Annotated in this window: 47 protein-coding genes, 3 tRNA genes, 1 other RNA gene and 1 pseudogene (1 of these 52 running past the window's edge); 30 read left to right on the top strand and 22 right to left on the bottom strand. The window is 35.9% G+C overall.

Annotation, left to right across the window (positions count from 1 at the left end; translation table 11 throughout):
* Window positions 1–110: the beginning of a hypothetical protein gene (locus J7604_RS13400; RefSeq protein ID WP_293896842.1), read on the bottom strand. The gene continues 751 nt to the left of window position 1, outside the view; the window shows 110 of its 861 coding nt (coding positions 1–110); it begins with the start codon at window positions 108–110; its stop codon lies off the left edge, out of view.
* 50 nt (window positions 111–160) lie between these two features.
* On the opposite strand from J7604_RS13400, the gene J7604_RS13395 reads away from it, so the two are divergent.
* From J7604_RS13395 to J7604_RS13340, 12 genes are all read left to right on the top strand, one after another.
* The gene (locus tag J7604_RS13395; protein WP_367113570.1) at window positions 161–1,615 is read left to right on the top strand and encodes an oligosaccharide flippase family protein; all 1,455 of its coding nucleotides are present in this window, start codon (window positions 161–163) and stop codon (window positions 1,613–1,615) included.
* A gap of 15 nt (window positions 1,616–1,630) precedes the next feature.
* Window positions 1,631–2,758 (top strand): glycosyltransferase family 1 protein, encoded by a 1,128-nt coding sequence (locus tag J7604_RS13390; protein WP_293896841.1) that lies wholly within the window; start codon window positions 1,631–1,633, stop codon window positions 2,756–2,758.
* 4 nt (window positions 2,759–2,762) lie between these two features.
* Entirely contained in the window at window positions 2,763–3,410 is a 648-nt protein-coding gene (locus J7604_RS13385) for a polysaccharide deacetylase family protein (protein WP_293896840.1), read from the top strand.
* Window positions 3,407–4,513 (top strand): glycosyltransferase, encoded by a 1,107-nt coding sequence (locus tag J7604_RS13380; protein ID WP_293896839.1) that lies wholly within the window; start codon window positions 3,407–3,409, stop codon window positions 4,511–4,513. Before J7604_RS13385 ends, J7604_RS13380 begins: the two co-directional genes overlap by 4 nt.
* A gap of 3 nt (window positions 4,514–4,516) precedes the next feature.
* Window positions 4,517–5,293: a TatD family hydrolase gene (locus J7604_RS13375; RefSeq protein ID WP_293896838.1), complete on the top strand. Its 777-nt coding sequence runs from the start codon at window positions 4,517–4,519 to the stop codon at window positions 5,291–5,293.
* Window positions 5,265–6,344: an asparaginase gene (locus tag J7604_RS13370; RefSeq protein WP_293896837.1), complete on the top strand. Its 1,080-nt coding sequence runs from the start codon at window positions 5,265–5,267 to the stop codon at window positions 6,342–6,344. Before J7604_RS13375 ends, J7604_RS13370 begins: the two co-directional genes overlap by 29 nt.
* Before the next feature lie 101 nt (window positions 6,345–6,445).
* Window positions 6,446–6,533: transfer RNA gene (locus tag J7604_RS13365), tRNA-Ser, on the top strand.
* 510 nt (window positions 6,534–7,043) lie between these two features.
* Entirely contained in the window at window positions 7,044–7,487 is a 444-nt protein-coding gene (locus J7604_RS13360) for a transposase (protein WP_293897121.1), read from the top strand.
* Window positions 7,488–7,696: 209 nt separating this feature from the next.
* The gene (locus J7604_RS13355) at window positions 7,697–8,146 is read left to right on the top strand and encodes a hypothetical protein (RefSeq protein ID WP_293896836.1); all 450 of its coding nucleotides are present in this window, start codon (window positions 7,697–7,699) and stop codon (window positions 8,144–8,146) included.
* A gap of 236 nt (window positions 8,147–8,382) precedes the next feature.
* Window positions 8,383–8,589, top strand: a complete 207-nt coding sequence (locus J7604_RS13350) for a hypothetical protein (RefSeq protein WP_293896835.1) — start codon at window positions 8,383–8,385, stop codon at window positions 8,587–8,589.
* A 703-nt stretch (window positions 8,590–9,292) separates the two neighbouring features.
* A complete protein-coding gene (locus J7604_RS13345; protein WP_293896834.1) occupies window positions 9,293–11,719 on the top strand; it encodes a T9SS type A sorting domain-containing protein in 2,427 nt (808 codons plus the stop codon).
* Between the two features lie 107 nt (window positions 11,720–11,826).
* The gene (locus J7604_RS13340; RefSeq protein WP_293896833.1) at window positions 11,827–12,732 is read left to right on the top strand and encodes an alkaline phosphatase family protein; all 906 of its coding nucleotides are present in this window, start codon (window positions 11,827–11,829) and stop codon (window positions 12,730–12,732) included.
* On the opposite strand, the gene J7604_RS13335 is transcribed toward J7604_RS13340, so the two are convergent.
* From J7604_RS13335 to J7604_RS13325, 3 genes are all read right to left on the bottom strand, one after another.
* Window positions 12,724–13,083, bottom strand: coding sequence for a group III truncated hemoglobin (locus J7604_RS13335; RefSeq protein ID WP_293896832.1), 360 nt, complete (start codon window positions 13,081–13,083; stop codon window positions 12,724–12,726). The two genes, J7604_RS13340 and J7604_RS13335, sit on opposite strands and share 9 nt — an antisense overlap.
* 88 nt (window positions 13,084–13,171) lie before the next feature.
* Window positions 13,172–14,167, bottom strand: a complete 996-nt coding sequence (locus J7604_RS13330; protein ID WP_293896831.1) for a serine protease — start codon at window positions 14,165–14,167, stop codon at window positions 13,172–13,174.
* Window positions 14,157–14,732 carry a sigma-70 family RNA polymerase sigma factor gene (locus J7604_RS13325; RefSeq protein ID WP_293896830.1) on the bottom strand — a complete coding sequence of 192 codons (576 nt, stop codon included), beginning with the start codon at window positions 14,730–14,732 and terminating at the stop codon, window positions 14,157–14,159. Before J7604_RS13325 ends, J7604_RS13330 begins: the two co-directional genes overlap by 11 nt.
* Before the next feature lie 240 nt (window positions 14,733–14,972).
* On the opposite strand from J7604_RS13325, the gene J7604_RS13320 reads away from it, so the two are divergent.
* The gene (locus tag J7604_RS13320) at window positions 14,973–15,209 is read left to right on the top strand and encodes a hypothetical protein (protein ID WP_293896829.1); all 237 of its coding nucleotides are present in this window, start codon (window positions 14,973–14,975) and stop codon (window positions 15,207–15,209) included.
* Between the two features lie 74 nt (window positions 15,210–15,283).
* Window positions 15,284–16,093, top strand: a complete 810-nt coding sequence (locus J7604_RS13315) for a DUF4349 domain-containing protein (RefSeq protein WP_293896828.1) — start codon at window positions 15,284–15,286, stop codon at window positions 16,091–16,093.
* A 135-nt stretch (window positions 16,094–16,228) separates the two neighbouring features.
* On the opposite strand, the gene J7604_RS13310 is transcribed toward J7604_RS13315, so the two are convergent.
* Window positions 16,229–17,239 (bottom strand): ABC transporter ATP-binding protein, encoded by a 1,011-nt coding sequence (locus J7604_RS13310; RefSeq protein ID WP_293896827.1) that lies wholly within the window; start codon window positions 17,237–17,239, stop codon window positions 16,229–16,231.
* A 135-nt stretch (window positions 17,240–17,374) separates the two neighbouring features.
* Here J7604_RS13310 and J7604_RS13305 point away from each other — a divergent pair, with 135 nt between their 5' ends.
* The 3 genes from J7604_RS13305 (at window position 17,375) to J7604_RS13295 (ending at window position 20,817) form a co-directional block, all read left to right on the top strand.
* Window positions 17,375–18,790 carry an MFS transporter gene (locus J7604_RS13305; RefSeq protein ID WP_293896826.1) on the top strand — a complete coding sequence of 472 codons (1,416 nt, stop codon included), beginning with the start codon at window positions 17,375–17,377 and terminating at the stop codon, window positions 18,788–18,790.
* 56 nt (window positions 18,791–18,846) lie between these two features.
* Window positions 18,847–18,921, top strand: a tRNA-Val gene (locus J7604_RS13300).
* Between the two features lie 222 nt (window positions 18,922–19,143).
* Window positions 19,144–20,817: a S8/S53 family peptidase gene (locus J7604_RS13295; RefSeq protein WP_293896825.1), complete on the top strand. Its 1,674-nt coding sequence runs from the start codon at window positions 19,144–19,146 to the stop codon at window positions 20,815–20,817.
* A 96-nt stretch (window positions 20,818–20,913) separates the two neighbouring features.
* Here the strand turns inward: J7604_RS13295 and J7604_RS13290 are convergent, their stop codons facing one another.
* Window positions 20,914–21,555: a chloramphenicol acetyltransferase gene (locus J7604_RS13290; RefSeq protein ID WP_293896824.1), complete on the bottom strand. Its 642-nt coding sequence runs from the start codon at window positions 21,553–21,555 to the stop codon at window positions 20,914–20,916.
* Window positions 21,556–21,643: 88 nt separating this feature from the next.
* Window positions 21,644–22,960 carry a cellulase family glycosylhydrolase gene (locus tag J7604_RS13285; protein ID WP_293896823.1) on the bottom strand — a complete coding sequence of 439 codons (1,317 nt, stop codon included), beginning with the start codon at window positions 22,958–22,960 and terminating at the stop codon, window positions 21,644–21,646.
* A gap of 999 nt (window positions 22,961–23,959) precedes the next feature.
* Here J7604_RS13285 and J7604_RS13280 point away from each other — a divergent pair.
* Window positions 23,960–24,886 (top strand): hypothetical protein, encoded by a 927-nt coding sequence (locus J7604_RS13280; protein WP_293896822.1) that lies wholly within the window; start codon window positions 23,960–23,962, stop codon window positions 24,884–24,886.
* Between the two features lie 440 nt (window positions 24,887–25,326).
* Here J7604_RS13280 and J7604_RS13275 read toward each other — a convergent pair whose 3' ends face one another.
* Both J7604_RS13275 and J7604_RS13270 read right to left on the bottom strand, forming a co-directional pair.
* Entirely contained in the window at window positions 25,327–26,577 is a 1,251-nt protein-coding gene (locus J7604_RS13275) for a sterol desaturase family protein (protein ID WP_293896821.1), read from the bottom strand.
* Between the two features lie 33 nt (window positions 26,578–26,610).
* Window positions 26,611–26,787, bottom strand: a complete 177-nt coding sequence (locus tag J7604_RS13270; RefSeq protein ID WP_293896820.1) for a hypothetical protein — start codon at window positions 26,785–26,787, stop codon at window positions 26,611–26,613.
* Between the two features lie 254 nt (window positions 26,788–27,041).
* On the opposite strand from J7604_RS13270, the gene J7604_RS13265 reads away from it, so the two are divergent.
* A complete protein-coding gene (locus tag J7604_RS13265; protein ID WP_293896819.1) occupies window positions 27,042–27,518 on the top strand; it encodes a Dps family protein in 477 nt (158 codons plus the stop codon).
* Between the two features lie 33 nt (window positions 27,519–27,551).
* Here the strand turns inward: J7604_RS13265 and J7604_RS13260 are convergent, their stop codons facing one another.
* A complete protein-coding gene (locus J7604_RS13260) occupies window positions 27,552–28,322 on the bottom strand; it encodes an AMP nucleosidase (RefSeq protein ID WP_293896818.1) in 771 nt (256 codons plus the stop codon).
* A gap of 30 nt (window positions 28,323–28,352) precedes the next feature.
* Here J7604_RS13260 and J7604_RS13255 point away from each other — a divergent pair, with 30 nt between their 5' ends.
* Complete coding sequence (locus J7604_RS13255) at window positions 28,353–28,802, top strand: type I restriction enzyme HsdR N-terminal domain-containing protein (RefSeq protein WP_293896817.1); 450 nt, start codon at window positions 28,353–28,355, stop codon at window positions 28,800–28,802.
* Between the two features lie 8 nt (window positions 28,803–28,810).
* Here the strand turns inward: J7604_RS13255 and J7604_RS13250 are convergent, their stop codons facing one another.
* The 4 genes from J7604_RS13250 to J7604_RS13235 all read right to left on the bottom strand — a co-directional run bounded on the left by J7604_RS13250 (window position 28,811) and on the right by J7604_RS13235 (window position 33,665).
* Window positions 28,811–30,697 carry an LTA synthase family protein gene (locus tag J7604_RS13250; protein WP_293896816.1) on the bottom strand — a complete coding sequence of 629 codons (1,887 nt, stop codon included), beginning with the start codon at window positions 30,695–30,697 and terminating at the stop codon, window positions 28,811–28,813.
* Window positions 30,698–30,701: 4 nt separating this feature from the next.
* Window positions 30,702–31,583 (bottom strand): CPBP family intramembrane glutamic endopeptidase, encoded by an 882-nt coding sequence (locus tag J7604_RS13245; RefSeq protein WP_293896815.1) that lies wholly within the window; start codon window positions 31,581–31,583, stop codon window positions 30,702–30,704.
* A 79-nt stretch (window positions 31,584–31,662) separates the two neighbouring features.
* A complete protein-coding gene (ald, locus tag J7604_RS13240) occupies window positions 31,663–32,775 on the bottom strand; it encodes an alanine dehydrogenase (protein ID WP_293896814.1) in 1,113 nt (370 codons plus the stop codon).
* A 104-nt stretch (window positions 32,776–32,879) separates the two neighbouring features.
* Window positions 32,880–33,665: a DUF1573 domain-containing protein gene (locus tag J7604_RS13235; RefSeq protein WP_293896813.1), complete on the bottom strand. Its 786-nt coding sequence runs from the start codon at window positions 33,663–33,665 to the stop codon at window positions 32,880–32,882.
* Between the two features lie 307 nt (window positions 33,666–33,972).
* Between J7604_RS13235 and J7604_RS13230 the strand changes: the two genes are divergently transcribed.
* Window positions 33,973–36,378: a thiamine pyrophosphate-dependent enzyme gene (locus tag J7604_RS13230; protein ID WP_293896812.1), complete on the top strand. Its 2,406-nt coding sequence runs from the start codon at window positions 33,973–33,975 to the stop codon at window positions 36,376–36,378.
* Window positions 36,379–36,382: 4 nt separating this feature from the next.
* On the opposite strand, the gene J7604_RS13225 is transcribed toward J7604_RS13230, so the two are convergent.
* A complete protein-coding gene (locus J7604_RS13225) occupies window positions 36,383–36,895 on the bottom strand; it encodes a hypothetical protein (RefSeq protein ID WP_293896811.1) in 513 nt (170 codons plus the stop codon).
* Window positions 36,896–36,930: 35 nt separating this feature from the next.
* On the opposite strand from J7604_RS13225, the gene J7604_RS13220 reads away from it, so the two are divergent.
* Together J7604_RS13220 and J7604_RS13215 are read left to right on the top strand one after the other, a co-directional pair.
* Window positions 36,931–37,917, top strand: a complete 987-nt coding sequence (locus tag J7604_RS13220) for an acyl transferase (RefSeq protein WP_293896810.1) — start codon at window positions 36,931–36,933, stop codon at window positions 37,915–37,917.
* A gap of 122 nt (window positions 37,918–38,039) precedes the next feature.
* Window positions 38,040–38,165: a hypothetical protein gene (locus tag J7604_RS13215; RefSeq protein WP_262506754.1), complete on the top strand. Its 126-nt coding sequence runs from the start codon at window positions 38,040–38,042 to the stop codon at window positions 38,163–38,165.
* A gap of 137 nt (window positions 38,166–38,302) precedes the next feature.
* On the opposite strand, the gene J7604_RS13210 is transcribed toward J7604_RS13215, so the two are convergent.
* From J7604_RS13210 to J7604_RS13190, 5 genes are all read right to left on the bottom strand, one after another.
* Window positions 38,303–39,460 carry a sigma-54 dependent transcriptional regulator gene (locus J7604_RS13210; protein WP_293896809.1) on the bottom strand — a complete coding sequence of 386 codons (1,158 nt, stop codon included), beginning with the start codon at window positions 39,458–39,460 and terminating at the stop codon, window positions 38,303–38,305.
* Between the two features lie 31 nt (window positions 39,461–39,491).
* An RNA gene (gene rnpB / locus J7604_RS13205) (RNase P RNA component class A) lies at window positions 39,492–39,863 on the bottom strand.
* A gap of 46 nt (window positions 39,864–39,909) precedes the next feature.
* Window positions 39,910–40,836, bottom strand: a complete 927-nt coding sequence (locus J7604_RS13200) for a DUF2027 domain-containing protein (RefSeq protein ID WP_293896808.1) — start codon at window positions 40,834–40,836, stop codon at window positions 39,910–39,912.
* Window positions 40,837–40,840: 4 nt separating this feature from the next.
* Complete coding sequence (locus J7604_RS13195) at window positions 40,841–41,725, bottom strand: DUF2279 domain-containing protein (protein ID WP_293896807.1); 885 nt, start codon at window positions 41,723–41,725, stop codon at window positions 40,841–40,843.
* A complete protein-coding gene (locus tag J7604_RS13190; protein ID WP_293896806.1) occupies window positions 41,722–46,344 on the bottom strand; it encodes a translocation/assembly module TamB domain-containing protein in 4,623 nt (1,540 codons plus the stop codon). Before J7604_RS13190 ends, J7604_RS13195 begins: the two co-directional genes overlap by 4 nt.
* Window positions 46,345–46,353: 9 nt before the next feature.
* Between J7604_RS13190 and tsaD the strand changes: the two genes are divergently transcribed.
* The 6 genes from tsaD to J7604_RS13160 all read left to right on the top strand — a co-directional run bounded on the left by tsaD (window position 46,354) and on the right by J7604_RS13160 (window position 53,072).
* Window positions 46,354–47,358, top strand: coding sequence for a tRNA (adenosine(37)-N6)-threonylcarbamoyltransferase complex transferase subunit TsaD (gene tsaD / locus J7604_RS13185; protein WP_293896805.1), 1,005 nt, complete (start codon window positions 46,354–46,356; stop codon window positions 47,356–47,358).
* A 3-nt stretch (window positions 47,359–47,361) separates the two neighbouring features.
* Window positions 47,362–47,826 carry an SsrA-binding protein SmpB gene (gene smpB, locus J7604_RS13180; protein ID WP_045462708.1) on the top strand — a complete coding sequence of 155 codons (465 nt, stop codon included), beginning with the start codon at window positions 47,362–47,364 and terminating at the stop codon, window positions 47,824–47,826.
* A gap of 47 nt (window positions 47,827–47,873) precedes the next feature.
* The gene (locus tag J7604_RS13175) at window positions 47,874–48,671 is read left to right on the top strand and encodes a C40 family peptidase (protein WP_293896804.1); all 798 of its coding nucleotides are present in this window, start codon (window positions 47,874–47,876) and stop codon (window positions 48,669–48,671) included.
* A 285-nt stretch (window positions 48,672–48,956) separates the two neighbouring features.
* Window positions 48,957–50,783, top strand: a complete 1,827-nt coding sequence (gene rpsA, locus J7604_RS13170; RefSeq protein WP_293896803.1) for a 30S ribosomal protein S1 — start codon at window positions 48,957–48,959, stop codon at window positions 50,781–50,783.
* Window positions 50,784–50,890: 107 nt separating this feature from the next.
* Window positions 50,891–50,961, top strand: a tRNA-Cys gene (locus tag J7604_RS13165).
* A 179-nt stretch (window positions 50,962–51,140) separates the two neighbouring features.
* On the top strand, window positions 51,141–53,072 hold the full coding sequence (locus tag J7604_RS13160) for an OmpA family protein (protein WP_293896802.1): 1,932 nt from the start codon (window positions 51,141–51,143) through the stop codon (window positions 53,070–53,072).
* 423 nt (window positions 53,073–53,495) lie between these two features.
* On the opposite strand, the gene J7604_RS13155 is transcribed toward J7604_RS13160, so the two are convergent.
* Window positions 53,496–54,518 carry a type IX secretion system membrane protein PorP/SprF gene (locus J7604_RS13155; protein ID WP_293896801.1) on the bottom strand — a complete coding sequence of 341 codons (1,023 nt, stop codon included), beginning with the start codon at window positions 54,516–54,518 and terminating at the stop codon, window positions 53,496–53,498.
* A gap of 26 nt (window positions 54,519–54,544) precedes the next feature.
* The gene (locus J7604_RS13150) at window positions 54,545–54,856 is read right to left on the bottom strand and encodes a hypothetical protein (protein WP_293896800.1); all 312 of its coding nucleotides are present in this window, start codon (window positions 54,854–54,856) and stop codon (window positions 54,545–54,547) included.
* Window positions 54,857–55,263: 407 nt separating this feature from the next.
* Between J7604_RS13150 and J7604_RS13145 the strand changes: the two are divergent.
* A pseudogene (locus J7604_RS13145) lies at window positions 55,264–57,671 on the top strand (hypothetical protein); the annotation flags it as partial.

Genomic DNA, 57,671 nt, shown 5'->3' with positions numbered 1-57,671 from the left:
GCAACTATAGTGCTGACTACCAAACTTAAGAGGAATGCTCCTATAATCAGTTTTTTCCACCTTTTTATAACATCCCCAAAGCTTAATAAATTGAAATTATTCTCTTTCATTAAATGAATTTTAAAAATATTAAAGTTTAAAATTATATAATTTTGATAAAATTGTTACGATTTATTTAGTTTTAAGTGGGAAAAATTTAACGATTATCAGTAAAGTATTTAAAAACATCGGCCTTTCGGTTTTTCTGAATATCATGATCAAACCGATTTGGATAATTTTGGAAAATCTGGTTCAAAATAAAATCGGTCATGAAGATTATGGTTTATATTCTGCACTCTTCTCCTTCGGGTTTATATTTTTGATTTTAACAGATTTTGGGATTAATTATTATGTGACGAAATCAATTGCTCGAAATTCTTCTGAGACTGTGTCACTGTTTTCTCAAGTCACTTTGTTTAAAATTATCCTGACTATAATATTTCCAATTGCTTGCACATTTCTTGGTTATTTATGGGGGTATAAAAATGAACAACTGATTTTTCTTTTTTTTCTGTCACTCACAAATTCCTTGTTGCAATTTATCCTCTATGGAAAAGCAATTTTACAGGGAAAGCAAGAATTTTATCTGGATAGTTATTTGGGAATTTTGGATAAATTACTATTAGCCTTATTTACTTTTTTGTTGGTTATTTTTTCGAAAATCTCATTGGAAAGTTTTATTGCAGCCAGATTACTATCTGCTGTATTTACTGTTGGAATGGGCTATCATTTTCTGAAAAAAGTTATTGGAAGAATGCACCTGACATTTAATTGGGTAAAAATTAAAGATATAATTGTCAGCAGCCTGCCGTTTGCCTCAATGGCAGTGTTATATTCTGTAAATGATAAAATTGATCAGGTTCTTTTGGAGCGGTTGCTAGGAACGACTCCTACGGGGTTATATGCTGCCGCATACAGATGGCTGGATGCGACCATGATGTATATTTGGATTATTATGCCAATATTTTTTGCAAGATTTCCATTTTATAAAGAAGACAATCAGCAGGTGCAAAAGTTATTTAATGCTGCTCAGCTGATTGCAGCAATTCCAGTTATTCTAGCAGCTTCATTTGTTTTCTTTTATCCTGAAGTTTTGGTGTATTTCCTTAATAACAGTTCTGAATCTGAATTGATGGTGATTCAAGAATTGCTAAGAATTCTGTTTATTTCCTTATTATTAAATGGTTTCTTTAATATTTACTCAACTTACCTGAATGCAATGGGATATGTGAAAATTGTCAATATCTCTATTGTAATCAGTGTAGTTTTGAATATTCTGCTTAATTTTATGATAGTACCCACTTATGGTGTTATTGCTTCCGCGTGGATTACTGTAATATCAACATTCATATTGTGTGTATTTGCTTTTATCTTTACTGGAACAAGTACCGACATAAATGTTCCCTGGAAACTTTTATTCAAACTGTCGATACTTTTGATTCTTTTAGTGATAATGTTTGCAATGTGCAGGTATTATGATCTGAATTGGATTTTAGCAGGTATTATGTCCGTTATAATAACAGTTATATATTCTTTAGTCTGTGGGTTCAAACACACAATGCTGGAGTATAAGTAGAAAGGAATAATAAACTTGAAAATAGCCGTAAATACAAGATTCCTCTTAAAAGATAAACTTGAGGGAATTGGTACTTTCACATTTGAAGTTTTACAAAGAATGGTTAAGAATCATCCTGAACATGAATTTATATTCTTGTTTGACCGACCATTTCATAAGCAATTTTTATTTGCAGATAATATAAAACCCATTCAGCTTTTCCCTCCGGCCAGGCATCCATTCCTCTGGTTCTGGTGGTTTGAACTGGCAGTTCCGAAAGCTTTAAAAGAAGAAAAATGTGATCTGTTTATTTCTACAGATGGCTTTAATTCCTTGAGCTCTCATACGCCTTCCCTGATTGTAATACATGATCTAGCATATGAGCACACAAGGGGAGGTCTCAGTTATCTTATCTATAAATACCTTAAGTGGTTTGGTCCCAGGTACGCAAGAAAAGCTTCCAGGATAATTTCAGTTTCGGAATTTTCCAAACAGGATATTTCTAAATTATATAAGATTGATCCTGATCAAATAGACGTTGTCGGGAATGCTGCTAATGGTGAAAAGTTCCATCCTATCGCCCTTTCAAAACAGGAGGAATGCAGAAAAACATATAGTAAAGGCAAGCCTTATTTTATTTTTGTTGGAGCTCTGCATCCAAGAAAAAATATCATAAATCTACTTAAGGCTTTTGCTGAATTCAAATCTAAAACGCCCAATGATACAAAGCTGATGATCGTTGGCCGGAAAGGATGGGGAACCAAGGAAATATTTGAAACATTAGAGAGTAATCCTTTTAAAGATGATGTCATATTCACCGGCAGAGTGAGTAATGAAGAATACCGTCATCTATTGGGGGCGGCATTGGCACTCACTTATGTTCCTTTTATTGAAGGCTTTGGTATTCCGATTTTAGAAGCTCAAAAATGTGACTGCCCTGTTATTACATCAAATGTGACCAGCATGCCAGAGGTAGCAGGTGATTCTGCAATACTTGTAGATCCATATTCGGTTAGTTCAATTGCTGAAGGTCTATCTCAGATGGCTTTCGATCAGGGAAAGCGACAAAAGCTCATTGAGAAAGGGAGAGTGAATTGTGAAAGGTATAGTTGGGATACTTCAGCAGAATTATTCTGGAAGTCTGTAGAAAAATGCTTAGCTTAAACTTATGTATTTCAATAACTACACTTGGGCATTTCAACTATTGTATCCATCTTTGGTCTGGAAGAAAAAAGTAAAAGGTAACGAGCTTTTTCTGACCTTTGACGACGGTCCAGTGCCTGATGCTACGGAGTTTGTACTTGATGAATTAGACAAATGGAATGTTAAAGCTACTTTTTTTTGTGTAGGTGATAATGTTAGAAAGTATCCTCATTTGTTAAAGGACATTATTAAAAGAGGACACGTTGCAGGCAATCATACTTTTAATCATCTTAATGGATGGAAAAATGAGAATGAAAAATATTTTAACAATATAGCAAGCTGTCAGGCTGTAATTGATGAGGTTAAAAGAGAAGTAGGAATAGATCTAGGCTCGGTTAAAAAATTATTCAGACCACCTTATGGAAAGATAAAAAGTTCTCAGGCTAAAGAACTTCAAAAGTCTTACGAAATAATAATGTGGAACGTGCTCACTGGTGATTATGATCAAAATCTGAAAGAAGAGGAATGTCTTGCTAAATCTATTAAATACTCAACTCCAGGATCAATTGTGATTTTTCATGATAGTATCAAAGCAAGCAAGAATATGAAATATGTACTTCCTCGGTACATAGAATATTTTTTGTCCAAAGGTTTTGAATTTAAGACCTTATGAAAATCCTTTTAGCTGTTCTGTTAATTTATTTCCTCATTTACTTTATATATATACTTTTCCTTTTTGTTTTTTTTGAAAGGTTAAAACCATACATATCTAATCCTCCACTAAGTGACAAACCTCTGGTGTCTGTGTTAGTTGCTGCTCGTAATGAGGAAGATAATATAGGTGAATGTTTAAAGGCACTTGCCTCCATGGATTATCCTGAAGATAAATTTGAAGTGCTGATTGGTAATGATAGATCTGAAGATAACACCAGGTCTATAATACTGGAGTTTATAAAAACTCACAAGAAATTCAAGTTATTAGATATTACAGAAAATGTTGGCCAGGCTAAAGGCAAAGCCAATGTGCTTGCACAGCTTGCAAGAAAGGCGAATGGTGAATATCTTTTTATAACAGATGCTGATATTTCAATACCTGAAAATTGGGTTAAAGAAATGCTTGGCAATTATAAAAAATCATCAGGAACGGTCTCAGGTGTTACGATGATTAAAGGGGAGACTCTATTTGCAAAACTTCAAAGCATGGAGTGGATGCATGCATTTGGAATGGTTAAAGCCGTATCTGATCAAAACATTCCGGTTTCTGCCGTTGGAAATAACATGATGATTCCTCGCAGGGTTTATGAAGAAACAGGAGGATATGAAAACATTCCATTTTCAGTTACGGAAGATTTCGAACTTTTTAAGGCTACTCTGGATCTTGGTTATGATTATCAACAACTCATGGGACCTGGAGTGCTAGCATTTTCCAAACCTCTTGATAGCTTAAAAAGATTGTTAAATCAAAGGAGGAGATGGATGCACGGAGCCGTAAAAATACCTGTTGTGCTGTCCACATTGCTTTTATTGCAATCCTTGTTTTTCCCTGTCATTTTAGTCACAATGTTTATTGTACCCAACTTTGCAACTCTGGTTTGGTCAGGCAAATTGTTATTGCAGTATTCATTTATTAACAGAGTGTATAAAAAGCTTGATTATAAATTTCCTTTGTGGAAGTACATTGTCATTTATGAATTTTATACCGGATTTGTTTCATTATTAACTTTATTATATTACCTGAAGCCCGGTAAAATCGAATGGAAGGGCAGAAGATTTTAAATTATGGATTTTACTTATATAGATACACATGCGCATATATATGCTGAAGAGTTTGAAAAAGACACAACAGATGTGCTTGAAAATGCAAGATCATCTGGTCTGAAAAAACTCTTTATGCCTAATGTGGATTTGCAAAGCATTGACAGAATGCTTGAAATGGAGCACAGGTATCCGGATCTTTGTATACCCATGATGGGGCTCCATCCATGCTACGTAAAGAAGGATTTTGAAAAAGATCTTTATGAAATTGAAGCGTGGCTGAATAGAAGAAAATTTGCTGCAGTAGGAGAGATTGGTATAGATCTATATTGGGATACTACTCATAAAGACTGGCAGGAAGAAGCCTTTGCTATCCAGGTTCAGTTGGCAGCTAAGCATAATTTGCCTATAGCTATTCATTGTCGCAATTCTTACAGAGAAACTATGGATTTGTTATTGAAGGTTAAATCAGATAGTCAGACAGGAGTATTCCATTGTTTTACTGGTGATCAAAAGGATATTGATGAGATAAAAGAGATCGGATTTTACATTGGAGTGGGTGGAGTTATTACCTTTAAAAACAGTGGTCTCGATAAGGTTATGGAAACAGCAGACCTTTCAAATTTAGTTCTAGAAACGGATGCTCCTTATCTGGCACCAGTTCCATACAGAGGTAAAAGAAATGAACCAGGATATATTCCTTTTGTGGTAAAGAAGCTTGCGGAAGTCAAGAAATGTTCAGAGGAGGAGGTAGCTAAAGTAACTTCTTTAAATGCAGAAAAACTTTTTGGGAATGTTTAGTGATAAGATTAATCTGCATATTAACCCCGATGCTCAGGGGAGGTTGCTAATAATATATACAGGTGGTACCATGGGAATGCATTATGATCCTATGGTAAAATCCTTAGTGCCTTTTAATTTTTCTGATATCATTTCTACATTACCTGAGGTAGGTAGGTTCAATCTTACTCTTGAATTCATATCTTTTCTGAGACCTATTGATTCAAGCAATATGAAGCCAATTCATTGGATTGCGCTTGCAGAGCTAATTCATGAACAATACCAGAAATATGATGGTTTTGTGATTTTGCATGGAACTGATACCATGGCATATACAGCTTCAGCCTTGAGTTTCATGATGGAAAACCTTAATAAGCCAGTTATCTTTACTGGTGCACAGCTTCCTTTGTCAGAGGTTAGATCAGATGCAAGAGAAAATTTAGTGACAGCCATTGAGATAGCAGCAGCAAGAAAAGATGGAAAACCGGTTGTCAAGGAGGTTTGTATTTACTTTAATCATGCATTGATGCGAGGTAATCGATCAAAGAAGCTGCAGAGCAGTCATTTTGATGCTTTTCTATCTGAAAATTACCCTAATCTTGCTGAGGCTGGGGTTTCAATAGAATTTAACGAAACAGCCTTGTATAGTCCTGCTTACAAGCCATTTAAAATTTATACTGTGCTTGATTCCAATGTTCTTATAGTTAAGTTATTTCCGGGGATTAATAAAGAGGTTGTTGAGTGTCTGTTCAATACTGCAGGATTGAAAGGCGTTGTTCTGGAGACTTTTGGATCTGGTAATGCTCCGACGGATAAATGGCTTGAAGATGTTTTAAAAGAGGCATCAGAGAAGGGAATTGTTATATTAAATGTGAGTCAATGTATAGGCGGTACTGTTTTTCAGGGAAGGTATGATACAAGCAGACATTTGGAAAAATCAGGAGTAATCAGTGGCAAAAATATTACTACCGAAGCTGCTATTACTAAAATGATGTTTGTGCTTGCTAATAAACCTTTTAATGAAAATATCAGAGCCTCTTTGGAAGAATCAATCAGAGGAGAAATGGATTAACAGTATGATATATTGATTTATTTTATCAATCCTTTTTGTGTTTTGATAAAATGTTGGTTTCTTTGCACTCACTTTTTCCAAAATAGAGAAAATCTTTTCACAGAGAGGTGTCCGAGTGGTTGAAGGAGCACGCCTGGAAAGTGTGTATACCTCAAAAGGGTATCGAGGGTTCGAATCCCTTCCTCTCTGCATAATTTAAAGAAAGCCCTGAACTTCAGGGCTTTTTTTGTTTTGAACCCACCCCGCCATATTCCTTCTTTTATTCAATGATTCACTTCCCCTAGCCTACATTTTCATTCCACAAAATATGAGAGCAGTTAAAATTCTTATATCAGCTGGGCCGCGTTTGTCATCCTCGGAAGCTAGCGCGCTTTCAATGTCGTTAAGTTAAGGAAAATTCCTTAACTTAACGACATTGAAAGCGCTTTTGTAAAGCGTGCAATCTGTGACAGAGGGATAATTAAGATTGTTGTAGCTTCATATTGTATAAAGTGCCTTCGCATTTGTAATGCGAGAGTTTGAGAAAATATTTTTGAGTAGCCAGTTTTTGAAGAGCTGGCTATTTTTTTATTTTGAGACCCAAAACTAGCTATGTCAGATAAATACGGATTTAAGAATCACCAGCAAGGAATCTATTTTGTGACTCTTACGGTAGTATAGTGGGTAGATTTATTTACCCGCAAAGAATTACGTCTCTTAATTGTAGACTCTCTGAACTTTTGCATTAAGGAAAAAGGTCTTATAGTATACGCCTGGGTTATAATGCCCTGTCATATTCACATGATTATATCAGAGAAGAGGGATTTTGAATTATCAGATTTAATGCGAGATTTTAAAAAGTTTACAAGTAAGAAAATTATATCGGAGATTAAAGTAATAGGAGAAAGCAGGAGAGCGTGGCTACTTGAAATGTTTGAAAGAGCTGGAGAGTATCTGAAAAGGATAAAGAATTATAAAGTTTGGAAAGACGGGAGTAAAGCCAAAGGGATAGAAACTCTTTCATTTATGAATCAGAAATTAGATAACATTCATAATAATCCTGTAGAAGATATGATAGTGGAGAATCCGGAAGATTATTTGTTTAGTTCGGCAAGAGATTATTGTGGGCGGAAGGGATTAATCGTGATTGAGTTCTTGAGGTAGGTGAACTGCTTGATATAGTTTAGAGATATGTAAAAGAAGAAAGTGCAGCGGGGCACGCGTTTTGAAAACGCGCGCCAGCCAAGAGTTGATGGGAAATATGAAAGACCTAAGAATGCTGGACGTCAACCATGGACTAATGTTAGACAAAGAATTCGTATTGTTAAATCTATTGAAGAATTGGAAAGCTTATTTTATAAATAATTGAAAATATGAAAAGTAAACTTGTATGCTTTTTAGTGACGTTTATTTTAACAGGGTGTTATAGAGGGCCTGATAGAAGCGAGTATATTGGAAGGTACGAATTTTTAAATGTGTCTCCACCTGAAATTTATGGTGGAGATGCGATTTATAAGGAATTCTATTTACTAAATGCAAAAAAGCTAAATGGATCATTTATAAAAATAAATGAAGATGGAAGTTTTTTTTTAAAAAATAGTTTATTTAAAGATAGCGTCGGTTTTTGGGAGGCAGATTATAATAATGAAAATGGTGGATATTTATATTTGAAATTTAAAAATTATCCAACAAGCGCTTTGTTTTATTATGGAGAGGATGGTTATAAAATCCTATATCCATCAAGTAATCTATTTTGTGAAGAGCAAATATTTGAACAAAAGCAGTACCAACGAACTTTAGGATTAACATATGTGAAGAAATAACCCCCTGTGTCGTGCTAAAAAAAGTTTACAGGTTGGATTGGTAATCCGGTTATAGATTTACACTTTTTTATTAATCCTAAAATCGCTTTACATTTGATCAGCTGGGCCGCGTTTGTCATCCTCGGAAGGCTAGCGCGCGGTGTGCCGAGAATGAAAAGCGGTTGGTATATTAATGAAAAAGGTGAAATCGAATGGTTTGACTCTCAGGAATCGGTGATTTGCGCAACCAAGCAAAAATGGGTAAATATTGGTCAAAAGTTAAACCTGTTACAGCGTCACTAGGCTTGACAAGTGCAGATATTTTGATTGCACAGGCAAATTTAGTTAAAGGAGCTGAGCCTGGAGGACCTTTTTCGTCAACAGAGAGTATTTCAAAATTAGGACATATGCGTGATGATGGAAAATTTGCGATTAAAGATAATTTTATTCCCTTCCTGGGTTAAGTCTGTTATTCGGTTTTCTGGCTGAAATCTTTTGACTTCTGCCTACAAATGAGAGCAAGTCAATTGACTTGCGGTTATAAAGGCAGGCAAATTTAAAATTCAAGATAGTCTTCAAATAGCCCAGATATTTATCGGGGCTATTTTTGTCTGAATCAGGATTTACAGAATTTTAGGGTAAACAGGATTCTTATTTTGGTTAAAGCTTGCAATTTCAGTTTTGGTGAGAATTTGAAAAATGGAGTTTTATTTTTGATTTATAAATTAGATTTTTCCTATAATCTTGTAAATCCAGATTCAGACAATTTTTATGATAATCCTGTTAGGGTCAGTATTATTAGATGTCCTTTATTCTAAATTTTATCCAATAATTCTTCTGGTTTGGAATACATTTTCATTCCACAAAATATGAGAGCAGTTAAAATTCTTAAACCTGGACTTTAGTGCCATTTTAATCCTAGTTTTTGTATTTTATTACAACCTGTTGTGAATTTGGTGCTTAGTTTATTTTAATCTTGTTAGTGTAATTTTTTGTTTGAATAGTTATATTTTCTGTATTGGTGTGTTGTTTTTTATTGATATGTGTGTGATTTTATTTGTTTCGTCTATTTTTTTGTTGATATGTTAATATTCGCTGGTTACTTTGATCATTTTTCCGTATTAAAGAATATATAATCTTCTGATTATTAACCAAAATATCAATCAAATGAAGTCCCCCGATAATTTCATCAAGAAAATCTTGTTGATTTTTTTGATAATAATATTACATAAAAGCCATGTTTTTTCCCAGCCTGTTTGTTCTTCTACTTCTAGTGGGACCAACCTCGTAAAAAATGGTGATTTCTCTCAAGGTTATGCTGATTGGACATATACCAGTGATCCTACACGAACAAATGGTTACTTGAAATTTGACCCTCCAGCCACTCAAAATTTCTCTTCTCCGGGTTTTATTCACGTAGGAAGTAATCCGAATATATTTAACTCTGCTTTCAATGCAGCATTAACCGATCACTCTCCTTCTGCAGACAATAACATGTTGATGGTGGATGGAATCTGTGCAAAGGATATTAAACTATGGCAGCAAAGCGGCATTATTGTAGAACCCAATACCAACTACTACTTCAGTGTTTGGATTAATGCATTAAAGGATAATAACAATCCTCCAGGTACTTTACGATTTACTGTTGGCTCAACGGACTTAACTACACCTATTTCAGCACCTACCTCAAGCGGAACATGGGTCAAATTCGAAACTGTGTGGAACTCCGGATCTGTATCAGGTCCTACAACCATCAGTATAGAAAATACAACAGAAATCGGTTGTGATCAGTATGTTGATTTTGCAATTGATGATATATCATTTATTCCTGGATGTGCTTATGGAGCCCCAGGCCCTCAGCCTAATCTTGGTCCTGACAAGACTATCTGCGGTACAGGAGGTTCTGTTACTATTGATGCAGGAATTCCTCATACCTCAACTACTTCAATTTCGTGGTCGGATGGCCTTTCAGGATTTGGGATGTCTGCTCCTTATTCAAGGGTAATAACAACACCTGGAACCTATACAGTTTGCGTTACTGACAATGGATCATGTGCAAAAGCAGATCAAATAGTTATATTAAATACTTTTACAGTGGATATTCCTGATCTTAGTTTATGTGATCCGGCATCTGTGACGCTCGATGCGGGGCATGCGGGAGTTGGAGTGAAGTATAAATGGTATAAAGGTTATCCAACCCGTGCTGGCGGAAATGACTCTTCAAAGACTTTCTTTGTAAATACTCCTGGCACCTATAGGGTTGATGTTATAGACCCAATATGCGGTACTGTTTCTGATGTTTCTTTAATTACAACAACGGCGCCTGTACCTCAGAATACTATATTTTGTCCTGTACAAAATGCAACCGTATCTGTTACTCCTGTAAATAGCGGTAAATACAAATGGTGGAACAGCCCAACTGGAACAGCCCCGGCTAATCTATTGAAAAAAGGAGGGAATACTTATACATTTTCTGCGTCAGCGACTTCTGACTATACTTTCTATGCGGAAGATACGTCTTCATTTAAAGCAACAATAGGCCCTTCTCTAGCATCTACTGGTTCTTTTACTGGTTTAGGGCAGCGTGCTGTACAGAATGAAACCAAATTTGTTTTTGATGCAATAACTCCATTTGTAATTGACTCTGTCTGGATGTATGTAATTGTTTATGGTTGTCCCACTACCATGGCATTTAATATAGTAAATTCAGCTGGAACTATAATACCCGGAGGAGCAGTAACTTATAGTTATTCTTCAGGTGCTGGTTGTACAGCAGGCGGTACATGGCAATGGGTGAAAGTACCTGCAAATGTTTCAGTACCTGCAGGAACGAACTACAGAATAGAATATGCTGAACCAGCTCCGAATAATCATGATATGAGCTGGTATAATGGTGGTATGACATGGGGGACAACATATGCCTCTTCCGTTAAATTTGTTGGGCCTATGTCGGGACAACCTGCATCTTCAGTTCCAGGAATGTGGAGATGGGCAATATCAGCCGGTACTCCTTGTGCCCGTGTGCCGGTAAAAGCTATATATGATTGTATATTACCAGTCGAATTTTTGAATATTACAGCCAAAGGTGCTAAGAATGGTGTGGAAATTAGCTGGAGTACCGCATGGGAAAATAATAGCAATAGTTTTATTGTAGAAAGATCTGTAGACGGTATATCCTTTCAAAAGATAGGAACAGTTAAAGCCGGTGGCAATACGTCTTTGGTTTCAAATTACTCTTTTGTTGACAAAAATCCTGTAAGTGGAGTTGTTTATTATAGAGTAACAGAAGTAGATAACGACGGCAGTCAAACCTTAAGTAAGATAGTGGCTGTGAATTTTGAAAACCTGTTTTTCGCTGTTTATCCTAACCCTGCAAAGGACGTCCTTCATATCGAGTCGCAGGTAGATGAAAACCAGGAACTGGTGATAAGCATTCAGAATTCTTTCGGAAATATAGTTTATCAGAATAACGGTGCAGATCTAAAATCAGGTGATGGTCTTGCAGTAGATGTTTCAGGCTTTCCAAGTGGTTTGTATTTTGTGATGATAGATTCGGGCAATATTCAAAAGATATATAAAGTCATTATCGAGTAATAGTTTCTATGTTTTGGTTAATTTAAAGTTGGGCGGGAGAGTAATCTCCCGCCTTTTTTTATAACTTTTTTTATCGTAATGACTTAAATATTAAGAAAGGTCTTGCGATGAGGAAATTTTATTTTGTTTTGCTTTTTTTCTGTCTCTCCATTTCATCTGTTTTTAGCCAGAAGAGAATAGTTTTCATAGGTGTTGATGGGCTGGGATCAAGGATATTAAATAAAGCTGATACACCAGTATGGGACAGCTTAGCTTCTCAAGGTTCTTATTCCTATAATGTTAATGCTGTCCTGCCAACTTTGAGTAATCCTAATTGGGCGTCTTTACTTATGGGAGTATCAACTTCCGATCATCAGATATGGGATAATAAATGGAGAAAGTCAGACTTTGAGGAACGTACCTTTTGCAATCAGGAAAAAGGAAATACAGTGCCTACAATCTTCAAGGTTATGAGAGAAAGGTATCCTGAGGGAAATATTGCAGTGTTTCACGAATGGAAGGAGTTTACAGAGCTGATAGAGCTTAATACCTTGACATATAGTTTTTATGAAAAGGGCAGTGGACTGATATTAAAAGCTTCAGATTATATTGTTAAAGAAAAGCCATTGTTTACCTTCATTCATCTTGATATTGTAGATAAAGCAGGTCATACCTTTGGTTATAGAAGTATTCAATATAAAACTGCTGTTGAGAAAGCTGATTCACTTACCGGTGTTATAATAAAAAGGTTAAAGGCCGGAAATGCATTGGACAGCACGATTTTCATCATCACTTCAGATCATGGATTTAATGGAAAAGGCCATGGAGGCAGATCAAAGAAGTTGAGAGAGGTGCCTTTGATTATTGCAGGGGCGGGAATCCAGGTTGGGTTTCGCCTTCCGGATGGATTACATAATTATGATTTACCTGTTACGCTGGCTTCGATTTTAAATTGCACAATTCCTGATTGTTGGAAGGGTGAGATGATTAAGGAGTTGCTGGAATCATCTGAGCATAAAACCAAATTACAATAAGCCCATTTTAGTCATAAATACTCTGGCAATGTTCATAGCTCTTGCTAACGCTTCATCTGCCTTAGGTCCCACAAAGTTTTCTTCTAATGTAGCAGTAAATAGCTGTATCCATCTTTCAAAATACTCTTTCGTTACAGGCAAAGTCATATGTTTTGGAAAGGGCTGTCCTTTGTACTCCATAGAACCAAAAAGAAGGCTGTTCCAGAAGTCATACATAGTTGGAAGATGTTCTGGCCAGTCCACTTCAGCATGATCGTTAAATATGGGAGATAGCAATTCATCACTGTTTACTTTTTCATAAAAGCGATCTACCAATGTCTTGATATCTTCTTTGTTGGAGATGTCGTTCATGTTGTATTTCGATCTTCATTCAAACAATTGATATATTGTTTGAAGTTCAAATAACTTAAATTTTACTTATATCGCAATTGGAATCTTTTTAATAAATCTTCACCCTATAAATACACTTTTCAAGCTGCTTAGCTTTGTCCTTTCTATTCAATGATTTAAGCTTGTTTCTTCTGTTTAATTTTAAGTCTTCTTTTGAGCTTTTAATAAATTCTTGAATAAATTCACCTTTGACTGCATAAGAGGCTCCTGGGGAATCTTTTGGTTTTCCTTTAATTATCCCTATCAATTCACCCTTATCGTTGAATACAGGGCTCCCGCTGTTTCCTGGGTTTGCAAATATATTCAATTGAAAAGAAGTGGTATCTCCATTAAAGCCATTGGTGCAAACGATTACGCCTTCTCCATAAACCATATCCTTATCTGGATAGCCAAGTATAAAGGATTTTTCAACAATTTCGGGTGCCTTTGTAAACAGGCTATAATTCGGGACCGGTAAGTTTGTCAGGGTATCTGAAATTTTTAACAATGCAAGATCGTTAAACTCATCAAGCTTAATGAGTTTGGCGCTGAAAGATCCTGAATTGTTTTCAACTTCTATTTTGTCCGCTCCTTTCAAACCGTGCGCAGTTGTGAGAATATAGCCCTTTCTGTTTAAAAGCAGACCGGTAACAGATGCATTATAGCTTGGAGTATTAAGCTTTTGAGTAATGACCTGCTGCCATGTTCTGATGTGGTCAACATCTTTTTTCAAGGCTTTGTATTCAGCATTATTGTTATTTGATTTCAAATAGAAATAACCACCGACTAATGTAAATAAAGAGGTCAGCGACGCAGCCACTGCATATGTTTTTACATTTAGTCTGAATTTGCTACCTTCCTTTTTCAATGGAATAGTATTCAACCTTTTTTGCAGTGTTTGTCTTTCTGAATACCGCTGAAAGGTATTTAGTAATTCCTTATGTTGCTCAAACTTCTCTCTGAATGCGGAATCAGACTTTAGCTTAGCCTGAAACGCTGACGTTTCCAAAGGATTTAATTCTCCTTTAAGAAATCTTTCAATCTCATCCCATAATTCAGGCTTCATAACTTTCTGTTTCTTTAGATTGGTTGAAGAATAATTTTTTTAACCTTTGAAGACATTTGTATTTCTGGTTTTTAGCATTGTCTGCATTGGTATATTGGAATTTTATCCTTATTTCTTCCATCGACTTCTGGTGCAGATAGAAGTCCTCAAGTAAACCCTTGCAAGGTTCTCCTATAAGGTTCAATGCAGATTGCAACTTAAGGAAATCATTTTCTCTATATTCAGCTTCCAGAATTGAATCTTCTACAGAAATAAAATTTTCTGATTCGTTTGTGATTGCAGGAAAACGTTTCTTTTCTGTCAGCTTTTTCAGCCAAAGATTTCTGCAAATAGAATACAAGAATGTTTTTGCCTGACATTGAAGTTTAAAATTTTCAGTCTTCAATTTTTCATAGAATATAATAAATGCTTCCTGGTAAATGTCCATGGCTTCATTTTCCGAACCATTGTTTTTTATCACCATCCGGTTGATCATGGGAAAATGTCTTTTGTAAAGAATTTCCAGCGCCCCGGAAGAAGGATTATACATTCCTTCGATTAGCTTCTCATCAGAAATAAAGCTCATTTTTTAAATCTAAAATAAGTATTAGCCCTTGAAAAATCCTGTTAATCATTTATCCCATCATTGATTAAATCTTCTAATGGATTGATTAAAATTTAAATTTTTTATTGCTTAATCCCAGTTAAAGTTTTGCCCTTTTAATACACAAACGAAAATCAGGTAACCCAATTTTAAAATATTTTTTTTATACGGGTTACCCTGAAATAAATTTTGGATGAAGTGTAAAATTTAACAAATACACCTATGAGAAATTTAATGATCCTTGCAGCTATAGCTGCTTCTTGTTCACTTACTTCCTGTGATTCTTTATTCAATAATGAACATGGTAAAATAGAAAATCCAGGTGACACTACACAAAAAGCAAGTGTTGAGGAAATTGACTCTTCAGAGATTCAGGCTCCCAAAGAAGATTCGCTTGTTAAGGCAGAACCAGAAAGCGCTCCGAAAGAAATGAACAGTGATGCGCCGGCTACTAAATAGCATATTTTTTACTGTTGTCTTCCGGATTTTTTCCGGAAGACTTTTTTCTTATGGTCTTTTTAAAGGTATTAATTATGAAACGAATCATAGCTATCTCATTATTCTTTGTTAATGTATTTTCCTCCTGTGCTCAAAAAGAAGAAAAGGCTGAAGCGGCAGATGTTGCGGCCCAATCGCAGGAGATTGCATCTATTGATGTAAAAAAAGATATTCATATTAAGGATCCAGGGAAAATCATACGCAAAGCCAATATCAGGTTTGAAACAAAGGACCTTCAAAAGACAACAGATCATCTGGAAGTTCAGGTAAATCAGTTGAATGGCTTTGTAGAAAGCTCAGAGTTACTAACCGGTAATTATGAACATTCGAATAAAATGATTCTTCGCATTCCGTCTTCTGCTTTTGATACAATGATCAGAATACTTTCAAAGGAGGCCTTGTTTATGAATGAGAAAACGATAACCTCGGAAGATGTATCCGGTGAATTTGTAGATGTAGCCTCCAGACTAAAAGCCAAGCGTGAGGTTGAACAAAGGTATATTGAACTGTTGAGGCATAATGCCAAAACTCTGGAGGAAGTTCTGCTCGCAGAACAGCAGATAGCATCCCTTCACGAAGAAATTGAAGCAAAGGTAGACCGGCTGAATTTTCTGAAAGATCAGGTTAGCTATAGTACGATAGTTGTAAAATTTTATCAAAAGGTTGAATATGTTCCTGAGCCCGAAATGACCGAGGTCGGTATCCTTGTACGATTTAAAGAAGCCTTCAGTACAGGATGGAATGGAGTTTTAAGTCTCGCAGTAGGAATGGCTTATGTATGGCCTTTATTGCTAGTTGTTGGAGCTGTTGTCTTATTTATAGTGAATAGAAAAAGAATGGTGTAGAGTCGCCATGCTGGCGTCTCAAAAATTATGCTAATGAACGACATCTGAACTCTAGCAAATAACGTTCAATATAGGGGATAAATTAAATGTAGCACGTGGTGGATAGGGAGACGCCAGCATGGCGTCTCTACAATTTCAATCCACAAAATGAATTTTGGATTTGCTTAATTTTATAGCTATCTCATTACCCTGAAGTATATCCTTTTTTCGGGTATTAATACGTATTGTAATTTTATTTTTTACAGTAGCAACAATTTCATAGCTGTCACCTCTGTAATAAATTCTTTCAACGATAGCTTTGAAATCACCTTTGTCTTCTCTAGTTATACTGAAATGCTCCGGCCTGATACTGATCTTTGATTTTGTTGGTTTGCATCCTGAAATACCTGTAGTTTGAAGAAATTCTTCAGCATCAAAAATATTTACCTTTCCAAATAGATAAGCCGAATATTCATCAACCGGCTTCTCATAAATTTTTTCCGGGATATCAAGCTGTACTATTTGTCCGGCCCTCATAATCATAATCTTGTCTGCAAGACTGAGTGCATCCTGAAGGTCATGTGTAATAAATATCATGGTTTGACCTTCGCTTCTTAAATGATCAAGCACCTGTATTTTAATCTGGTCTTTCAGCATTACATCCAGATTGCTGAAAGGCTCATCCATTAACAGAAGTTTTGGGCGGTCCGACATTGCTCTAGCCAATGCAACTCTTTGTTGCTGACCGCCCGAAAGCTCAGAGGGAAGTTTATTTTCTAGGCCTTCAAGTTTACAGACTTTAATAAGCTCATTCAGCCGTTCTTCCTGAGCAGCCTTGGAAAAGTACCTCAGTTGATAGATGATATTTTCTTTTACAGTATGTTTTGGGAAAAGATTGAATTCCTGAAACAGTAGCTTTATGTCAGGGTGCCCCGGGACAAGGTTTTCAGAAGGACCTTTTACTTTTTTTCCTTCAAGAAAAACACTTCCTTCATCCGGTTCAATTAATCCATTGATGAGTTTTAACAGAGATGATTTTCCGGAACCATTTTCACCAACTATTGCAATGAATTCACCCTCATTGCATTCAAAAGATATATCTGTTACTGCAGATTCAGACTGATTTGCGTATTTTTTAGAAAGATTTGATACCTTAAGAAAGGACATTACGTAAAATGATGTATTAAATTAATAAGAAACCAAGGTAAACCATTTATCCCTTTTTTCTTATTTTGCAAGTAAATTAATTGAGCAAATCCCGGTAATAAACCCACAGTAGATTAAATAATCCGCTAGATATCAATGAAAAATAATAAAAAAATACAGAATGCATGGTGTATGTATGACTGGGCGAATTCTGCTTACAATCTGACTATAACAACAGCCATATTTCCGAGCTATTATGCTGCTATTATGCCAGAAAGGCCAAATAAAGTAAATTTTCTGGGATTTGAGTTTTATAGTTCAGCGTTATATTCATTTTCCCTCGCAGTGGTTTTTTTGCTTGCAGCTATTTTAAGTCCAATTTTAACTCCAATTGCGGACAATACTGGCAAGAAAAAGTTTTTTATGCAATTGTTCTGTTACTTGGGAAGTCTGGGGTGTGTATATCTTTATTTTTTTCATAAAGATGCAGGTGTATTATCACAATTTACATTAACAACCTCAGTACTTGCATTCATAACAGCTGGTCTGGGATATAGCGGCAGTATAGTATTTTATAATTCATTTCTCCCTGAAATAGCGACTGAAGATCAGTATGACAGATTAAGTGCAAAAGGTTTTGCAATGGGGTATATTGGTAGTGTGTTACTTCTTGTGTTTAATATTACAATGCTCACTATGCCGGATCTGTATTTTAATCTTAGCGGAAAGGTAAATGAATTGATGTCAACAGGTCTTAATGAAACAGTAGCCATGGAGCAGGCGAAATCATACTATGCAGGGTTGGCTTCGAGAATTTCATTTCTGTCTGTAGGAGTGTGGTGGTTTGCGTTTGCTCAATATTCTTTTTATTATTTGCCTTCTAATGTTTATAAAAAAGAAAGTAAAGGAAATTGGCTATGGAGTGGATTTAAGGAGCTTAGCCAAGTACTTTCAGAAGTGAGAAAAGAAAAATATCTTAAGATTTTCCTACCGGGATTTTTCTTCTACAATCTGGGAGTTCAGACTGTTATGTACATGGCAGTAATATTTGCAGAAGGAGAACTTAACCTTAAGATGAGTGAGTTGATAATTGTTATCCTTATTATCCAGCTTCTCGCCATTGTAGGTGCAAACTTGAGTGCAAAACTTTCAGATAAAATAGGCAATATCAGTACTCTTCGTTACATTAATGTTGTATGGGTTCTTGTATGTGTCGCAGCATACTTTGTTAAGACTGACATACAATTTTATATGCTGGCAATAGTGGTTGGCTTTATAATGGGAGGAATTCAGTCGATGTCCAGATCCACTTATGCCAAACTGATTCCTCCGCAAACGACAGACCATGCGTCATATTTTAGTTTCTATGATATTGCTGAAAAACTTTCTTGTGTTTTCGGTTTATTCCTATTTGGTGTATTAGAAGAAATAACGGGAAGCATGAGGCCAAGTACTTTGACATTGGGCATAATATTCATCATTGGAATAACATTATTGTCTTTTATACCTTCTTTGAAATCTTATTCAGGACAGAGTGAATTAAGGTTGGATCCTTCAGGAAAAAATGCCTAGAGTTAATTTTGAATTTGCATTTATAAAGAAATAATATGTAATTCGCATACGATTATGGGATGTTAGCTCAGTTGGTTCAGAGCATCACGTCGACAACGTGGGGGCCACTGGTTCGAGTCCAGTACGTCCCACAAAAAGAAGCCTCGATTTTCGAGGCTTTTTTTATTGGTGACGCTGTAATTTCTCTTTTTTAAATTTCTGAACTATATTTTTATTAATTGTAGTTAATAATCATTTTTTGATTTAAAGAGTTTGGGTTAAATATTCTAATAATTAAAGGTTATTGGGATAAGTGTTTTGAGTATTCTGTTTTTTAAAAAATATACAAAGCCAAAATATTTTAACCTGGATCTATGAAAGTATACTACAAAGGTTTGATCCTTCATCAGGAAGACCATAAGAAGAAACACATTGATCAAGAAAAGGAAAAACCTACTTTTATTAAGTTAGGAGAAAAAGATCTAAATGTGGCTCTTCAAGAAGAAAATGATTGGGATAAGGCACACCAAATTTTCAGGGAGAATAAAAATAATGGTGACATAGATTTTATTGAGCCGGACTATAGTAATACACTCGAAGAACCTTTCCCCAATTTGAGATCATCTGTGCAGGTAGGTCAAAAGGAGGAGTTGTTCGGAGGAGCAGATCGTTATTGTACTCAGGAAATTCAGTATGATAACAACTGGACCAGACCACTGAATGATGAAAAACAGATTTGGCATTTAAAAGATGATTATTCTCAATTAGAATCTGCAAGAAATAAAGTGGCTGAAATACTAAGCCAGCGTACTGAAAAGAGCGTTATACGTATTGCCCACTTTGATACAGGTTATGATCCCGATCATATTACTTATCCAAAATCATTGATCAGAAAAGATCTTGAAAAGAATTTTACAGGTGAAGGTGAGACTGGATCAGCAGAGGACAAAGGCGGTGGTATGAATGGTGGACATGGATGTGGGACCCTAAGTATCCTTGCTGGAAGATCATTTGACAATACTTTTAATTTTACAGTTACTTTAGGCCTTTCTGCTGAGCACGGGATTGAAATTGTTCCAATCAGGATCGCAAGCTCAGTCGTACTTTTTAGAAGTAAAGCATTTGAAGAAGCGCTCGAATACATTATTACTTTATATGATAATCCTCATAATCGATGCCATGTTATTACTATGAGCATGGGTGGCGCACCAACCAGAGATTGGGCAAAACTAGTCAATAAGGCATATGATAAGGGCATCATAATTGTGACGGCGGCTGGAAATAATTTTGGCGGAGTTACTCCTAGAACACTTGTATATCCTGCCAGATTTAATCGTGTAATAGCGGCTTGTGGTGTTACTTATGATTACACTCCTTACTTTAAATTTGATTTTATTCCCAACGTTAAGATCATGCAAGGTAATTATGGTCCTCGACGATTCATGAGAACGGCAATAGCTGCTTTTACACCCAATTTGCCTTGGGCAATGTTTGGATGCACAGATAAAGTAAGCCTGTCAGGTGCTGGAACCTCATCTGCTACGCCTCAGATAGCTTCAGCTATTGCATTATATTATCAGACTTATTATAAAGAAATTGAAGCTTTAAGTGAAGGTTGGCAAAAGGTTGAAATAGTACGTAAAGCATTATTTACATCCGCTTTTGCTGGTAATGCAGGGGTTGATACAGAACTTTATTTTGGTAAAGGGATTGTAAAAGCATCAGATATGTTATTGATTCCTCCCAAGGTTGAAGGTTTGAAAAAGGAGGAAAAGGATACAACATTCTTTCCTATCCTGAGACTTTTGTCAGAGATAGTAACATCTGAGTTCTTTATTGAGTCTTCTGATGTCGAAGAAGACATGTACAATCTGGAAATTCAACAATTGATTTTAACTTCTCAAGATTTACAGAGTTTCCTGAAAAATGAGGAGATTAAATTAGACGAGCTTTCTATTGAAAACAAGAAGGTATTCATAAAAATTATCATAGACCTTCCTGAAGCCTCCAATTCTTTAAGAAATCATTTAAGAAAAATGCTGGAGTAAAAACTGAATTTTACTATACTATTGTCAACCTAAAGGAAACAAAAAAGGCCGTCTAATAGTCTCTTAATTTCCTTCAAATGAAACTTGCTCTTTGTTTTATTTTATAAGCCAGCTTGGTTCATCAAGCATTTTCTGCAATTTTTCATAAAATAATCCCATATGATATCCATCCATGACTCCATGGTGTATCTGAAGTCCGACAGGCATTTTATATGAGCCGTTTTCCTCAAAGTATTTGCCAAGAGCAATGATTGGTATGGTTCCATTAACAGGATCATAAGGATGAGTTAATGACGTAAAAGAAAACCATGGAACACTCGTGATGTAAAACTGATGATTGTTATCTCCATTGGATTCATCCTTATCTGATAGGACATCCCTTGTATCCTTTAGCACATTCGCATAGAAGGTGGGGAAATCAGTTGAATGCTTTGTAGAACAAAAGGAAAATTCATTATCTGGCAGAAGAACTGTGTAACCCGGATCAATACTGGAATACTCATAAAGTTTGTTATCTATGATTCTGTGTCTGAACTGAGGTATTTCATTTGCTACCTTACTTAATGCAAAACATATACTGGCAAAAAAGCGAAGGTTATTTTCTTTCACGCTCTTTCTAAACCTAGTAATATCGATATTGCTTGAAGTGCTTACGAAAGGGATTAGTTTTTTAGAAAAGATTTCAAGCATCCCTCTTCGTTTATAGGTACTCAAATCAATTTCTTGTCTTGTATTCATCTATTGGTGTAAAATGTATTTAGCAAAAATAAAAAAGCAAAGGATTGATTAGATAATCATCCTTTGCTTATTATAGAATTGTTTATTTCTAATTTAAAGAATTCATCTTATTGGCGTACTTTTTAATCACCAATTGGGTTGAAGTATCTGTATCATAAACTGAATACCAACCTTGGAGCTCGTGTGGAGGATCTCCTGTGAAAGGATCACCTTTTTTCCAGATAGTACCAGGAACTTTAGGTCTTCCTTCTCCAGACCATGCCCAGAAATTTACACCAGCTACTGGTGAACTTAAAGATGCATAGTTGTATGCTTCCTGAAATACTTTTGAATAATAATGATCTTTTACTGTAGTAAGTGCAGATGGTGAAAAATTTCCATCATTTCTTGCAAGACCAAACTCTTCAATCACCAAAGGCTTACCTAATTTCCTGGCCCCATCAACATGGAGCTTCAGATATTGTTCCATTTTAAAAACCGCCGAATCATAAGTATTATCATTTCTCTTGGGATCATACCATCCCCAGTTTTCAACCCAGACGTGGCATGTTACATAATCTATATTGGGTCCGTTGTTATTTTCTTTTACATCTACCCCTGCATATTCCGGTCCGGATGTATATCCTTCTGTTCCCGCACTGACTAAATGATTTGGATCCCATTGCTTTATGAGGGCAGCAGAGGAATCAATCCATTTATTGTATTTCTTTTGGTTATTCATTCCTCTTGGCTCATTGCATAGTTGCCATGACATAATGGTTGGATCATCCTTGTAGTTAACCTTTGTGATTGAGTTTTTTCTTGTTACAATTTTTTTGACAGCATTGTAATACATTTGAACAGCTGCAGTATCTGAATAAAATTTTGCTGAGAATTTCTGATATCTATCCCAATCTCCACCAGGGTGAGGAGGAGGGTACGGGATGCTATCCGCAGACTTGCTCCATAACATATACTGGCCGAATCCGCCTGACCATGGCCAGAAGTTTCCTAGACATACTACAGCATACATTTTTCTCTTAGCCATTTCTGAAAGTAAATAGTCAAGACCGTTTAACAGATCTTCATCAAACTTTCCGGGTGCAGTTTGAACTGCAGGAAGCATTCTGTAGGGCTGATCATCTGGACCTTCGCTCAGACCAACAATTCGAAGATTGGTAATTCCCAAATTTTGAAGGCGATCTAATTCCCTGATAAGACGTGTTCTCTGGCCTCCCTTTTCTGAACCAAGATTTATTCCATACCAGAAGTTGGCTCCCAAAAAATAGTAGGGTTTGCCATTTACGTAAAATCCTGTATTGTTTACTTTCACAAATTGATTAGTACGTTCAGGTTGCTTCTTTTCAGTGCTGCATGAGCTAATGAATACAAGGAGAATAGTAAGTTGTAAAAAGTATTTTACCATATCAGAATATCTTAGATCGAATGGTGTTGTTTGATTATTAATGCGTTATAAATATATAAAAATAGTATTAAACCTTAATTAAATAGTAATAAATAAAAAAGGCTTTTAAACGCAAGTTTAAAGGCCTTGAGTATTAAAATGTAGAGTATTTATTCTTTCACCAGTTTGTATACATACCACTGCGTATTTAGAAAAATTTTAAAGTATAAACTCCCTTAGTCCAATTAATGTAGTTCCTTTAGGTAGATTGTCATTTTGTTCTAATTCTTGTCCTGTTGAGGAATTTACCCTGTTGAGGAATATGCTGCTAAATGAAATTTTTGTAATTCGTTAATCTGCAGGTTAAAGGCATCCAGAGAAGGGTTAGGATAAATTTTTATAACAGTAGATTCTTCACTTAACCATCGGTCTGGCTATATTCAAATTGTCCGTCAATTTTTTTAAATCTGTAATAAGCAATATTTGAAAATTCCTTATCAATAAATTGAGGCAGAACCGTTAGTTGACGGAACAAAGCTAATTGAAGTGAAATTAGTACCACCAGATTTTTCAATGTAAAAACCTTTATTGTCAACCTGATTAATAACAGACCACTGAGCAATGCTCCACCCTCTACTTTGGTAGCAGTGAAGGAAAGGAAATCAACAGGTTATGTCGAACCGCAGTTTTCTATTTCCTGGTGCTGCGGAATAATTTTTTGGTACTCCTATAAGATTCTCTAATACTATTTTGTTGACAAAGCGATTGGTATACAATACTTTGTACCTCCGCCTAACTTTGCTTGAGTAGTAAATTTTCTAAAGCTATTGGTAAACTTTTAAAAGTAGATTCTTCTAATTTTCTTGAGCAGCCATTATTGGCTTTTAGGTATTCTCCTCAAGTTCGGGTTTAATTTGTATTCCGGCATTTAAACAATTTTTATATTTGTCTATTAATTCTATAGAGTTTATTTAGAATTTATTTTTCCATTAATAATTCATCTTTAAAACATAGAAAGAAATGAAGAAAAGACTACTAAATGCCGCTCTTCTGTTATTGGCATCTGCATCTTTGAATGCACAGAATATCAGCCAGGAAAAATTAGTCATTACAGGAACTAAGTTTACTTATCCACTTCTTGAGAAATGGGCTAAAGAATATGAAGCACTTCATCCGGAGGTAGATGTAAAAGTGGTTTCTAAACTACAGCCGAATGAAACTGCCGATTTGAAAATTGTCTCTTACGAAAGAAAAAAAGAGGATATTCCACAAACTGAGAAATCTGTTGTGCTGGGAAAATATGCTATACTTCCTGTTGCTAATATTAATAATCCGGCTTTAAAGAATATTTCAGAAAAGGGGTTGAAGGAAAAGGAATATAAGGAATTGTTCTTTGAAGATGAGAATGAACAGTTTGAAGAGAAAAAGAAGAAGCAAAAGTATGAGGTGAATCTATATACCCGTGAAAGCAAATCTTGCGCTCCTATTGCCTTTGCGGATCATTTCGGATATGAGCAGTCTGCTATAAAGGGGAAAGGAATAAGTGGTGATGATAAATACCTTATTCAAGCTGTAAAGAAAGATACAGCGGGAGTAACTTACAATAACCTTGGATTCATTTATGACCTTTCGACAAGAAGAACTGTAGATGGGATTGCTGTACTTCCATTGGATATCAATGATAATGGAAAACTGGATGTTGATGAAAAAATATTTGACAACCTTGATAAAGTGATTGAAAAACTTGAGAAAGAAGAAATATCTTCAATTCCTGTTGAAAATGTCAATGTAGTTTATGACACAGCCAACAATAATAAGAATATCCGTCTCTTCTTATCATGGGTGCTAGATCAAGGACAAAAATACAACCACGATTTTGGCTTCCTAAATTTTGATACCGAAACGTTAAGTAAGCAAAAAGAAATTCTGACGCTAAACAATCAATAATAAATTTGTTTTTCTCTTTTGTGAAAGCCTGTCTTCAAGCGAAGCAGGCTTTTGCTTTTTAATGTTGATTATTTCATAGAAAGAGAGTATTGAAAATCACAAAAGCTTTAATTACTTTTTACTTTCAGCTTTAGGCCTTCAGTTTTTTACTAATAAACTTATCATTTATAATTTAAATTATTTCAGAGAAGACTCAGAGATACACAGAGAAAAATCGAAAGAGCTTTTAAAATATGGCATTTAACTTTCACCTTTTCGCTTTCCGTTCAATCACTTGAAAATCTTATCAAGATCAAGTTGTTTATATAAAAAGTAATTACTTATAATTTTATCGGTGATTATTTAACAGAGGTATACAGAAAAGACACAAAATACACAGAGACAAAATGCAAGAGCTTATACTTTTAGCTTTCCGCCTTGCGTTTTCTGCTTATTACTTATCACTTACTACTTAAATTAACTGCTCTTCCATAGAAAAATTTACCATAGATAAATACCAGGAACATTCTCTTGAAATCAGAAAAGAAAAAGCAAAGTAAGAGAATTACATTAAGTAGCACTGAAATAAGCGCAGGGTCTGGGAAATAGAAGGACAGGATTGCAGAGATAATTATAAATCTTAAGCATTCAAGATGAAAGATCCATGACTTTTGTTCCATTATTGCACCGCAATTGATAAGTGTAATTAAAATTAAAGCATTCAATTGAAATATCAATCCTCCGGAAATATTCTGATAAAGTGGAACAAGCGCTGTAAGTAATAGAATGACAATACTTATTTGTGCCAAAATATATTTTTTTTGAATATATCTCTTTTGATTATTAGCAATATTTTTTACTGAAAGAAATTTTTTCTCTAGTTGTGGTCTAAGCTCTGAAGATAATGTTTCAGGCTTTCCCAGTAAGATCTTTATTTTCTGTTTTACTCCATGTACATTCTTTACAGAACTCATTAATTCAATGAGTTGATGGAAATGTTGCCAAAGAAAACTTCTACTGTTTAAGGGTTGGGTAAGTCCGTATTGTGGCTCTTCTTTTTCTTCTGCAAAAGTTCCAAAGAGTTTGTCCCAGAATATAAATATATCTGCATAGTTTTTATCGAGATAATGAGCATTGGAGGCATGATGTACGCGATGATGAGAGGGGGTGACAAAAATGTATTCAAGAAAGCCAAGTTTACCTACCAATCTTGTATGAGTGAAGAAGCTATAAGCTGCATGAATAATAAGAATCATAATTACCATATGGACAGGAAATCCTATTAAGGGCAGTATACACCAGAAGATATTTCTGATCAGAGCCTGGAAAACTGTAATCCTTGCAGATACTGTTAGATTAAATTCTTCACTTTGATGATGAACTATGTGAGCTGCCCAAAGAATATTCACCTCATGACTAAACCGGTGATACCAATACCAAATAAAATCAGTCAAAAATAAAATCAATATCCATGAGGAAAACGTCTCTTTGATGGTAAAGATGGCAAAGTGATTATAGATGAGGGTGAATATAGAATAGAAGATCCCTGTCAAAGCAAGGTTGGAAAGACGTTCAGCGACACCTATACTCAAATTTGAAATGGTACTGTTAAATGTATATGCTTCTATATTTTTTTTTCTTGAAAAAAAGTATTCTACAGTAACAGCCAATAAAAATACTGGTATAGATATGCTCAGTAATAATTCATTCATAAATATTTGATTTTGTTAAGCAGAAGAGAATGTTTATTCGCTGATAGTCCTTATGATAATGGACTTTTGTTCATTGATGTATTGTGTTGAAGTAGTATTCTCCGGCTTTAATTTCAGCAGGGCCTGAGCAAAAAAAATAAAGAGAACATACATTAAGATAAATGCTGCCATTTTATTCTCTGGATTGATTTTATGTTTCTTAAAATCCATATACTGAGTGATTCTCCTACTAATTAAATTACCTTTTTAAATAAGTCTATAAAGTCTATAGGTAAAATTAAGTATGTGAAATTTTGTTTCAAATCAACCTGGTTTTTTTCTGGGAAGAGTACAACCTGGGAATTCAAAAGGGTGATTTTTATCAACCAGAGGAATAAGTTTTATCTATTTCTTTATTGATATTATTGATTTTTTCTATTCATTTCAGCTTTCTATTTTTGAGTTATAATTAACACCTGAACGATATGGAAAACGCAAGTCTAATAGGTCTGGATTTGGAAAAGTCTCAGATCCTGTCAAAAGAATTAAATATTCTGTTAGCTAACTACCAGTTATTTTATATAAACCTAAGAGGATTTCACTGGAATATTAAAGGGGAGAAGTTTTTCGAATTGCATGCGAAATTCGAAGAACTATACAATGAAGTACAAATTAAAATAGATGAGATCGCTGAAAGAATTCTTACTTTAGGTTTTGTTCCTGAGCATGCATTTTCTGATTACCAAAAGAAATCAGAAATAAAAGAAGTTAAGAATGTGTTTGAAGGTACAGAAGCCGTCTCTCTCATTCTTCAGGCATTTAAAATACTTTTGGTGGAAGAGAGAAAAATATTAAAACTGGCTTCTGATGCAGAAGATGAGGGGACAAACTCTTTGATGAGCGATTATATCAAACAGAAAGAGAAACAGGTTTGGATGTTTTCGGCTTATCTAAAGAAATAAAAAAAGAGGGACTCAAATTTAAGTCCCTCTTTTTTATTCAAAAATTAGATGTTTGACAGATTCTCCTGATCCGGCAAGCTCAGTGAGTGAGTCAAGACCAATTTCGAGATGTCTTTTTACATATTTTTCAGTTACGGTTTTGTCACTTTTTTCCGTTTTTACTCCTTCTGGATCCATTGGATTATCAGAAACCAGTAACAATGCTCCGTGAGGAATTCCATTCATAAAACCTACAACGAATATAGTTGCAGTTTCCATGTCAATACCCATTGTGCGAATATCTCTGAGATATTGTTTGAATTTCTCATCATGTTCCCAAACTCTTCTGTTAGTCGTGTACACTGTCCCTGTCCAATAATCCAGTTCATGTTTTTTAATCATACTGGATACAGCTCTTTGTAAACGAAATGAAGGAAGAGCCGGAACTTCAGGAGGTGCGTAATCGTCAGAGGTACCTTCACCACGGATGGCTGCAATCGGAAGTATAAGGTCTCCTAATTTTGTTTTTTTCAGACCGCCACATTTTCCAAGAAATAAGACAGCCTTGGGTGGAATTGCCGAAAGTAAGTCCATCACAGTTGCTGCCATAGCGCTTCCCATACCAAAATTAATAATCGTAATATTATTGGCAGTGGCTGTTTGCATAGCCCTGTTTCTTCCCTGAATCTCTACCTTAAATTTCTCCGCGAACAATTCAACATAGTTGATAAAGTTTGTAAGAAGAATATATTCTCCAAATTCGGAGATAGGTGTACCTGTGTACCTTGGTAACCAGTCTTTTACGATTTCTTCCTTTGTTTTCATGGCATTAAAAAATTTGATAAATTTGTTTTTATGATTCCCCTCAATCTTCCAGCATTCGATATTAAAATTAAAGATTACGAAAATAAAACATGGATATTTGATATACTAAGAAAAAAGTATGTTGTTTTAACTCCTGAAGAATGGGTAAGGCAACATTTTATAAATATGCTCATTACTCAGTTCAATTATCCTAAATCCCTGATTAAATGTGAGTCGGGACTTAGTTACAATAAGCTACGGAAAAGGTCAGACATTGTTGTTTATAACAGAGAAGCTATACCTTTTCTCCTTATTGAATGCAAAGCCCCGGAAGTGAAAATTACCGAAGGTGTTTTTAAGCAGGCAGCGACCTATAACTTCGTTCTGAAAGCTCCTTATTTTGTCGTTACCAACGGCATCAATACTTTTTGTTGCAGTGTTAATCACGAAACAAAGGAGGTAAGCTATGTTAATGGATTACCTCCTTTTCCTGAAAACTGAGTTATCACTTATGGGGTTTGACTGCTGTACCAATTATTATCTATCAGCCCGTTATTAAAGTACTGTACATAAGCTTTTAAAACCGATTCCAACTTTTTCTGTTCAGGCACTTCTGGTAAATGGGTGATGGTTCTTGGGGGATCTATTTTAAAACACTGGCATTTGTTTTCCTGATTTAAAGATAGGTACATATCTTTTTTTATCAGGTTATAGGAGCCATTAGAAAAGGTCAACGCATAGCCTTCTTCTTCTTTTTTAGAGAACATAGAAGTGCCGAAATAATTGCTCTTAGGATTATCGATGTTTAGAAAGTCAAGTACAGTGGGAAGTATATCCGCATGCTGACAAATCCTTTCGTCATCTGGTACTGTAATTTTTTTCGAAGGGTGGAATAAAATCATAGGCACATCAAAAGCACCAAGGTCGTTAGAATATTCAGGCTTCGAAGACATCTGAGTATGATCGGCTGTGATAATAAACAAGGTATTGGAATACCAAGGTTGTTTTTTAGCAGTTTCGAAAAACTTTCTTAATGAATTGTCTGAATAAGCAACACATTCATGAATCGGAAGATCTCCTTTGGGAAACTTGCCTTTATACTGTTCAGGAATTGTGTAAGGCGGATGTGAGCTTAATGTAAACAGGCCTGTAGCAAAGGGTTGCTTAAAGGTACTGAGTTTATTTGCAAAAAACTGAAGGAATGGTTCATCAAATATCCCCCAGTTTCCGTCAAAATCTTTATCCGGATCAGGATATTCGTTTTTACCATAATATTCTTCAAAACCTGCATTGTGGGCAAATACATCAAACCCCATGGTTCCGTTCTTACCTCCGTGAAAAAAACTTGTATGATAACCTTCTTTTTGAAGGATATTTCCGAGTCCCACAACTTCATTCGTTTGATATGCCGAAGTGATATATGGCTCACTCATTAAAGAAGGTATTGAAGCCAGTATACTTGGTAATGCTTCAATGGAAGTGCGACCGTTTGCATAAGCATTTTTCATCCATACACCCTGATGGGCAAGAGAATCAAGAAATGGAGTAAAGCCTTTATAGTTATTTCCAAGTCCTGTATATTCGGATCCGAAGCTTTCGCAGATCAGAATTACTACGTTTTCTTTTTCTTTGGTTGAAACAGCTTTCTTTACTTTTAACTTTTTAATAAGACTGAATAATTCTGACTGATTAGAAAAGAAATTAACTCTCTGAACAGGTTGAATATTGGATGTTGCTATGAGGGAAAATGGAGTATTTAGTACAAGATTTCCCAGAATATTCGGATTTAACGTAAAGGCATGATTTGGCCTTAAAGGCTTTAACTGCAAACCTCCGCGGATGATTAAAATATTAGATGCAAGAAAACCAATCAATAAAGGGGCTGCAAAATACAATTTCAGCCGTACGTTCATTGTACTTTTTGGTTTGGGATACAGCCAGGCAATAAATGCAACGATAATTATCCCTGCCAGCAATACTGGCCAGTAATTCAACGCCAGTTGTGGTCCCTGGTCTAGGATGTCTTTCTCTAAACCTGCAAGGTGCTCGAACGTGGACCTTTTTCCTGTAAATCTGAAGAATTCAATGTCTACAAGGTTAACGAAAAGAAGAGGAGCATTGACAATCAGAAATAGTATTTTAAGAAATTTCTGATATCCCGGTTTGGTAATGAAAGTTACAGGAATCAGTGACAGCAGGGTAAATGGCAAGTTGACCATAAATATAACAGAAAGGTCAAACCTTATACCTGCCAGGAAGGCTTCAAAAACTGAAGTGACAGAAGCTTCTCTGAAATATGAGTAGTTATAAACAAAGAAACAAACCCTGCAAAGTGTATAAATGAGGGTTAAGAGTCCAAGTCTTTTTAGAAGTATTTTATATTGAGTTAAATTCATTTTTCTAGAAATGATTTTTTAACAGGTGTTGTATTACAGCGAACAGATCCATCAGATAAGCAATGCCCAGATGAATCAATAATCCTCCCCAGATAGACCTGCTATAATAGGTAATAATTCCTAAAATTGTACCTCCGAAAATAGATCCAACTGCTTCTCCCAAGGGCTTTCCGAAATGAAGGTAGCAATACAAAGCAACCATAATGAATACGGCTCCTTTGTCAAGGTATTTGATCATTGCCAACACCAGGAATCCTCTGAACAAAAATTCTATAGATAAAAATCCCATCCCATAGAATATTTCATGGATGCCAAAGGTCGCCCAATAGGGCCATCCAAGATAATTTTCTGCTAAACTTGGCTTGTATTCAGGATAATAATTCAGGAAATCTTGTTGAAATGATGCCCAAAGAATAAAAGGAGCCATAAGCAGGAGAAGCCATAAATAGGGCGCCAGGTCCAGGGAATTTTTCTGAAATCCATATAGAGGTATACTTTTCCGATCTACCCAGTACCAGTAGCCAAGGATAGGGACGATAATAATGGAGGAACTTATAAGTTCCGAAACAAAGGAAGAAATGAACTGACTGATTTCAATTGGTATTACTGCTCTGATCCAGTCACGGTATAAATAAAATGATGTTTCACTAAAAATTAATATTAGAATTACAAAAAGTATTGTAAACCAGTACGATAAAGAGCGTAAATGGAGTTTTCTGTCATAAAAGTAGGCATAGGCAAGAGAAAGAAATAACAAAGGCACTGAATAAAAGAGAAACAGATACACATTATATATTTTCTGCCCTGCATACTTTTCCAGGATTGAATTTTCAAAATCAAAACTATAATTAAAAGCCAGACTAGATCCCAAAAATAGAATAAGCACCAGGAAAAATTTCAGATTGAATTCTTCCTGGAAAAATGCTTTTTGATATTTTATGATTTGTCTGATTGTCCTGATTCTTTTAGCCTAAATGTTGCTCAACTTCAGAATAGGGCAAATCAAATGCTTCTGAAATTTTTTTATAAACTATTTGTCCGTTAACCACATTTAGACCCAGTTTCAATTCTTGATTTTCTTTGCAAGCTTTTTGCCATCCTTTTGAGGCAATTTGGCACACATAAGGAAAGGTAACATTAGTCAAAGCAAGGGTAGAGGTGAATGGAACTGCTCCTGGCATATTTGCAACACAATAGTGAACAATACCATCCACAATATAGGTTGGATTTTCATGTGTGGTAGGTTTACAGGTTTCAATACATCCTCCTTGATCTACAGCTACATCTACCAGGACCGTTCCTGGTTTCATCGTTTTTAGCATTTCTCGGGTAATAAGTATGGGCGCTTTAGCTCCTGGTACCAAGATAGCTCCGATTATTAAATCTGCGGTCTTTACTGCTTCATTAACATTGCTTTGGCTGCTGAATAAAGTAGTAACATTGGCTGGCATAATATCATCCAACTGTCTTAGTCTGGTGAGATTTATATCCATGATTGTTACACGAGCACCAAGACCGGCTGCCATCTTGGCTGCATTTGCTCCGACAATACCAGCTCCAAGTATTACAACGTTTGCAGGAGGAACACCAGGTACGCCTCCTAATAGAATTCCTCTTCCATGATTGTGTTTTTCAAGATAATTTGCTCCCTTCTGAACAGCCATTCTTCCGGCAACTTCCGACATGGGAACTAAAAGAGGTAATGAACGATCTGATTTCTCCACTGTTTCATAGGAAATACAAACAGCTCCTGATTTGATCATTGCTTCCGTAAGCTGACGGGATGAAGCAAAATGAAAATAGGTAAATATTGTTTGCCCTTTTCTGATCAGGGCATATTCTGTTTCGAGTGGTTCTTTTACTTTTACCACCAGGTCGGCTTCCCTATAGACATCTGAAGCCTGGCAAATTTGTGCTCCTGCGTTTTTATATTCATTATCCGAAAATCCTGAACCCTCACCGGCTTTTGTCTCTACAATCAGTTTGTGACCTGTTTTTATAAGGTCTGCACAATGTGCAGGAGTTAGGCCTACACGATTTTCAAGTGTTTTTATTTCTTTTGGAACTCCTATGATCATAGTAAATTCGTTTTTGCAAATATAATTAAGAGTATATAAAACAAAAGCCAACGAAATATCGCTGGCTTTTGTTTTTTCCTTACGGTATAGACCCTTACAGGTTTTTATTTTCCAAAAGGAACAGTATTTTTCTCTTCTTTCAATGGAGTAGGAGCTGAAAGACTTTCAACCACTTCACCTGAAAGGGTTACAGAAACATGAGGATTACTTGGATCGTTTGTGAAGATAGATACAATATCAGAGTTCTTTCCGTCGAAAGTCGGATTGTAAGTTAGTTCAAGAACAGCAGATTTTCCAGGTGCAATAGTATCAGAAGCAAGCGTATGGCTTATGCAGCTGCATGCTGACTGAAAAGATGATAATGCAAGTGGAGATTTTCCTGTATTTTTAACAGTGAATTTCTGAGCTACTTTTTGTCCACGTTCTATTTTTCCAAAGCTGTGAATATTTTTATCTATGGAAAATTTTGGAGCAGCTTTTAGTTCTTTTGGAGTTAAAGCTGGTTTTGGTTCTTCTTTTTTTACAACTATACCCTTGATGTAAACAACTTTTGAACCTTCCGATGCATTAGAGGTAATAGTAATGCTTTTGTTGAAAACACCTATTCTTCCTGTGCTATTGTAAGAGGCTTTAATTGAACCTTTGCCCCCTGGAGGAATTGGATCTTTTGTCCAGGAAGGAGTAGTACATCCGCAAGATGCTCTCACGTCTGTTAATACAATCGGTGCATCTCCTGAGTTATCAAACTGAAATTCATATTCAGCCTGAACGCCTTCTTCCACGATACCAAAATCGTGTTTGTCTTCACTGGTAAATTTAAAAGCACCTTGTGCAAAAGCTCCTAGTGTCAGGAAAGAAAGGAAAGCTACAGAGGCAATTCTTTTTATCATTGGTTTATTTAATTTTGATTAATCTGAAAAAATATATTTAGACCGTCCAAATATAAGTATTATGTGACAATTTTAATACCGATTTTTTATGCAGGAATATTTTATTTGACACCGAGTTTTTTCTCAAGAGGTAATTTTTAGAAAATAATATATTTAATTGCAGTTTAACTATAAGAATAACAGTATAGTATAAATTAAAAATGGAGTCCGTCGATTTCTTAATTTGATAGGTTAGTCCTTTTTATCTATTTTTGAACTTTAACGTAAGTTAATATATTAATTTAATTAGAAATATACTGTTTTTATAGTGAGCGCCCAGGAAACCATAAATGATCTTACTTTAACCAAGGAGGAAATTCTTAATGATTACAGAATACTCTGTGAAAGTCGTCAGGCAAGTATTCTGGGTAGAAAAGAAGTTTTTGCAGGTAAAGCTAAATTTGGAATTTTCGGAACCGGAAAAGAACTAGCACAAATTGCCATGGCTAAATATTTCAGGTTTGGAGATTTCCGCTCAGGATATTATAGAGATCAGACTTTTATGATGGCTATAGATGAACTGAGTCTTGAGCAATATTATGCTCAACTTTATGCTCATACAGACATTGTTGCCGATCCGGCATCTGGAGGCAGACTAATGATTGGTCATTATGCCACCCGAAGCCTTGATAACAATGGACATTGGAATGATCTCACAAAAATAAAAAATTCAAGCCCGGATATTTCACCTACAGGGGCCCAAATGCCAAGGTTAGTGGGGCTTGCCTATGCTTCAAAGTTATATAGGCTAAATCCGGAACTTAAAGATATAAAGGGCTTTTCAAACAATGGAAACGAAGTAGCATTCGGAACAATAGGTAATGCTGCTACTGCTGAAGGCATTTTCTTTGAAGCTATCAATGCGGCCGGAGTGCTGCAAATACCAATGGTAGTGTCCATCTGGGATGATGGCTACGGAATTTCTGTACCTCAGGAATATCAGACCACGAAAGTCGATATCTCTAAAATGTTTGAAGGTTTCAAGAGGACTGATTCTGAAAGAGGGATTGAGATATTTAAGGTAAAGGGCTGGAATTATGAAGAGTTATGCCGTACCTACAGAGACGCAGCCCAACTTGCGAGAGAACATCATGTGCCTTCATTGGTGCACGTGGAAGAATTGGCTCAGCCACTAGGTCATTCTACCTCTGGTTCTCATGAAAGATATAAATCAAAAGAAAGGCTTGCCTGGGAGGAAGAATTTGATTGTAATAAAAAATTCAAAGAGTGGATTCTTGAAAATTCAGTTGCTACCTATCAGGAATTAAAAGAGATAGAGGATAGTGCCTTCGAAAAAGTAAAAAGAGCCCGTCAAAGTGCATGGAACCGTTTTGTTGATTCGATGAAAGGGGATTTGGATGAAGCCCTTGCTCTAATTTATGAGGCGTCTTCTCAAAGCACTCAAAAAGAGGTTCTTCTAGCAATAAAAAAATCACTTGAAAAAACACTGAATCCAATCAGAAGTGATGCTGTTAAAGCTGTTAAAAAAGCATTAAAAGTACTTCGGTTTGAAGAAATTCCTGCTAGAACCAAATTGATTGCATGGGTTGAAAGAACTTCGGAGGAAAATTTCCAAAGATATAGTTCACACATATTTAGTCATTCAGATCAGGCAGCGCTTAAAGTTAAAGAAATTAAACCTGAATATAATGAAGACAGTCCGTTCGTTGACGGGCGAGAAGTACTTCAGGCAAATTTTGAAGCTTTATTACTAAAGGATCCTCGCATCTTTGCATTTGGAGAAGACGTGGGGATGATTGGTGACGTAAACCAAGGTTTCGCAGGCTTACAGGAAAAGTTTGGGACATTAAGAATTATGGATACAGGTATCCGTGAAACTTCAATTATTGGTCAGGGAATAGGAGCTGCCATGAGAGGACTAAGACCAATTGCTGAAATTCAATACTTGGATTATCTGTTATTTGCCATACAAACACTTTCTGATGATCTCGCTACTCTGCATTACAGGACAGTAGGAGGGCAAAAAGCTCCAATGATTATCAGAACCAGAGGGCACAGACTTGAAGGTGTCTGGCATTCCGGGTCACCCATTAGCATGATTTTGGGAAGCTTAAGAGGTATATATCTTCTTGTTCCTAGAAATATGACACAAGCAGCTGGTTTTTATAATACTATGTTAAAGTCTGATGATCCGGCTTTGATTATAGAAACGTTAAATGGCTATCGACTAAAGGAAAAAATGCCTTCAAATCTTGCTGAATACACAGTTCCACTAGGTATTCCGGAAGTGTTGAAAGAAGGAAGTGATGTTACTATTGTAACCTATGGAGCAATGTGTAAGATTTCTCTGGATGCAGCGGCACAGCTGGAAGAGGTGGGGATATCTGCAGAGGTGATAGATGTACAAAGCCTAATGCCGTTTGATATTCATCATTTTATCGCGAAGTCTGTTAAAAAGACAAATCGTGTAGTATTTACAGATGAAGATGTACCAGGTGGGGGCACTGCTTATATGATGAAAGAGGTGTTGGAAACTCAAAAGGCTTATCAATGGCTGGATTCAGCTCCAAGAACACTGCCTGCCAAAGAACATCGTCCGGCATATTCAAGTGATGGGGATTATTTTTCCAAACCTAATGCAGAAGAGCTGGTGGACCTTGTATATGAGATGATGAATGAGGCAGATCCGGTTAAATATCCTTCGTTATATTAATAAATCATTTGCGACTTAGTTCAATAGGAGAGGTTTCGGTCCAATTGCTGTAATTTCCATCTTCGTCACGTATTTTAATTCTAAATTTGTACGTTCCTGAGGGCAAATCTGGAATAAGGTTAAAGACATTGGTGATGTTAGTCCCTTGGTTCAATATCCCATCTATAGGTCCTTTTTTTCCAGTATTATTTAATGGAGGGAAACTGGAATTGAGAAAACTATATTCTTGTTTCAGTTCGAAGCTATTAGTTGCTGTGTTCAATATGTAAATTTCAGCAATAAAATTATGGGTTGCATTTTGCTCAATATTCCCCAGATTTCCATCTCCGTCCTGAAAATTTATAGATATGGAGAGTGAGTCAATATAGGAACTACTAATGGGGTTAAAGATATTAATTTTCTGGATCTTATTGAAACTGATGGCAGGTACCTCTGAGTAATTTGGAGCTCTGTCGCAGGCAAATAACAGGCCTGTAACGAACAGAACAAGTTTGGTATATTTGAAATGCAATTTCACTTTTTTACTATTTAAGATTCAATTTATTAATAATAATGGATTTCAAAGAAAGTTTTAAAAAAGATTTATTCAATATCTCCGATCAAAACTTTAACGATAAGGCCATCCTTTTATTCAAATATCAGGCAAAACATAACCCGATTTATAAACAATATATTGATCTCCTTGGAAAAGACCCTGACAAAGTCTCTCTAATTGAAGAAATCCCATTTTTACCGATTTTGTTTTTTAAGACTCAGGAAATAAAAACAGGCAGTTTTTCTGAAAAACAAATTTTCTACAGCAGTGGTACTACAGGTTTGCAAACCAGTCGACACCATGTAGCAGATCCTGAATTTTATTTGAAAAATTGTGAAAAGATTTTTAAAAAGTTTTACGGAAATCTTTCTGATTTTATCGTACTGGCATTATTACCTTCTTATCAGCAAAATCCGGGATCTTCCCTGATTTATATGGTAAATCATTTTATTAAACAATCAGGTAATTCTCTTTCTGGCTTCGTTACTGAAAATACGCTTTTGGAGAACCTTGAAAAATATAAAGAAAGTCCTTCGAAAAAATTATTGATAGGTGTTTCTTATGCTCTTTGGGATTTGGCTGAAAATGAGCACCCCGATTTGTCAGATTTTATCGTTATGGAAACTGGAGGTATGAAGGGCAGGAGGGAAGAATTGGTAAGAGATGAATTGCATCAAATTCTGAAAAGTGGTTTGAATATAAGAGATGTTCATTCAGAGTATGGCATGACAGAGCTTTTATCTCAGGCATACTCGTCAGGAAGTGGTTTTTTTTTAGGTCCTGATTGGTTTAAAATCCTATTGCGGGATATTAACGATCCATTGACTATAGGATCGGGAAGGTCGTCTGGTGGAATTAATATTATAGACCTGGCAAATGTAGATTCGTGTGCATTTATTGAGACTCAGGATCTTGGAAAAATTTCAGATGACAAAAACTTTGAGGTTCTTGGCAGGTTTGATAATTCTGATATTAGAGGATGCAATTTGCTTTACATGAGCTAGTCTTTGAAAAGTTCAAAATTAAATCGAAAAGATTTAATTTTATTTGCTGTTTATTTTAATTATTGAAAATGAATAATTAATTTTGTTAAGAATCAGGTACTAAATTTAAAATTAAACACTTTATGAAAAAGTATTCACTAGTTGTATTTTCTTTCGTGCTTTTGCTAGCTTCTGCTTGCGCAACACACAGAACTTGCCCGACCTACACTAAAGAAGTTAAAAAATCAGCTTCTGTAGCGAAAATTTAATCTGGATTTTTTTAAAACGATTCTGACATTATCAAAGGGAATCATCAGAGTTTAGATTTAGAAATATTCGGTTTTGTTGATAAAAAAAGAAAGCTTCCTTAATTAAGGAAGCTTTCTTTTTTTATCGGAATATTCAATTATTTATTCGCGTATTTTTGAGCATCTTCAAGGGAAATCACAGAATCGCTCATTATGATCAGTCTTTCCACCACATTTTTCAATTCTCTAATATTTCCTGGCCATTCCAAAGTTTGAAGGTAAGCTACAGCCTTTGGGTCGATCTTTTTAGGAGTCGTTTTATATTCGTCTGCTGTTTCCCCTATAAATTTTTCGATTAGAAGTGGAATATCTTCTCTACGTTCATTCAAAGGAGGGACCTGAATAAGAATAACCCCTAAACGATGATATAAATCTTCTCTGAATCGGTTTTCTTCAATTTCCTTCAGGATATTTTTGTTGGTTGCCGCCACAATCCTAACATCAACTTTAATTTCCTTTTCTCCTCCAACCCGAGTAATCTTATTCTCCTGTAAAGCTCTTAATACTTTAGCCTGAGCAGAAAGACTCATATCTCCAATTTCATCCAGAAAGAGGGTGCCTCCGCTAGCCTGTTCAAATTTCCCGATTCTTTGCTTGATGGCAGAAGTAAAAGATCCTTTTTCATGTCCGAAAAGTTCGCTTTCTATCAACTCACCAGGGATTGCAGCACAATTGACCTCAACCATGGGTCCGCTTGCTCGATTACTTTTGGCATGAAGCCATTTTGCAACCAGTTCTTTTCCAGAACCGTTCGGTCCGGTTACAAAAACCCGTGCATCAGTTGGAGCTACTTTTTCTATGGTTTTTCTCACCTCCTCAATAGCTGGTGATTTTCCAAGTATATCAAAGGTTTTATTGATTTTCTTTTTGAGCACTTTTGTTTCAGTAACAAGGCTTGATTTGTCAAGTGCATTTCTTACTGATACAAGCAATCTGTTTAGATCCGGTGGCTTCTGAATAAAATCAAATGCACCTTTCTTGGTAGCCTCTACAGCAGTTTCAATGCTGCCATGTGCAGATACCATGATAAATTGAGTGTCTTTTCCAAGTTCAAGAGCTTTTTCAAGCACTTCCATGCCATCCATTTTAGGCATCTTGATGTCGCAAAGTACTAGGTCATAATTGTTTTTCTCAATTAAAGCCATTCCTTCTTCTCCGTCTTTTGCTTCATCTACCTGATATTTTTCAAACTCCAGAATTTCTTTCAGAGTGCTTCTGATGCTTCTCTCGTCATCTATAATTAGAATATGAGCCATGTTGCTTCTTTTGTTCGGTTTTAGGTTAAATAAAAAATGCAAGCCGTTAAGCCGGGTTCTGTCGTGTCTTATCATTTATCTGGTCCCGAAGTCGCCATCGGGAATCAAACGACCTACCCATTCCGCCATTCCGGTAGCCGGAATCAGAGCGAGCAACTCTGCTGTAGACGGAACCTATTTGGTCTTTCAACCCATAAGGTTTACCCCAATTTTACATCGCTGCAAAACGAGTGAGCTCTTACCTCACTTTTTCACCCTTACCTTTTGCAAGGCGGTAATTTTCTGTGGCACTTTCTGTCCCTTCATAAATTTATGAAAAGCCTTCCCGTTAGGAAGTATGGTGCTCTCTGTTGCCCGGACTTTCCTCCCCCCGAAATCGGGAAGCGATAAGATGGCTTGCATTCAATACAAATATATCTGATTTTGTAATCCCCAAAAGCTTTCTGGGTTTAGTTAATTTTTACCAAAGTGGCTCCGTAACCAAACTTTTCTTTTTTAGCATCCTTGAAAAAGGCAATGCCTTTGGTTCTGCTTAAAATTTCCTGAATTTTTAATTTTAAAATACCATTGCCGACTCCATGGATAAATGTGATTTCGTCCATACCTGAGGCAATTGCATTGTCTAGATTTTTCTGAAAATGCTTTACCTGCATTTCTAACATTTCGCTATTGCTTAATTTCAGATGATCCGGGGTTAGTTTTTCAATATGAAGGTCGATTTCAGGTGCTGGTCTGGAAAAGTCTTTTACCTCCTGGGGGGCAGAATACATTTCTTGGACAAGCTTTTCCTTGTTAATAGGCGTCTGTTTATCATCAATTTTAAACAAATAACCTTGTTCATTTACAAGGGGGATAAGCTTTTTATTTTTATAAAAAGTTGAGGCTTTAATGCTTAGCTTTCTGACGAGAGGCTCTTTAAAGATGGATCGTCCGTAGCTGAAATACAGGCACTGAGTGATCCATGATGGCCAGGAATCAAAATCCTTTACAGATGCTTCTCCAACTTTGATGTGAGCTTTTGTTTTCAGGGTTCCTGTGCTGATACCTGTATAATTATCATCAGTCAGACTACCAAAGGTAAACGAAACGTCAAGATCACTTTCATTGACAAGCTGAATAGAATAAATTCTGTCATTGAAAGGAATAAATGCAAGATAAATGCCATCAGTTTTAAGTTTTTCAGGAGCAATTTCCTGCCCGGGCTCCTCTGCTGCAATGAAGCTTTCGGCAGAAGCAACCACTACAAGTTCTTTCATTAGTGCAGGAATAAGAAATCCATCCTGGATCTCTACTTCAACATCTCTGGAATTGATTATTTTTCTAACAATTCCTTCTTCTTTCCCATGTATAAATCTGACCTTATCTCCCGGTTTCATAATTTTAAAAGTAAACAGGATGAAATTTAAATCCTTTTCTGCTGTATTCCAAAGCTGGGGCAGGAACATGCAAAATGTTTAAACCATAATCAAAAATGAAATTCAACACCTTGCTTCTGGTTCTTATTTTGGTGAAATCTATATCAAGACTCAGAAAATACTGCCTGTAAGGATCATATCCAGCTGCTTTGTTCTGAACGTCCTGAGCATAAATCATATTCTCTGCACTATAACCTAATGAAACATTTAGCCATTTGGGGAATCGACTTTCTTTATTTGGAAGAAATGAAAGAATGTTAAAAGAAAGCCAGTAAGTCTGACCATTATAGTCCTTTAGGAGTTGTTCATTAAGCGATTTTCCTAATACATTAGGCCTCTCTTTTGCAAATTTTGTTTTGTGAAAAGAAAATTTTGGCTGAATTCTAAGTTCATCCCAAAGTAAATATTGTCCTATTACAAGGGCTGACCCGGATGCATTTGCGGCGACATCTGTCCATGAGAAACCATATTCGGAAGAATAAGCGTCAAGAAATTCTATAGGTGTCTGAAATACAAATCCTGCCAGACCGCCAATAATATATGCTTTTTTCTTTGGTACACCACTCCATTTAAGAACATCAACAGCAAAGCGGCTTTCATGAAACGAAGTAGTAGCATGGCCTATCTTATCCATCTGCTTCCATTCATTTGAGTCATCAAAAAAGTGGAAAGAACTTCGAGGATTGTTTTTGTACCATACCTCATTAAGGCCGACCATACTTACTGTATATAATCCCACTACGCCAGTTGCAACTGGAATCAGCCTTTTTTTATTTATTGCAGAGATGGTATCCTGGGCCTTGGATGCAAAACTTAAAAAAGAGATAAAAAATAAGATAATGATTCTCATTCAGCTTCAGCTTCGTCTTCTTTCCTATGAGGAGTGGCAGTTGTATTAAGAGTGTTATTGTTTTTTTTCTCTTCTTCTTCTTGTTCTCTTTTTTTCTCTTCAGCCAATTCTTGTTCGAATTTTTTTCTTTCTTCTTCCAGGTCAAAAGTTATGGTATCCCTCTTTGGTTTTTCTTTTTTGCCGAAAAGCTCCTTCAAATTATTAAATCCCTGCGTATGCATAATGCTAAAGCCAGCAGAGGTATTGTTGATGTTGTTCGATGCAACTGAATTCAGGAGTGCATTATTGTTGTTTTTATTGTACAGCTTTAGCCTTAGTCTTCCATCCTGGCTAAGCAGGTATTCAATTGTCCATTCACCTGCAATGCTGGAGAAATTGTTCTGATTGTTGCTTTGTGTGTTTTGATAGCTTCCGTCACGGGATATTCTAAGGCGACCTTCCAGCATAGTATAGCTGAATCGTAACATGAAGGTGTTCATAGCATTGAGATCAATATCTACCTGAAGATTTTTATCAAGTTGAGAAAGCCAGCTGCTTAGTTGATTGGATAGAAGTTCACTGAGGTTACCGCCTGATCCTCCGATACCATTAAAAGATCCGTCCTGAGCAGAGAAGCTTTTTAAAATAAGTAAGCTGAATACCTGCTTATTTAATTCCTGCTCGTTGGTTTTAATTTTGGATTCAAATTCGATAACATCTTCCACCATTTTTGGGTCAGACTTTAGGATATCAACATCAAGATTGATGCGGGGAGACATTAAATCACCTTCTATTCCCATTAAAACATCAACTGGGTACCTTGTTTTAAATTCAGGATTCTTTCTTACTCTTCCAGTATCAATAAGAGGAGCAAGGGAAACATTTTGTCTATAGGCCGCCCTGATATCTAATAAACCCTTATAAGGATCTCCCGTCCATGAAATACTGCTGTTGGGAAGCAAATTGAATTCTTTGCTGATAATATTTGCAAGTGAGAAGTTGTAGGTACCTGTTTTGATTCTGTAGTTTCCAAACATGTTAAAATCACCACGGGTATCAATACTCATTTTTATATTTCCAGATCCATTTCCTCTAAGTTTATCACCTGCTTTTTTATCAAAAATAATTTCAATATTCGCATCAGGAGTCATGTCGAAGTTAAAATCAAGTGTTATTCCTGATAAATCAACAGTTTCTTTGTTAATGGCAGCTTTGCTTTTGGAAGTTGTAAAGGTGATATAACTTTGTTCTTCGACAGTGGAGTATTCTGTCATTGGAATATGAATATCAGTACCTTTCTGAGACCTGGCATTTGCTGTTATTTTAAGATCAGAGAAAGCGCCCAGAATTTCCAGATTTCCGCTTACCATTGCCTTGCCATAGAATAATTCATTGTCTTTTTCTGTGGTGTTCAGTACACATACATTATTCAGGTATCCTTTTAGGTTTACTACGAATTTTCTGAAGTTATCATGGAAGATTCCTCCATCTAAAACAGCGTTATTTCCTTCCGAATCTTTTAATTTTAGTCTTTTAAATCCAATCAGGTTTTCGTCGAAATAGACATTGTCAGAGAAATAATAAGTGGTGCCCAAATAATCTACCTTGAATTTTCCATTCTGAACATCGCCAGTTCCTTTTAACACAATGTTTTTCAATGAGCCTCCAATAGTAAAATCACCGGTTATTTTACCAGAAACTTCCGATATTACACCTTTGAATATAGGGTTAAGCAAATCCAGATCTGCTTTGTCCAATTCAGCAATGAGATTAAGTTTTTCGCTTTCGCCGTTTTTTCCGGGTTGAATATTTCCTTTTATATTAATTATAATGTTGCTCAAGCGTTCCACTTCCACATCAAGGTCCAGAACGCTTTTTTCAGTGTTCCATGAAGATGTACCTATGATATTTCCTACAAGGAAATTATTTACATGGAAATTATTTATGAATAAACTACTGCCAAGGTTAGGGTTGTTAAAAATATCATGAATATTGACTGAGCCAGTAAGGACACCTTTTAATGAAACGTCTGTCAGCAATGGATTTATGGTCTCAAGCTGAAAGTCTATAACCTTAAGGAAGGCCTCATCAGATGGTTCTTGTGATAAAGTGCCATCTAAGCTTACAGTTTGTTTGTTGTTCGAAACGGTAAAGTTTTCAAAAAGGACCTTTTCAGAATTAAATGAAATAGAGTTAGAAGGATCAATTGTCCATTTTTTATTTAGAAGATTCAGGAATGAATTATCATTCAGATTTATAACCCTGTAATTTTCATTGAAGTCAAGATTACCTGCCAGCTTAGCAGAATTGCTGCTGCCTTTTTGTGCAATCTGCGAAGTAAAGTTTACTCTTGTTCCGTTCCAGATACCTTCCACCAAAAGGTTTTTGGTAGGGGTAAAAGATTTAAGAATTTGTTCATCTGATTTTACAAAGAACATAGCAAGAACATTGCTGCTATCTGCCAGCTTGGAAGCAGAAACTTGTGCTTCTGTTTTTAATAGCTCATATTCATTGTAATACAAAGTATCAATTTTAGTATATAAGTTTAATATACTTGAATAACCAGAAGTAAAATCACCCTCAATTTTTACACCAGGAGATAAATAAAGTTTTGGAAGGTAAATTGCTAAAATAGCATTGATATCCGTGAGATTGATTTTAAAATCAAGATGGTACTTGTCATAAATCTGCTTCTTATTAGCATAGTATTTATCAAGTTCACTCTTTTTATTCCGGGCAGTCATTTCATATTCTTTCCACAAAGTTTCAATATTGGAAGCGAATGTGGTGAAGTTAAAATTACCTTCCGCCTGTATACTTGCAAGGTCTGATTTTACAGAGAAATTCCTTATGCTATCTGTTTTAGAGCTTATTATTTGCATGGAGTCCAAAAACACTTCTTTGTTTTTATAAACCAGATAGCTATTTCTGAAAATTGCTTTACCAAATATTTCATCCAATGTCATTCCTGTGAAATTGAAATCAGCTTCGGTCTTCACGAATGTCTCTATTGGAGAAAGGTTTAAAGCTTTCAAGTTAGCTTTCTCCAGATTGGCCTGAATATTAAAATGATTATTATGTTTATTGAGATCTACTTCACCGTTAACAGAAAGTACAATGTTACTGTCTTTTATGGCTATTGCTCCACTAAAAAATTGCTTACTCAGCGTGGCAGTGGTAGTGATATTTTTGTAATTGTAATTGTTTACGCCGATCCTGTGAACTTTTCCATTGATAAAAACTTCGGCATCATCTAGCGTGAAGCCTTTGCCTTCAACGGTTCCTTCCATGTCCAGCAACTGAACCTTATTCTCATATCCTACAAGCTTCCCAAGATTGAATGACTTTGTGATTAGGCTTCCCTTGTAATGGGCTTTAGGATTTGTATTCTCCTGAATCTTTAAATTGATATCAGACTCCACCACGCCCAGACCTGTTGTAAAATTGCCCTTTGCAACGAAGTCATTTAGGAAACCGGTGAATATTCCATGTCCTTTTATCTTGCCTAGTTTTTTAAGGAAATTAGCTGCATCATCACCCACATATTGCTGAATGTCAGCAGCAGTAATGTCTGTTTCCTTAAAATTAAGATCCATAAAAGTTTTATCCAGTTCAGGTAAACCATCAAACTTGGTTTTACCTTTCATTCTGCTTCGATTACCAAACTGGAAGTCAAAATTACTTACAGAGAAATTAATGACCTTCCCCTTGAATTTTCCTGAGAGCGTATAAATGTCATTATAGTCTTGCAAGTCCGGGGCGAAATGGGACAGGTTTCTGCTTGTTACCACAGATTGTTTGATATTTCCTGTCATGACAATCTTTTCATTAAAATCACCCAGATCGTCTATAGTGTTGTAGTCAAACCGGACATAATCCTTTACAATGCTTTCCCCGATTTCGGCATAAAGATCTTTGAATTCCATGTTCCTTTTGGTAAAGGTAAAGAGCGTTATGAGCTGGTGAACATTCAGTTTGGTTTGCCTGTCATTAGTGCTTAAGCGATGTACATTTATCTGAACCGTATCCTTAAAGAATTTAAGTTTGGTAGCGTCCGCAGAAATATCAGTGAGTGCAAAATGATAATAGTCGTATCCGTAAGTAATTTTTTCCTTTCTGAAATCATGATAAGAGAAAAGCATGTTTTCTACATTTACAGCTTCTATTACAAAAGGAGCAGACTGTGTTGCAGAGGTATCGGAGGAAGCTGAAAGGTCCTGGATCGCAGCCACAAAATCGGAAATGTTAATACCTCCATCTGAATATCGGAATACTTCAACTTTTCCATTTGCCAGGCTTATTTTGTCTATGACTACTTTACCATAAATGAGATTTAGGAAATTCAGATCAACTTTTGCATAACCAACAGAGATCATTTTCCCATTATGCGTGTCATTAACCTCAAGCCCTTCCAGAATAATCTTGTCAAACCAATTGATGTCGACATATTTTACAGAAATAGGATAATGCAATTTTTCTGAAAGATAGGCAGAAGCTTTATTGACAGCCCATGTTTGTACTTTTGGGGAGCGAATGGCAAAAAGCAATCCCACCAGCAAAAGGATAATGCCTAATGCAGTAAATGAGATGGTTTTTGTTAACCTTTTAAAAAAAATCAGGTATTTTCGCCTTTTATTCAAAATTTATAAATGGGTCCTTATATTTTAGCAATAGAATCATCCTGTGACGAAACCGCCGCTTCGGTTATTGGCAACGGTAAAATTCTTTCAAATATTGTTGCAACGCAAGATGTTCATATTAAATACGGCGGTATTGTGCCCGAACTTGCCTCAAGAGCTCACCAACAAAATATAATTCCTGTTGTCGATCAGGCATTGCTGAATGCAAATATAACAAAATCCATGCTAAATGCAGTTGCCGTAACAAAAGGCCCTGGTCTTTTAGGATCTTTACTGGTTGGAATTTCTTTTGCAAAGTCATTTGCTTTGGGACTGGAAATACCTCTTATTGAAGTGAATCATATGCAGGCGCATATTTTGTCACATTTTATAGATGAACCAAAGCCTGCATTTCCATTTATTTGTCTGACAGTCAGTGGGGGACATACTCAGATTGTCTTAGTTAAAGATTATCTGGAAATGGAGATTCTGGGAGAGACGCAAGATGATGCGGTAGGAGAGGCTTTTGATAAATCAGCTAAATTACTGGGACTTCCGTATCCGGGTGGGCCCTTGATTGATAAATATGCTCAGAAAGGAAACCCACAGGCTTATACTTTTCCCAAAGTAGATACTCCAGGGTTGAATTTTTCTTTTAGTGGTATAAAAACAGCAATTCTTTATTTTCTTCAAAATAATACAATGAAGGACGAACAGTTTATTGCTAAAAATCTTAATGATATCTGCGCAAGCATTCAATATACTCTTATTGATATTCTTATGAGAAAACTCAGAAAAGCAGTTCAGGAAACAGGGATCAAAGAGGTGGCAATAGCTGGCGGAGTATCTGCTAATAAAGGATTAAGAAAAGTACTTGAGATAGAAGCTGAGACCAAAGGATTGAAAGTGTATGTTCCTGATTTTCAATATTGCACTGATAATGCTGCAATGATTGCAATGGCGGCGCATTTCAAATATATTAAAGGAGATTTTAGTAATCAGGCATTAGTCCCTGATCCAAGAATGAATTTTTAAAAGATGGCAGCAAAGGAAAAAATATCGTCGGATATCAATATCAGAAATAAAAAGGCAGGTTTTGAATTTCAGTTTCTTGAAAATTTTACTGCGGGAATGGTTCTCAAAGGAACGGAAATTAAGGCTATTAGGCAGGGAAAAGTAAATTTTCAGGATGCGTTCTGTTTTTTTAAAGGGAATGAATTGTATGTCAAGAATATGCACATATCCATTTATACAGAAGGAAGTTACTACAATCATGAACCATTGCGGGATAGAAAGCTGTTGCTCAACAAAAAAGAACTGAGAAAATTACTTATCAAAGGGGACGAAAAAGGGCTCACGATTATTCCTGTCAGGTTGTTTGTGAATGACAGAGGATTTGCCAAATTGGAAATAGCTTTGGGTAAAGGGAAAAAGCTTTATGACAAGCGAGAAGATATTAAGGCAAAAGATGTTAGAAGAGAACTTGAAAGAGATCGTTATTAAGATAAATTTAATTTTTTATATTTAAGCTGAAAAAAATTATATAAATAATGCATCAAGAGCCTTTATTGGAAATTTACGGAGTCTGCGATCTAAGTGTAGTGCCTGTGAAAATGGAGCCATCTGATAAGAGTGAAATAGGATCCCAACTTCTGTTTGGAGAACTTTTTTCGATATTGAATAAATCACAAGATGGAAAGTGGGTTTATATAGAAATCGTTCAGGATGGATATAAAGGTTGGATTGATTCAAAGCAGTATGAGCCAGTGGGTAAGGAGTATTTTGTTGAGTTCCAGAAGCTTCAATGGCCAGTATGTAAAGATGTAATGGGAGTAATTCAGGGAAATGGAAAGTATTTTCCTATCTTGATGGGAAGTACTTTGCCTTTTTATAATAATGGAACAGTCATTATAGGGAAAAATATTCTCAGATTCGATGGTGAAGCCCAGTTTATTAACCATTCTCCGGATCTGAAATTTCTTGAACGCACGGCCAAATTTTATTTGTCAGCGCCATATTTATGGGGAGGGAAATCTCATTTTGGAATCGATTGTTCCGGTTTTACCCAACAAGTAATGAGATTCTGTGGAAAGCAATTGCCAAGAGATGCGTATCAGCAAGCTGAATGTGGTTTTAAAAAGCCTTATTCTGAGCGTCTTCCAGGTGATCTGGCATTTTTTCATAATGCACACGGAACAGTTGTTCACGTAGGTATTTTGCTTGATCAGAATGTGATCATTCATGCTTCGGGGGAAGTAAGAATGGATATGCTGGACGAAAATGGAATTTTCAATAAGGAGAAAAATATCTATACTCATAAGCTTTCTTCCATCAATCAGATCTTTTAAAAATAAATCTTTAAGTTAAATTAGCGTTAGCTATGGGAATCCTGTTAATCACTAAAATCGACTACTTATTGTAAGTCTGTATAAGTTGATTAACACAGACTTTTTTTATGCTTAATTTCTGTAAAAATCGTAGAATTTAGATTTCTGAGAAATTTTCTTACCTTTGCACTCCGTTTTTTGAGAAAAATGGTTCTGTTTAAAGGCAGAATAGATATTTTATGTTAAACCAAAATTTCAGTCGGACTGCCCGACGGCTGATGTAAATAGGGCAGAATATTAATTATTATGGCAAAACCAAAAGAAGATTTTAACTGGGATAGCTTTGACACCAAAGGTTTCGGTTCAGGTTACGATGCTAAGAAAAGAGCAGAATTAGAAGCTCTTTACGAAGGTACTATCACCCAGGTAAATGAAAAAGAAGTTGTTAAAGGTACTGTTGTAGGTATCACTGACAGAGATGTGATCCTTAACATTGGCTTTAAATCAGACGGATTAGTTCCATTATCAGAGTTTCGTGATGTTGAAGATCTGAAAGTAGGACAAGAAGTAGAAGTCTTCGTTGAAGATCAGGAAGATGCTCAAGGACAACTTATCTTATCAAGAAGAAAAGCTAAGATTGTTCAGGCTTGGAGCAATATCCAAAAAGCACTTGATAGCGATATCGTTATCGAAGGAATTGTTAAAAGAAGAACTAAAGGTGGTCTTATCCTTGATATCTTCGGTGTTGAGGCATTCCTTCCAGGTTCTCAGATTGATGTGAAGCCAATCAGAGATTTTGATGTGTTTGTTGGAAAGAAAATGGAGGTAAAAGTTGTGAAAATCAACTATACCAACGATAACGTAGTTGTCTCTCACAAAGTACTTATTGAGAAAGATATTGAGAAGCAAAAAGCAGAGATACTTAACAACCTTGAAAAAGGACAAGTACTTGAAGGCGTTATCAAGAATATGACAAACTTCGGTGTGTTCATTGATCTTGGAGGCGTTGACGGCTTATTGCACATCACTGATATTTCATGGGGTAGAATCAATCATCCTGAAGAAGTTCTTAAACTTGATCAGAAAGTTAATGTTGTTGTACTTGACTTTGATGACGAGAAGAAGAGAATTTCTCTTGGTATGAAACAACTTACTTCTCATCCTTGGGATTCACTTCCTGAGACTATTCAGGTTGGTTCAAAAGTTAAAGGTAAAATCGTGAACGTTGCAGATTATGGCGCATTCCTTGAAATCCTTGCAGGAGTTGAAGGTCTGATCCACGTTTCTGAAATGTCATGGTCTCAGCATTTGAGAAATCCACAAGATTTCATCAAAGTTGGTGATGAGCTGGAGGCAGTTGTTCTTACTCTTGACAGAGAAGAAAGAAAAATGTCTCTTGGTATCAAACAATTAACTGAAGATCCTTGGACTAAACAAGATGTACTTACTAAGTATGCTGTAGGTTCTAAGCATTCAGGAGTTGTTAGAAACCTTACAAACTTCGGTCTATTCATCGAGCTTGAAGAAGGTATCGATGGACTAGTGCACGTAAGTGATTTAAGCTGGACTAAGAAAATCAAACATCCTTCTGAATTCGTTAAAGTAGGAGATAAACTTGATGTTGTTGTTCTGGAGCTAGATGCTGAAAACAGAAGACTTGCTTTAGGTCACAAACAACTTGAGGAAAATCCTTGGAATACGTTTGAGACAATCTTCACTGTAGGATCTTCTCACAAAGCAACTATCATTCAGAAAAATGATAAAGGAGCTGTTCTTGAGTTACCTTACGGAATCGAAGGATTCTCAAGTGCAAAAAATCTTGTAAAACAAGATGGTAAAACAGCAGAAGTTGGAGAAAGCTTAGATTTCAAAGTTCTTGAGTTCTCTAAAGATGAGAAGAGAATCGTTCTATCTCATACAAGAGTTCATTCTGCAGCAGAACAAGCTGAAGAAGCGAAAGAAGCTAAGAAAACTGCAAAAGCAAAAGCTCCTGCTAAAGCATCTTTACCTGAGGTTGAGAAATCAACACTTGGAGATTTAGAAGCACTTTCTGATCTTAAGAAGCAAATGAATAAAGACGAGGCTACTGCAGAGAAGAAAGCAAAAGCTAAGAAAAAAGAAGACGGAGAATAATCTCTTTCATAAAATAGAAATGCCCGTAAGGGCATTTCTATTTATAATAAATGTTAATTTTTTTTGAAGTTTTAAGTATTTATTATAAGTTTGCATCACCTAATAATGGTTCTGTGGCCGAGTGGCTAGGCAGAGGTCTGCAAAACCTTTTACAGCGGTTCGAATCCGCTCGGAACCTCAAAAGGCCCTTAATTTATTAGGGCCTTTTTATTTTTTACCTGATAATATTTTTTGTAGACCAATTGTTATAAAAATCATATTAACAGTACTAATCTCTCTTTTAAAATTTCTGAAAATATTTAACATATTAATTAAATTGTTACGTATTAATAAGATACTATAAAAAAAATCTTTTCAATGTTTACTCAATATAGACTGAAGGTTATCCTGGTCCTTCTTCTGTTGTTTTTTCATTTTAATACAAATGCACAGAGCAATAAGAAGGAAGTAAGGAAATTAACTGACGAGGCTGCTAATTTTTTCAGAATTGGTAAGTCTGGCGATCAGGAAGCATTTATAAAAGCTTTGAATTTATTTTTAATAGCGGATAGTCTTCAACCTGATGATCCTGAAATTTCTTATTCAGTAGGACTATGTTATAATCACACAGATCAGAAGCTTAAAGCTTTACCATATCTGGAAAAAGCTAAAACAGGAGGAGTAAAGTATCCAGATCTTGACTATTATCTCGCTGTTTCCTATCATCTTGCTCATAGATTCCCTGAGGCTATAACTTTGTTGAATGCATACAAAAAAAATGTTCCATCTGATAAGCAAATTGCCGAAAGACTTATTTACAATTGTGAGAATGGAATTGAGCTGGTGAAAAATCCAAAAGAAGTAAAAATTACTAATCTTGGGCCAAATGTTAACTCGAAATTCCCGGATTATCATCCTTCTATATCTGCAGACGAAAGTACAATCATCTACATATCCCGCAGAGACAGTACTACAGGAGGTCAGATAGATATACAGGATAATAAATTTTTTGAGGATATATATATATCTAATAAAGCAAACGGAGAATGGACTCAACCACAGGATTTGGGAAATGGTATCAATACAGAGTCTCATGATGGCTCAGTAGGTCTTTCTGCGGATGGTCAGGAATTATTTATCTACAGGTGGTCTAAAGAAAATCATGGTGATTTGTTTGTTAGTGATTTAATGGGTACTGAATGGTCTGCACCACGAAATATTGGCAGTAATATAAATACTAAAGCCTGGGAGTCTGATATGAGTATTACTCCTGATAAGAAAATCATATTCTTTACCAGTGACAGAGCTGGAGAGGGTGGACGGGATATTTATATGGCGAGAAAGTTACCTAATGGCGAGTATGCCAAACCAATAAATCTTGGGCCAAAGATAAATACAAAGTTTGATGAAGATGCTCCTTTTATTCACCCAGATGGAAAGACTCTGTATTTCAGTTCAAAGGGACATAAATCTATGGGAGGATATGATATATTTTCTTGTACTATAAATCTTGAAACAGCTACGATACTTACTGAGCCTGTGAATGTCGGGTATCCTATCAACACTGCTGATGACGATGTGTTCTTTGTATGGTCTGCTGACAATAAGAGGGCTTATTTTGCATCTGAAAGAGAGGGTGGGTATGGAGAAAAGGATATTTATATGCTGGAAAGAACTGATGTTGAAGCAGCACTGGTTGTGTTAAAAGGTAAGATTCTGAATTGTAATTTAAATAGTCCGATTACAGGAAAGATAACCGTTACAGACAATACAACACAACAGGTTATAGGTATCTATACTCCCAATTCAAGTACAGGTAATTATATAGTTATTCTTCCTGCAGGAAAAAATTACGGGGTAAGCGTGGAAGCACCTGGTTATGTTTTTTATTCAAAGAATATAGATATTCCATTTCTTGAGCATTATCAAGAAATCGATGATCAGATTTGTATGGAACAACTGAAGAAGGGAACCAAAATTGTCTTAAGGAACGTCTTCTTTGATGTTGATAAAGCAACACTTCGAAAAGAGTCTGAAGCTGAATTGGAGAGGCTTGTAGAACTTTTGAATAATAATAAGAGTATTAGAATATTAATTTCTGGTCATACGGATAGTGATGGAAATGATGATCATAATTTAAGATTATCAGATGCACGTGCGAAAGCTGTTGTAGATTATCTTATAAGTAAAAATATAGCAGCCTCAAGACTAGCTTCAAAAGGATTTGGAGAAACCAAACCTATTATGGCTAATGATACTCCTGAGAATAAACAAATGAATCGCAGAACTGAGATAGAAATTATAGAATAGTATAATTAAGTAATTATCTATTAGATCTTTCAAAGAGGTTGCTTCTGCAACCTCTTTTTTTATAACCAGCTAAGATGTTTCAGAAGCAAAATAAACCTATAAGGTTATTTGTTGAATATGTTTACAATCAATGCTGGAAAGCTAATTTAAATAGGAATAAACTATAGATGTAGTTTCTAATGTGTGGCTTAACATTTTAGGAATTGAAGGATAGCACCCCATTAAAGAAATTGAGATGAATTATTGAAGATGAAGTGTTGGAGTTATACTTAATTAAAGCAAAGTTCGAGTGGAATACTTGATTGGATATGCTTGGAAGTAATTGGTGAGGAACTTAAAGGTAGAAGGATAGTTTGTTAATAATGATAAAAGAAGACCTTAAGAATTATTCCTTAAGGTCTTCTTTTCTTTTAAAGAAATTGACTAGAATGATGGACAAGGCAACCTCTTCATGATCTTTTTCTTGTGCTTCTTTGGGAAAACATAGGTTAAATTGAATTCATGTGAACCACCTGTACCTACCCTTGCCAGCCTTGATACTGTGAGGTCATAGCTATAACCGATCCTGATTGTTTCACCTTTCCATCCAACAAAGCCAATGATAGATTCATTATTTTGAATTCTATGTTCATACCTTTTAACTGGGATTCCTCTATACCAGAAACCAACTAAGAATTCATTTACAGCTCCATACAATCCAAGATCCAATTGGTCAGATTTACCCTGCCATTTGTATTGAAAAGTAGGAGTTACACTGATTTCCTCTTTGTCGTGTTGCATAGATACCCTTTGAAATAAGACATATTTGTAACCACTGACAATAGAATATTGAGCTGGAAGAGTACTTACATTCGCGCCTCCATCAAATGATTGGTTTGGAGTATTAACATGGTGTCCTGCAAATCCGAGCCAGAATTCTTTCGTATATAAAATACCACCGGCGGAGAGATCGGCATAAGCTTTTGCTCTATTTAACAGGTCCTGAGGATCCGTTCCGGAAACCAGGCCTTGCGTATTATTGAACTGGTGAGGAAATCTAAGCTCAGCATAATTAAGGAACCTTGAAACATATGCAGCCTCTATCCCTGGTTTGAACGTCCACGTTTTATTTAGATTGACTTCATAAGAATACATAAAGTGTACTTCAGTACTGCTTATTTGTCCACCTCCTTGATTGTCTTGCAGAAACATTAGGCCTAAACCACTTTTATATTTAGAGAAATAAGTGTCTCCTGTTAATACAGAAGTAGTGTATTTGGCATCAAGTTTTGGCCATTGTAATCTCTGATGAAAACTGACTCTTGTTCTATGCAAAGACCCTGCAAATCCTGGATTCATGTACAAGGGTACATTATAGAATTGAGAGAATTGAATATCCTGAGATCTTAACTGAATTGAATTCAATATCAGCGTAATCAGTATAATGCTTTTTATGTAAACCTTCATGTTCTAAAGTTTAAAAAAAGTGATGATTAGTACAGCTCAAAAGAAGTATCAGGTTTATTTACATTATTATATTTTTTGTTTCTGTTCAGATTCTTTAATGCAGAAGCCTGTTGTTTCTTATACTGAGCTGAAGACGCATTTTTCTTTCCTTTATTATTAGTATACACATCGTCTACTTTATGATAATACTTCTTACTCTTATGAAATTTATTGGAACGATATGAAGCCCTGACCTTTTTTGTTTTAGGTTCTTTTTTAGTCTCTTCACCAACATTAATATTAATGCAGGAATAAAGAATCATACCAGAGGCTATCAGCCAGATTGTTCGTGCTATCATAAGCATAAAAAACTGAATACTAGTCAGGATACGGGTATTACATGTCTACGGTTGTTTAAATATTAGTGCCCAAAAGGAATGAAAATATTTTTATTAGATGAAAATCTAAATGGTTTCGATAAACATATTTTGGGCTTGGGTAAAGTTTATTTGTGTCTAACTTTTTTATCTTCTTTTATCTAATTTTCAAATATTTATTAACCCGTGAAGGCAAATTTCGTAATACACATTTAATCCAAATGGATATATAAGGAGGATAAGATCGAGTGATTGTTGAAGCAATAAAGTCTGAAGGATCTCATAGATTTTCAATCTGTGAATCTTTACTAAACAGATAAAACGACTATCACCATTGACTATAAAATCAGATTTATTTCTTTTAGACTGAATTAGAAAAATTTAATAAGATGGATCACGGGAAACATTTTTTATGCTGGTTGGCTTTTTTTATTTCTTTTCTATTGGTAGAAATAAATGCGTATGGCCAATGTACGGGATGTACTACTTCTACTTCGGCTACTAATATAAGTTCCTCTGCAAACGGCGAGACTATTTGTATTACCTCAGTTCCTGCAGGAAATGTTACTTTTAATTTGGCGCATGATAATGTAACACTTAAAGTATGTGTGGACGGTGTTTCAATAAACAGCTTTAATGTTGGTAAAACTGGATTCAATTTTCAAGCATATGGTAATGGAGATGTTTCAGTTGGTAACTGGAATTTTGCTACATCTTTTTCTGTAGCTAAAGGTAAAACTCTTAACCTAAATACTTCTACCGTTGACGGAATTTTAACTATAATCGTCGATACAAATGCTACCTTAAATCTTACAACCAACAGTGGTGCGGGATTAATAACTAAGAATAGTAGTATTAGTGTTAAGTATGGAGCAACTTTTAATGTCAAGGGGTTTATTCACCTAAATGGAAATGTTAATTTTGATAATGCTGGAACAGTTATAGCTCAAGATTACTTCACAATGCAAAGTACTGGTAATGTACTAAATAATTCTTGTGGTGAATCCGTGATTAAAGCAGGAAATTATTTTGAGTTGGCTTCCAACGGAATTATAAATAATGCAGGATATATAGAATCAAGATCGGCTTATTTCCAGACCTCTGGACAATTCAGATTTGATAGAGGTTCGGAATTGAAAGTTACGGGTACTGCTTCAAATCAAGGCTTGAGAATTAGTTCTTCTAACCCTTTTGCATTTGTCGGTGGTGCAGGAAGATGTGCGAGGCTGAATGTAAGCAGGGTAGATATTATAAATTTTAATTTGACAACCTCAAATCAAATAAATTATTGTGGACCCAATATAGGAGCATATATAGGTAGTGCAGCTAATAGTTGTACAGATTGCAGTAGTCAGAAAAAGCTTTGTATTTGTGATGTTCCTCCGAAAGTAGTTACTACCAATCAAACAGTTTGTTTTCCGAATACTGTAGACCTTTCAGCTGCTGCAGTAACAGCTGGGTCAACCTCTGGATATGCACCGGGTCTCACATTTACATACTGGCAAGATGCGGCAGGGACTATTCCTTTGGTGAATTATACTGCAGTATCCACTTCTGGTACCTATTATATAAAAGGTACAAATTCAGGAACATGTACTGATATTAAGCCTGTAGTAGTTACAATTAATCCAAAACCAACAGTAGTCGTTACTAATCCTGCAGCAGTATGTTCACCAAATACGGTAAGTATAACCGGAGCAGGGGTAACAACAGGCTCTACTGCAGGATTGACCTACACATATTTTACAGATGCGGCAGGCACCACAACCTTGGGAACTCCAGCAGCAGTTGCGACATCTGGTACCTATTATATTAAAGGTACGGTTGCAGCAACAGGCTGTTTTGATCTCCAGCCGGTGACAGTAACAGTAAATCCCAAACCAACGGTAGTCGTTACTAATCCTGCAGCAGTATGTTCACCAAATACGGTAAGCATAACCGGAGCAGGGGTAACAACAGGCTCTACAGCAGGATTGACCTATACATATTTTACAGATGCAGCTGGGACCACAACCTTGGGAACTCCATCAGCAATTGCTACATCCGGTACCTATTATATTAAAGGTACGGTTGCAGCAACAGGCTGTTTTGATATTCAACCAGTAGCAGTAACAGTAAATCCAAAACCAACAGTAGTAGTTACTAATCCGGCTGCAGTATGTTCACCAAATACAGTAAGCATAACCGGAGTAGGAGTAACAACAGGCTCTACAGCAGGGTTAACCTACACATATTTTACAGATGCAGCTGGGACCACAGCTTTGGGAACTCCAGGAGCAGTTGCGACATCTGGTACCTATTATATAAAAGGTACGGTTGCAGCAACAGGTTGTTTTGATCTCCAGCCGGTGACAGTAACAGTAAATCCAAAACCAACAGTAGTAGTTACTAATCCGGCTGCAGTATGTTCACCAAATACAGTGAGCATAACCGGAGCAGGAGTGACAGCTGGTTCTACAGCAGGTCTGACTTTAACTTACTGGCAGGATGCAGGAGCGACGACAGCTCTAGCGAACGCAACAACGATAGCAACTTCAGGTACTTATTATATCAGAGGAGAAGTTGCGGCAACGGGTTGTTTTGATATTCAACCAGTAGCAGTAACAGTAAATCCAAAACCAACAGTAGTAGTTACTAATCCGGCTGCAGTATGTTCACCAAATACAGTGAGCATAACCGGAGCAGGAGTAACAGCTGGTTCTACAGCAGGTCTGACTTTAACTTACTGGCAGGATGCAGGAGCGACGACAGCTCTAGCGAACGCAACAACGATAGCAACTTCAGGTACCTATTATAT

Origin of the sequence: Sporocytophaga sp., from assembly GCF_017745095.1 — a bacterium.
Classification (GTDB): Bacteria; Bacteroidota; Bacteroidia; order Cytophagales; family Cytophagaceae; genus Sporocytophaga.
The sequence above is the reverse complement of the archived record's forward strand: the minus strand, read 5'-3'. Positions and strand labels throughout refer to the sequence as shown.

Bases quoted from the DNA above. Each gene is read 5' to 3' on its own strand.
- J7604_RS13385 (WP_293896840.1), top strand. From the start codon at position 2,763: ATGTATTTCAATAACTACACTTGGGCATTTCAACTATTGTATCCATCT.
- J7604_RS13380 (WP_293896839.1), top strand. From the start codon at position 3,407: ATGAAAATCCTTTTAGCTGTTCTGTTAATTTATTTCCTCATTTACTTT.
- J7604_RS13375 (WP_293896838.1), top strand. From the start codon at position 4,517: ATGGATTTTACTTATATAGATACACATGCGCATATATATGCTGAAGAG.
- J7604_RS13370 (WP_293896837.1), top strand. From the start codon at position 5,265: ATGCAGAAAAACTTTTTGGGAATGTTTAGTGATAAGATTAATCTGCAT.
- J7604_RS13355 (WP_293896836.1), top strand. From the start codon at position 7,697: ATGAAAAGTAAACTTGTATGCTTTTTAGTGACGTTTATTTTAACAGGG.
- J7604_RS13350 (WP_293896835.1), top strand. From the start codon at position 8,383: ATGGGTAAATATTGGTCAAAAGTTAAACCTGTTACAGCGTCACTAGGC.
- J7604_RS13345 (WP_293896834.1), top strand. From the start codon at position 9,293: ATGAAGTCCCCCGATAATTTCATCAAGAAAATCTTGTTGATTTTTTTG.
- J7604_RS13340 (WP_293896833.1), top strand. From the start codon at position 11,827: ATGAGGAAATTTTATTTTGTTTTGCTTTTTTTCTGTCTCTCCATTTCA.
- J7604_RS13335 (WP_293896832.1), bottom strand. From the start codon at position 13,083: ATGAACGACATCTCCAACAAAGAAGATATCAAGACATTGGTAGATCGC.
- J7604_RS13330 (WP_293896831.1), bottom strand. From the start codon at position 14,167: ATGAAGCCTGAATTATGGGATGAGATTGAAAGATTTCTTAAAGGAGAA.
- J7604_RS13325 (WP_293896830.1), bottom strand. From the start codon at position 14,732: ATGAGCTTTATTTCTGATGAGAAGCTAATCGAAGGAATGTATAATCCT.
- J7604_RS13320 (WP_293896829.1), top strand. From the start codon at position 14,973: ATGAGAAATTTAATGATCCTTGCAGCTATAGCTGCTTCTTGTTCACTT.
- J7604_RS13315 (WP_293896828.1), top strand. From the start codon at position 15,284: ATGAAACGAATCATAGCTATCTCATTATTCTTTGTTAATGTATTTTCC.
- J7604_RS13310 (WP_293896827.1), bottom strand. From the start codon at position 17,239: ATGTCCTTTCTTAAGGTATCAAATCTTTCTAAAAAATACGCAAATCAG.
- J7604_RS13305 (WP_293896826.1), top strand. From the start codon at position 17,375: ATGAAAAATAATAAAAAAATACAGAATGCATGGTGTATGTATGACTGG.
- J7604_RS13295 (WP_293896825.1), top strand. From the start codon at position 19,144: ATGAAAGTATACTACAAAGGTTTGATCCTTCATCAGGAAGACCATAAG.
- J7604_RS13290 (WP_293896824.1), bottom strand. From the start codon at position 21,555: ATGAATACAAGACAAGAAATTGATTTGAGTACCTATAAACGAAGAGGG.
- J7604_RS13285 (WP_293896823.1), bottom strand. From the start codon at position 22,960: ATGGTAAAATACTTTTTACAACTTACTATTCTCCTTGTATTCATTAGC.
- J7604_RS13280 (WP_293896822.1), top strand. From the start codon at position 23,960: ATGAAGAAAAGACTACTAAATGCCGCTCTTCTGTTATTGGCATCTGCA.
- J7604_RS13275 (WP_293896821.1), bottom strand. From the start codon at position 26,577: ATGAATGAATTATTACTGAGCATATCTATACCAGTATTTTTATTGGCT.
- J7604_RS13270 (WP_293896820.1), bottom strand. From the start codon at position 26,787: ATGGATTTTAAGAAACATAAAATCAATCCAGAGAATAAAATGGCAGCA.
- J7604_RS13265 (WP_293896819.1), top strand. From the start codon at position 27,042: ATGGAAAACGCAAGTCTAATAGGTCTGGATTTGGAAAAGTCTCAGATC.
- J7604_RS13260 (WP_293896818.1), bottom strand. From the start codon at position 28,322: ATGAAAACAAAGGAAGAAATCGTAAAAGACTGGTTACCAAGGTACACA.
- J7604_RS13255 (WP_293896817.1), top strand. From the start codon at position 28,353: ATGATTCCCCTCAATCTTCCAGCATTCGATATTAAAATTAAAGATTAC.
- J7604_RS13250 (WP_293896816.1), bottom strand. From the start codon at position 30,697: ATGAATTTAACTCAATATAAAATACTTCTAAAAAGACTTGGACTCTTA.
- ald (WP_293896814.1), bottom strand. From the start codon at position 32,775: ATGATCATAGGAGTTCCAAAAGAAATAAAAACACTTGAAAATCGTGTA.
- J7604_RS13235 (WP_293896813.1), bottom strand. From the start codon at position 33,665: ATGATAAAAAGAATTGCCTCTGTAGCTTTCCTTTCTTTCCTGACACTA.
- J7604_RS13220 (WP_293896810.1), top strand. From the start codon at position 36,931: ATGGATTTCAAAGAAAGTTTTAAAAAAGATTTATTCAATATCTCCGAT.
- J7604_RS13215 (WP_262506754.1), top strand. From the start codon at position 38,040: ATGAAAAAGTATTCACTAGTTGTATTTTCTTTCGTGCTTTTGCTAGCT.
- J7604_RS13210 (WP_293896809.1), bottom strand. From the start codon at position 39,460: ATGGCTCATATTCTAATTATAGATGACGAGAGAAGCATCAGAAGCACT.
- J7604_RS13200 (WP_293896808.1), bottom strand. From the start codon at position 40,836: ATGAAACCGGGAGATAAGGTCAGATTTATACATGGGAAAGAAGAAGGA.
- J7604_RS13195 (WP_293896807.1), bottom strand. From the start codon at position 41,725: ATGAGAATCATTATCTTATTTTTTATCTCTTTTTTAAGTTTTGCATCC.
- tsaD (WP_293896805.1), top strand. From the start codon at position 46,354: ATGGGTCCTTATATTTTAGCAATAGAATCATCCTGTGACGAAACCGCC.
- smpB (WP_045462708.1), top strand. From the start codon at position 47,362: ATGGCAGCAAAGGAAAAAATATCGTCGGATATCAATATCAGAAATAAA.
- J7604_RS13175 (WP_293896804.1), top strand. From the start codon at position 47,874: ATGCATCAAGAGCCTTTATTGGAAATTTACGGAGTCTGCGATCTAAGT.
- rpsA (WP_293896803.1), top strand. From the start codon at position 48,957: ATGGCAAAACCAAAAGAAGATTTTAACTGGGATAGCTTTGACACCAAA.
- J7604_RS13160 (WP_293896802.1), top strand. From the start codon at position 51,141: ATGTTTACTCAATATAGACTGAAGGTTATCCTGGTCCTTCTTCTGTTG.
- J7604_RS13155 (WP_293896801.1), bottom strand. From the start codon at position 54,518: ATGAAGGTTTACATAAAAAGCATTATACTGATTACGCTGATATTGAAT.
- J7604_RS13150 (WP_293896800.1), bottom strand. From the start codon at position 54,856: ATGATAGCACGAACAATCTGGCTGATAGCCTCTGGTATGATTCTTTAT.